Annotated in this window: 50 protein-coding genes (1 of these 50 running past the window's edge); 17 read left to right on the top strand and 33 right to left on the bottom strand. The window is 54.0% G+C overall.

Translation table 11 applies throughout. The features are described 5' to 3' along the window. The 5 genes from BLU05_RS23630 to BLU05_RS23610 all read left to right on the top strand — a co-directional run. A protein-coding gene (locus BLU05_RS23630; RefSeq protein ID WP_091885750.1) for an ABC transporter permease crosses the window boundary here: on the top strand, nucleotides 1-581 show its 3' portion. Its footprint begins 382 nt before the window's first position; only the last 581 of its 963 coding nucleotides appear in the window; its start codon lies off the left edge, out of view; its stop codon occupies nucleotides 579-581. Further along, complete coding sequence (locus BLU05_RS23625; RefSeq protein WP_210184634.1) at nucleotides 541-1,530, top strand: ABC transporter permease; 990 nt, start codon at nucleotides 541-543, stop codon at nucleotides 1,528-1,530. Before BLU05_RS23630 ends, BLU05_RS23625 begins: the two co-directional genes overlap by 41 nt. A 7-nt stretch (nucleotides 1,531-1,537) precedes the next feature. Then, entirely contained in the window at nucleotides 1,538-2,515 is a 978-nt protein-coding gene (locus tag BLU05_RS23620; protein ID WP_091885745.1) for an ABC transporter ATP-binding protein, read from the top strand. Beyond that, the gene (locus BLU05_RS23615) at nucleotides 2,512-3,483 is read left to right on the top strand and encodes an ABC transporter ATP-binding protein (protein WP_091885744.1); all 972 of its coding nucleotides are present in this window, start codon (nucleotides 2,512-2,514) and stop codon (nucleotides 3,481-3,483) included. Before BLU05_RS23620 ends, BLU05_RS23615 begins: the two co-directional genes overlap by 4 nt. 534 nt (nucleotides 3,484-4,017) lie before the next feature. Further along, a complete protein-coding gene (locus tag BLU05_RS23610; RefSeq protein WP_175540730.1) occupies nucleotides 4,018-5,658 on the top strand; it encodes a sensor histidine kinase in 1,641 nt (546 codons plus the stop codon). 232 nt (nucleotides 5,659-5,890) lie between these two features. Here the strand turns inward: BLU05_RS23610 and BLU05_RS23605 are convergent, their stop codons facing one another. Continuing rightward, a complete protein-coding gene (locus tag BLU05_RS23605) occupies nucleotides 5,891-6,778 on the bottom strand; it encodes a helix-turn-helix domain-containing protein (protein ID WP_091885738.1) in 888 nt (295 codons plus the stop codon). Nucleotides 6,779-7,176: 398 nt separating this feature from the next. Between BLU05_RS23605 and BLU05_RS23600 the strand changes: the two genes are divergently transcribed. Together BLU05_RS23600 and BLU05_RS23595 are read left to right on the top strand one after the other, a co-directional pair. After that, a complete protein-coding gene (locus BLU05_RS23600) occupies nucleotides 7,177-11,316 on the top strand; it encodes a Pls/PosA family non-ribosomal peptide synthetase (protein ID WP_091885735.1) in 4,140 nt (1,379 codons plus the stop codon). A gap of 60 nt (nucleotides 11,317-11,376) precedes the next feature. Next, entirely contained in the window at nucleotides 11,377-11,841 is a 465-nt protein-coding gene (locus BLU05_RS23595) for a GNAT family N-acetyltransferase (protein ID WP_244518512.1), read from the top strand. Between the two features lie 60 nt (nucleotides 11,842-11,901). On the opposite strand, the gene BLU05_RS23590 is transcribed toward BLU05_RS23595, so the two are convergent. Further along, complete coding sequence (locus BLU05_RS23590) at nucleotides 11,902-12,339, bottom strand: SRPBCC family protein (RefSeq protein WP_091885733.1); 438 nt, start codon at nucleotides 12,337-12,339, stop codon at nucleotides 11,902-11,904. 124 nt (nucleotides 12,340-12,463) lie between these two features. Between BLU05_RS23590 and BLU05_RS23585 the strand changes: the two genes are divergently transcribed. Then, on the top strand, nucleotides 12,464-13,540 hold the full coding sequence (locus tag BLU05_RS23585) for an adenylate/guanylate cyclase domain-containing protein (RefSeq protein ID WP_091885730.1): 1,077 nt from the start codon (nucleotides 12,464-12,466) through the stop codon (nucleotides 13,538-13,540). 5 nt (nucleotides 13,541-13,545) lie between these two features. Here the strand turns inward: BLU05_RS23585 and BLU05_RS23580 are convergent, their stop codons facing one another. From BLU05_RS23580 to BLU05_RS23555, 6 genes are all read right to left on the bottom strand, one after another. After that, the gene (locus BLU05_RS23580) at nucleotides 13,546-14,388 is read right to left on the bottom strand and encodes an alpha/beta hydrolase family protein (RefSeq protein WP_091885727.1); all 843 of its coding nucleotides are present in this window, start codon (nucleotides 14,386-14,388) and stop codon (nucleotides 13,546-13,548) included. A gap of 29 nt (nucleotides 14,389-14,417) precedes the next feature. After that, nucleotides 14,418-16,091, bottom strand: coding sequence for an ABC transporter ATP-binding protein (locus BLU05_RS23575; RefSeq protein WP_091885878.1), 1,674 nt, complete (start codon nucleotides 16,089-16,091; stop codon nucleotides 14,418-14,420). Then, nucleotides 16,091-16,903 (bottom strand): ABC transporter permease, encoded by an 813-nt coding sequence (locus BLU05_RS23570; RefSeq protein ID WP_091885724.1) that lies wholly within the window; start codon nucleotides 16,901-16,903, stop codon nucleotides 16,091-16,093. The genes BLU05_RS23575 and BLU05_RS23570 overlap by 1 nt, the downstream gene beginning before the upstream one ends. Then, complete coding sequence (locus BLU05_RS23565; protein WP_091885722.1) at nucleotides 16,900-17,844, bottom strand: ABC transporter permease; 945 nt, start codon at nucleotides 17,842-17,844, stop codon at nucleotides 16,900-16,902. Before BLU05_RS23565 ends, BLU05_RS23570 begins: the two co-directional genes overlap by 4 nt. 32 nt (nucleotides 17,845-17,876) lie before the next feature. Beyond that, on the bottom strand, nucleotides 17,877-19,418 hold the full coding sequence (locus tag BLU05_RS23560; RefSeq protein WP_091885719.1) for an ABC transporter substrate-binding protein: 1,542 nt from the start codon (nucleotides 19,416-19,418) through the stop codon (nucleotides 17,877-17,879). Nucleotides 19,419-19,483: 65 nt separating this feature from the next. After that, nucleotides 19,484-20,632, bottom strand: coding sequence for a C45 family autoproteolytic acyltransferase/hydolase (locus tag BLU05_RS23555; RefSeq protein WP_091885716.1), 1,149 nt, complete (start codon nucleotides 20,630-20,632; stop codon nucleotides 19,484-19,486). A 105-nt stretch (nucleotides 20,633-20,737) separates the two neighbouring features. Between BLU05_RS23555 and BLU05_RS23550 the strand changes: the two genes are divergently transcribed. Continuing rightward, on the top strand, nucleotides 20,738-21,619 hold the full coding sequence (locus BLU05_RS23550; RefSeq protein ID WP_091885876.1) for a GntR family transcriptional regulator: 882 nt from the start codon (nucleotides 20,738-20,740) through the stop codon (nucleotides 21,617-21,619). 18 nt (nucleotides 21,620-21,637) lie between these two features. On the opposite strand, the gene BLU05_RS23545 is transcribed toward BLU05_RS23550, so the two are convergent. Continuing rightward, nucleotides 21,638-22,387: a F0F1 ATP synthase subunit A gene (locus BLU05_RS23545; protein ID WP_091885713.1), complete on the bottom strand. Its 750-nt coding sequence runs from the start codon at nucleotides 22,385-22,387 to the stop codon at nucleotides 21,638-21,640. 537 nt (nucleotides 22,388-22,924) lie between these two features. Between BLU05_RS23545 and BLU05_RS23540 the strand changes: the two genes are divergently transcribed. Then, nucleotides 22,925-23,158: a hypothetical protein gene (locus tag BLU05_RS23540; RefSeq protein ID WP_091885710.1), complete on the top strand. Its 234-nt coding sequence runs from the start codon at nucleotides 22,925-22,927 to the stop codon at nucleotides 23,156-23,158. 170 nt (nucleotides 23,159-23,328) lie between these two features. Next, nucleotides 23,329-25,041 carry a M10 family metallopeptidase C-terminal domain-containing protein gene (locus BLU05_RS23535; RefSeq protein ID WP_210184632.1) on the top strand — a complete coding sequence of 571 codons (1,713 nt, stop codon included), beginning with the start codon at nucleotides 23,329-23,331 and terminating at the stop codon, nucleotides 25,039-25,041. Nucleotides 25,042-25,087: 46 nt separating this feature from the next. Here BLU05_RS23535 and BLU05_RS23530 read toward each other — a convergent pair whose 3' ends face one another. The 4 genes from BLU05_RS23530 to BLU05_RS26335 all read right to left on the bottom strand — a co-directional run bounded on the left by BLU05_RS23530 (nucleotide 25,088) and on the right by BLU05_RS26335 (nucleotide 28,735). Beyond that, complete coding sequence (locus tag BLU05_RS23530) at nucleotides 25,088-26,200, bottom strand: alkene reductase (protein ID WP_091885704.1); 1,113 nt, start codon at nucleotides 26,198-26,200, stop codon at nucleotides 25,088-25,090. 92 nt (nucleotides 26,201-26,292) lie between these two features. Beyond that, entirely contained in the window at nucleotides 26,293-26,586 is a 294-nt protein-coding gene (locus BLU05_RS23525; RefSeq protein WP_091885701.1) for an ArsR/SmtB family transcription factor, read from the bottom strand. 147 nt (nucleotides 26,587-26,733) lie between these two features. Next, a complete protein-coding gene (locus tag BLU05_RS23520) occupies nucleotides 26,734-28,362 on the bottom strand; it encodes a dihydroxyacetone kinase subunit DhaK (RefSeq protein ID WP_091885699.1) in 1,629 nt (542 codons plus the stop codon). Nucleotides 28,363-28,579: 217 nt separating this feature from the next. Next, entirely contained in the window at nucleotides 28,580-28,735 is a 156-nt protein-coding gene (locus tag BLU05_RS26335; protein WP_175540729.1) for a hypothetical protein, read from the bottom strand. A 172-nt stretch (nucleotides 28,736-28,907) separates the two neighbouring features. Here BLU05_RS26335 and BLU05_RS23515 point away from each other — a divergent pair, with 172 nt between their 5' ends. Next, nucleotides 28,908-29,372 (top strand): hypothetical protein, encoded by a 465-nt coding sequence (locus tag BLU05_RS23515; RefSeq protein WP_139210511.1) that lies wholly within the window; start codon nucleotides 28,908-28,910, stop codon nucleotides 29,370-29,372. Between the two features lie 60 nt (nucleotides 29,373-29,432). Here BLU05_RS23515 and BLU05_RS23510 read toward each other — a convergent pair whose 3' ends face one another. Further along, on the bottom strand, nucleotides 29,433-30,440 hold the full coding sequence (locus BLU05_RS23510) for a GlxA family transcriptional regulator (protein ID WP_091885693.1): 1,008 nt from the start codon (nucleotides 30,438-30,440) through the stop codon (nucleotides 29,433-29,435). Between the two features lie 136 nt (nucleotides 30,441-30,576). On the opposite strand from BLU05_RS23510, the gene BLU05_RS23505 reads away from it, so the two are divergent. Then, nucleotides 30,577-31,485 carry a DMT family transporter gene (locus BLU05_RS23505; RefSeq protein WP_091885690.1) on the top strand — a complete coding sequence of 303 codons (909 nt, stop codon included), beginning with the start codon at nucleotides 30,577-30,579 and terminating at the stop codon, nucleotides 31,483-31,485. A 51-nt stretch (nucleotides 31,486-31,536) separates the two neighbouring features. On the opposite strand, the gene BLU05_RS23500 is transcribed toward BLU05_RS23505, so the two are convergent. The 7 genes from BLU05_RS23500 to BLU05_RS23470 form a co-directional block, all read right to left on the bottom strand. Then, on the bottom strand, nucleotides 31,537-33,018 hold the full coding sequence (locus BLU05_RS23500; RefSeq protein WP_091885687.1) for an amidase: 1,482 nt from the start codon (nucleotides 33,016-33,018) through the stop codon (nucleotides 31,537-31,539). Nucleotides 33,019-33,120: 102 nt separating this feature from the next. Continuing rightward, nucleotides 33,121-33,798, bottom strand: a complete 678-nt coding sequence (locus BLU05_RS23495) for a DUF2848 domain-containing protein (RefSeq protein WP_091885874.1) — start codon at nucleotides 33,796-33,798, stop codon at nucleotides 33,121-33,123. A 42-nt stretch (nucleotides 33,799-33,840) separates the two neighbouring features. Further along, on the bottom strand, nucleotides 33,841-35,157 hold the full coding sequence (locus tag BLU05_RS23490) for an MFS transporter (protein ID WP_175540728.1): 1,317 nt from the start codon (nucleotides 35,155-35,157) through the stop codon (nucleotides 33,841-33,843). Between the two features lie 128 nt (nucleotides 35,158-35,285). Then, entirely contained in the window at nucleotides 35,286-36,005 is a 720-nt protein-coding gene (locus BLU05_RS23485) for a DUF4286 family protein (protein ID WP_091885681.1), read from the bottom strand. A 180-nt stretch (nucleotides 36,006-36,185) separates the two neighbouring features. Further along, entirely contained in the window at nucleotides 36,186-37,121 is a 936-nt protein-coding gene (locus tag BLU05_RS23480; RefSeq protein WP_091885678.1) for a LysR family transcriptional regulator, read from the bottom strand. 107 nt (nucleotides 37,122-37,228) lie between these two features. Next, nucleotides 37,229-37,999 (bottom strand): pyrroline-5-carboxylate reductase, encoded by a 771-nt coding sequence (locus BLU05_RS23475; protein ID WP_091885872.1) that lies wholly within the window; start codon nucleotides 37,997-37,999, stop codon nucleotides 37,229-37,231. Between the two features lie 93 nt (nucleotides 38,000-38,092). Next, nucleotides 38,093-38,986, bottom strand: a complete 894-nt coding sequence (locus BLU05_RS23470; RefSeq protein WP_244518511.1) for a LysR family transcriptional regulator — start codon at nucleotides 38,984-38,986, stop codon at nucleotides 38,093-38,095. A gap of 128 nt (nucleotides 38,987-39,114) precedes the next feature. On the opposite strand from BLU05_RS23470, the gene BLU05_RS23465 reads away from it, so the two are divergent. Further along, nucleotides 39,115-40,263 (top strand): helix-turn-helix transcriptional regulator, encoded by a 1,149-nt coding sequence (locus BLU05_RS23465; protein WP_091885675.1) that lies wholly within the window; start codon nucleotides 39,115-39,117, stop codon nucleotides 40,261-40,263. A gap of 2 nt (nucleotides 40,264-40,265) precedes the next feature. Here BLU05_RS23465 and BLU05_RS23460 read toward each other — a convergent pair whose 3' ends face one another. Continuing rightward, the gene (locus tag BLU05_RS23460; RefSeq protein WP_091885672.1) at nucleotides 40,266-41,123 is read right to left on the bottom strand and encodes a helix-turn-helix transcriptional regulator; all 858 of its coding nucleotides are present in this window, start codon (nucleotides 41,121-41,123) and stop codon (nucleotides 40,266-40,268) included. After that, nucleotides 41,120-42,133, bottom strand: a complete 1,014-nt coding sequence (locus BLU05_RS23455; RefSeq protein ID WP_210184631.1) for an agmatine deiminase family protein — start codon at nucleotides 42,131-42,133, stop codon at nucleotides 41,120-41,122. The genes BLU05_RS23460 and BLU05_RS23455 overlap by 4 nt, the downstream gene beginning before the upstream one ends. Nucleotides 42,134-42,257: 124 nt before the next feature. Between BLU05_RS23455 and BLU05_RS23450 the strand changes: the two genes are divergently transcribed. Further along, the gene (locus tag BLU05_RS23450) at nucleotides 42,258-43,154 is read left to right on the top strand and encodes a LysR substrate-binding domain-containing protein (RefSeq protein WP_091885669.1); all 897 of its coding nucleotides are present in this window, start codon (nucleotides 42,258-42,260) and stop codon (nucleotides 43,152-43,154) included. On the opposite strand, the gene aguB is transcribed toward BLU05_RS23450, so the two are convergent. From aguB to BLU05_RS23415, 7 genes are all read right to left on the bottom strand, one after another. Further along, entirely contained in the window at nucleotides 43,151-44,032 is an 882-nt protein-coding gene (gene aguB, locus BLU05_RS23445) for an N-carbamoylputrescine amidase (protein ID WP_091885666.1), read from the bottom strand. The two genes, BLU05_RS23450 and aguB, sit on opposite strands and share 4 nt — an antisense overlap. Before the next feature lie 18 nt (nucleotides 44,033-44,050). Beyond that, the gene (locus BLU05_RS23440; protein WP_091885663.1) at nucleotides 44,051-45,439 is read right to left on the bottom strand and encodes an aminotransferase; all 1,389 of its coding nucleotides are present in this window, start codon (nucleotides 45,437-45,439) and stop codon (nucleotides 44,051-44,053) included. A gap of 49 nt (nucleotides 45,440-45,488) precedes the next feature. Further along, nucleotides 45,489-46,514, bottom strand: a complete 1,026-nt coding sequence (locus BLU05_RS23435) for an extracellular solute-binding protein (protein ID WP_091885660.1) — start codon at nucleotides 46,512-46,514, stop codon at nucleotides 45,489-45,491. 27 nt (nucleotides 46,515-46,541) lie between these two features. Next, a complete protein-coding gene (locus BLU05_RS23430) occupies nucleotides 46,542-47,342 on the bottom strand; it encodes an ABC transporter permease (RefSeq protein WP_175540727.1) in 801 nt (266 codons plus the stop codon). A gap of 3 nt (nucleotides 47,343-47,345) precedes the next feature. Continuing rightward, complete coding sequence (locus BLU05_RS23425) at nucleotides 47,346-48,263, bottom strand: ABC transporter permease (protein ID WP_091885654.1); 918 nt, start codon at nucleotides 48,261-48,263, stop codon at nucleotides 47,346-47,348. Then, a complete protein-coding gene (locus tag BLU05_RS23420) occupies nucleotides 48,260-49,441 on the bottom strand; it encodes an ABC transporter ATP-binding protein (RefSeq protein ID WP_091885864.1) in 1,182 nt (393 codons plus the stop codon). The genes BLU05_RS23425 and BLU05_RS23420 overlap by 4 nt, the downstream gene beginning before the upstream one ends. A gap of 214 nt (nucleotides 49,442-49,655) precedes the next feature. Then, on the bottom strand, nucleotides 49,656-50,675 hold the full coding sequence (locus tag BLU05_RS23415; protein WP_244518510.1) for an agmatine deiminase family protein: 1,020 nt from the start codon (nucleotides 50,673-50,675) through the stop codon (nucleotides 49,656-49,658). 536 nt (nucleotides 50,676-51,211) lie between these two features. Between BLU05_RS23415 and BLU05_RS23410 the strand changes: the two genes are divergently transcribed. After that, the gene (locus BLU05_RS23410; protein WP_091885649.1) at nucleotides 51,212-51,862 is read left to right on the top strand and encodes a glutathione S-transferase family protein; all 651 of its coding nucleotides are present in this window, start codon (nucleotides 51,212-51,214) and stop codon (nucleotides 51,860-51,862) included. 36 nt (nucleotides 51,863-51,898) lie between these two features. On the opposite strand, the gene BLU05_RS23405 is transcribed toward BLU05_RS23410, so the two are convergent. The 3 genes from BLU05_RS23405 to BLU05_RS23395 form a co-directional block, all read right to left on the bottom strand. Next, complete coding sequence (locus tag BLU05_RS23405) at nucleotides 51,899-54,973, bottom strand: efflux RND transporter permease subunit (protein ID WP_091885646.1); 3,075 nt, start codon at nucleotides 54,971-54,973, stop codon at nucleotides 51,899-51,901. Nucleotides 54,974-54,982: 9 nt separating this feature from the next. Next, nucleotides 54,983-56,116 (bottom strand): efflux RND transporter periplasmic adaptor subunit, encoded by a 1,134-nt coding sequence (locus BLU05_RS23400; protein ID WP_091885644.1) that lies wholly within the window; start codon nucleotides 56,114-56,116, stop codon nucleotides 54,983-54,985. Nucleotides 56,117-56,599: 483 nt separating this feature from the next. Next, a complete protein-coding gene (locus BLU05_RS23395; protein ID WP_091885641.1) occupies nucleotides 56,600-57,217 on the bottom strand; it encodes a zinc-ribbon domain-containing protein in 618 nt (205 codons plus the stop codon). A 362-nt stretch (nucleotides 57,218-57,579) separates the two neighbouring features. Here BLU05_RS23395 and BLU05_RS23390 point away from each other — a divergent pair. Then, nucleotides 57,580-57,671: type VI secretion system tube protein Hcp (locus BLU05_RS23390; RefSeq protein WP_175540726.1), on the top strand; the 92-nt coding region annotated here is incomplete at its 3' end.

Here is a 57,671-nt window from a genome sequence, read left to right as displayed (position 1 = left end):
GCATTGTGACGCTGGCGATCTTTGGCGCCATGTCCTTTCCGGTCTTCTTCCTTTGCCTGCTATTGATCAAATGGTTTGCGGTTGACCTGCGCTGGCTACCGGTTGGCGGGATGATAAGCACCGGTAGCCAGACAACAGGTTTCGCGTGGGTCATGGAGGTCGCAGCACATATGGTGCTGCCGGTTCTGGTGCTGACTGCGCTGCAGGCCGGAAGCCTGACGCGCTACATCCGCGCCAGCATGCTTGAGGCTCTCTCGATGGACTTTGTACGCACCGCACGGGCCAAGGGATTGAAAGAACGAACCGTCATTTTCAAACATGCCTTGCGCAATGCGATGTTGCCGATGATCACGCTTCTGGGCTTCGAACTGCCCGGCCTGTTCTCCGGGGCCATCGTCACCGAGAAGATTTTTAATTGGCCCGGCGCCGGACACATTCAGATCGACACACTGGCAGCGCGTGACTATCCGGTGCTTATGGGCTTCACAATGGTTCTGGCCGCTATGACCATACTTGGCAATTTGCTGGCTGATATTGCCTATGCTGCCGCCGATCCTCGAATCCGGCTACGGCGAGGTTAGAATGGTTTCCTTCAATCCTTTTCGCCGAAACCGAACACGTCAGGTCGAACTGCTCGCACTGACCGGGCATCTCGGCTCGACGCGCTCACCGCTTGGTGACGCATTATGGCGGATGCGCCGCAACGCCACTGCCATGACGGCACTGGCTATACTATTGTTGATCGTTCTCATCTGTGTGGTTGGACCATTCGTCAGCCGCTGGGATCTGAACGCCACCGATGCGCTCAGCGTCAACCGTCCGCCAAGCATGAAGCATTGGCTTGGAACGGATTTCCTTGGACGCGATATCATGGCAAGATTGATGTCAGCCGGTCGTATCTCACTGACGGTTGGCCTCGCTTCGGTATTCTTGTCGGTGGTCATCGGCTACATTGCGGGCGCGGTTGCCGGTTACCTCGGGGGCCTGATCGACGCCGTGATTATGCGTGGGGCCGATCTCGTGATGACCATCCCGACGCTGCCCCTTCTCATTATCATTGGTGCCGTGCTGTCCGAGTTGAAGGTGCCACCCGATCAGCGCATCTATCTCGTCATCCTCATGCTCAGCCTGCCAAACTGGGTAACGGTGGCGCGCCTTGTGCGGTCCCAGATCCTGTCACTGCGTGAGCGTGACTTCATGATAGCGACGGAGGTTCTAGGCCTGCCATTGCACCGGCGGCTGTTCCACCATCTGCTGCCCAACACGGTACCAATCCTGATCGTGGCAGCGACCATAGGCGTTGCCAGTGCCATCCTGAATGAGGCCTATCTCAGCTATCTCGGTCTTGGCGTGGTTCCTCCAACGCCGTCCTGGGGCAATATGATGGATACCGCCAACAGCTTTGTCGACTTCCAGCGCCGACCCTGGTTGTGGATGCCGCCGGGCGTTGCAATCTTCCTGACTGTGGTTGCCATCAACATAGTGGGCGACGGGCTGCGCGATGCACTCGACCCGAAGATGAAACGGTAAGCCGAACATGCCCCCGCTTGTCGAATTCCAGAACCTGTCAACCCATTTTAAAACCGATGAGGGCATCGCCCGCGCGGTGCAGGATGTCAGCTTCAGCATTGGCGAGGGCGAAACTGTTGGCGTGGTTGGTGAATCCGGCTGCGGCAAGAGCGTGACAGCACTGTCGCTGATGGGTCTGGTCTCCCGTCCGGCCGGATATATCGCTGGCGGTCAGATCTTATATCGCGGCAAGGATCTTCTCACCCTGAAACCGGAAGCCATGCGGACGATGCGCGGCAACGAGATTGCCATGATTTTTCAGGAACCAATGAGTTCGCTCAATCCAGTCCTGACTATCGGAGAGCAGATCGTTGAACCGTTGATCGAGCATCGCAAGATGCCACCAAAAGCGGCATGGGCAGAGGCAATTGCTCTCTTGACGCGTGTCGGCATTGCTCGGCCCGAGCGGATTGTCGAAGGCTATCCGCACCAACTTTCCGGCGGCATGTTGCAGCGCGTGATGATTGCCATCGCCCTCAGCTGTAAACCAAAATTGCTGATCGCCGACGAACCAACGACAGCGCTCGATGTTACTATTCAGGCTCAAATCCTCGACCTGCTCAATCGGCTGAAACAGGATGAAGGCACAGCTCTGATGCTCATCACCCATGACCTTGGGCTGGTAGCAGAACTGGCCGACCGGGTTATCGTGATGTATGCTGGCCGGGTGGTTGAAACTGGCACGGTTCGTGACGTCCTGCGACACCCCAAGCATCCCTACACGCGCGGCCTCTTGGCCTCGCGGCCAGTCCCCGGCCAACGGTTGCGCCGTCTGGTTTCCATTCCGGGTCAAGTACCCAGTCCCGCGCGGCTCCCTGCCTATTGTGCTTTTGCCGAACGCTGCTTTGCTGCGGTCGATATCTGCCGCTCAGGCATTCCATCGCTGGGCCTAGCGGACGCACCACATCGTGCCGCATGTTTCCTGGCTCAGTCGGGGGCGATATGACAGACGTTTCCGCGTTGCTTGAAGTCGAGAACCTCAAGATCCATTTCCCGATCCGTGACGGGCTGTTCGGTCAGGTCTCAGGTCATGTCAGGGCCGTCGATGGAGTGAACATTCGTATCCGCCGCGGTACCACTTTCGGACTTGTCGGCGAATCCGGTAGTGGCAAGTCAACACTCGGTCGCGCCATGCTGGGGCTCTACAAGCCGACAACCGGCACCGTACGCTTTGATGGCAAAGACATTCAGGCTGGCGGCCGCAAGGCGCTGGCGGCACTGCGACCGAAAATGCAGCTGGTGTTCCAGGACCCTTACGGATCGCTCAATCCACGGGTGCGGGCTGGCGATGCGATCGGCGAAGCACTTCTGGCGCATGGTCTGGTTCGTAAAGCAGAGTTACGCGAGACAGTGCTGGAGGTAATGCGCATCTGCGGCCTTGCGCCCTACCAATACGCACGCTACCCGCATGAATTCTCCGGCGGTCAACGCCAGCGTATAGGTATCGCCCGAGCATTGGCATTGAAGCCCGAATTGATCATAGCCGACGAACCCGTCTCGGCGCTTGACGTTTCGATCCAGGCCCAGATCATCAATCTGTTTTCCGACCTCAAGGAGCAACAGGGACTGACCTTCCTGTTCATCTCGCACGATCTGGCTGTTGTCGAGCATCTCTGCGATGAAATCGCAGTCATGTATCTCGGCGTGATCGTTGAGACGGCGAGCCGCAACGCACTTTTCGACCATCCACGCCATCCCTATACCAAGGCCCTTCTGTCAGCCATCCCCGTGGCTGACCCAGACGCGGGCCGCAACCGTGTTGTGCTGCAAGGTGAGTTGCCAAGCCCCGCCGCACCGCCGGCCGGATGCCGCTTTCACACCCGTTGTCCATTGGCCGTCGACCGTTGCAGGATTGAGGTGCCGGAACTGCGGACGCTCGATAACGGTCATCACGTTGCCTGCCACCTCGCCTGACGTTGCAATAATTATGATCAGGTGGCGTGCATCGTCTTCAGGCTGACGAGCCAGATATCAGATCATATTGTCGCAAAGATTGTCTGACGGGCACGGCTGCTAAAATTCACTCCGGAATCCCAATAATTGAAAAAAGTATCAGTCTGGCTTTAAACGCAATGTAGCGATCATTGTGATAGAACACTAATCTGCAATCATCCTTTGTAGAAGAAGGTAGATTACAGACGTTACCCACGAATGACTGCGATTTCAGCGTTTGAGCCAAGACATTCGCTTAGGTGCCCGCGTTGATCGAAGACCGCTACTCCGATAGTCGAATAGGCTCCAATAGCCGAATTGGGTAGAACGTTACACAGCTGAAGATCTTAGCTTGACCGCGCCTGGTTCCATAACCTCGCAAGGGGGAGGAATCTGTTGTGCGGAGTAAATGCCCGTCAATGACGTGCAAACCACGCACGAAATTTGTCTCAAATCAAATACGCAAAATCGCTCTGCGATTGTTTTGTCACGTAACCCAACTGGATGAATGGAAAATTGCGAAAAGCCTTGAAACCATCCCTGATTATTGCGGCGTCGATCTGGTTTTTGGCGCAGGTGATGTATGTTTCAATTTCCGGGTTCATGACCTTTCAGGACAAGTCACACGCGTTCTCGGCAAAAGCCAATGAAATCGCCGATTGCCTCGACCGCCGCATTACCCAGAATTTTGCTTTCGTCAGATCCTTCGAGATTTTCGCTACTCTATCCGACCTGGAAGCCATGAAAATATTCGGCTCATTGGTGCAGCATACAATGAAACAATACCCACGAATCCGCACGGTGAACTTGTATGAGCTCCCAAAGGACGACAATCCCTTATATGCCAGACGGATGGCAAACTTCCCCGCGGACCAGAACGATGCGGCGATACAGACAATTCTGCCGAAAGTTGTCAACCAGCCCCATGGCACGCTCCGCGCCTTTGCAGATATCAATTTTCCCGGGCAATATATTACGACCGCGCATGCTGAGAATGCCAATTTTCACTATGCTATTGTCATGCTTGTCGATGCGGAGGAAATGATCAAGCCGCTGCTTCAGGATGGCTCTCCCAAAATGGAGTGGGATATCGGCGACACCCCCATCATTCGACTGAATGATCGACAGAACGCCCCATTCTCCTTCGAGCTTCAATCCAACAGAACAATCGTTTCAAGCGCGCCCAATATTATGCCGGATGACTCGACAAGATTTTCGGAAAAGACAGTCTTTCACCTGAGTGAAACCGTCAAACTGTATGAACTCTTCACTCTAATAGATTTGATTGTGTATTGCGGCCTCTCCACAATCGCGGTGGTAGCCAGCTATTATGCCCTGCATCAGCACCAGCTTTCGCGACGGTTGCAACGATCCGAAGACAATGCACTCAAGCGTGCCGCAAGGTTGGAAAAGGAAACCCGGTTGGAGCATGCAGCCCGTGTTAACGCGGTCGGTGAGCTTGCAGCCGGTATCATTCATGAGCTGGCCCAGCCGCTTTCCTCATTGCTCAATCAGAGTCAGGCCAGCCTCAAGACTCTCGAGGAAGGTGAAGCTATTCCCCAGACTGATTTTCTGCGGCGAACAATGACCGCTAATATTCGCGAGGCGAAGAGGGCAAGTCTGATACTTGGAAGAATCCGAGACTATATTGTCTACAAAAGCGCCTCCCCGGAAGCCACCGAACTCAACAGTTCAATCTTGGACATTGTTGAAATACTCAATCCGGAAATCAAGCGCCAAGGGGTTTCATTGATGCTTGATCTTGCTGAACCATCACCCACTGCGAGCATCAATAAAATAGAACTTGAGCAGGTTATCCATAATCTCGTCCGCAATGCAATTGACGCACTGAGCGCATCGCATCAGACAGTAAAACGCATCACAATTGAAACCCTCATCGATCAGAACAACAGTATCATCCGTATATCCGACAACGGCTCCGGTTTGAGTGAGGAGACACTTGAGCAGCTATTCCAACCTTTCTTCACGACCAAAGACAGCGGAATGGGCTTGGGACTTTCTCTGTCGCAGAGAATAGTAGAACGCGTCAATGGAGTGCTCTCGGCGTCGAACAAGAACGGCGCGGTGTTCACGGTAACACTGCCAAAATTAGACATCGCGCCTATGTTGACCTTCCCTACAACGAAGGCCGCATGAGCGCGACGAGTGTCTCGTCTTGTCGCAAGTGATCCCCAGAAGCAAATACGGAAATGACATCAACATCATCCAGTCAGGAGATTACCTCATTCTGACGTTGTCATAACATTTTGCCGTTCACTGCAATTCTTACAATTTGCGATAGGCCATAGGCTCTGCCTCAACAGACAAATCAGTTTGGACGCTGAGCGGTATACAATTGTACAAGCGGCTCAACTCTGCGGATAATGACTTATTGGTTGGCCGTCTTTCTTGCAAATTGCACCGCGTGCAATGAACGGAACCGAGAAGGTGGCATGCCCTTCAGCGTCAGAAACTGGCGATTAAAATTCGAAAGGTTATTGAAGCCAACTTCGTAGCAAATGTCCGTCACCGTCATGTGCTCCTCGCTCGTCAATAGCTGGCAAGCCAGATTAATCCTCAAGCGATTTACATAATGCACCGGAGTCATGCCTGTGTGCCGGCGAAAAGCCATCGAGAACGCACTGGCACTCTGCTCAGCAATAGCCGCGAGGCTAATTTCTTTGCCAAACGTCGTCAGATTTTCAGAGATATAGGACAGCACCTTGTTCATTGAGCTGGACATATAGCCGGAAGGATCTGGCATGTACGCATGACTTGCCAATTGCCTTCGCTCCCGAGCATTGATCAATTTGTCAATAATGCTCATAAATTGCGCAATACGGCGTGCTCCACTTGCATCGAGCAGTTCCAGGAGCAAGGGCCCAACAGCGACTCCAGTTTCAGTATCAAACAACAGGCCGCGCGGACTTTCATCCAACAATACCTTGAAAACAGATAGCTCCGGCATCAATTCTATCGTGTTTTCCATAAACTTCTGAGTAAATTGAACAACTAAATCACGCGTGTCGATAATTTGATCGTCTGGAATATTGCTTATCCAGTTGTGTGGCAAGTTCGGTCCCGTCAACACCAGGTTGCCCGGTTCAAATTCACCGATAAAATCCCCGACGAAATAGTAACCCGTTGTCTCTGTTATCAGATGGATTTCATATTGAGGATGGAAGTGCCATCTGACTGTATGATAGGGGTAGCCGTGTGACAAAGTCCTGAATGCTTCGCCGCGATTCATCTGCACGACTTCAAGATCCGGTCGCATCGACCTTCCTCCCAATCCAAAGTCTATTGATTAAAGCACATTGCCAGATAAGGCCATCAACCAAAAGACCTTTCCCGTCACAGAAGAGCTAACCTGACATCCCTCAGTGGATATCCCTGATGGCCTGATTGGCGACTGGACCAAGCGCTCAGTGTTCTGAATCATGGTTATTATGTAATATCATTCAGCCTTCATGTAGTGCAATTGGAGTTTATAGTATTGACCACCTGGAGTTCCGGGCTTTTCTTTTATGGAAGCTTGGGGTATTCCGCATCCATGACGGAGAGGTCATTTCAGCCACGGCGCATAGCCAGCCGATAGACAATGCTTTGTGAAGAGATGGCATGATGCCCTGCGCGAACATATGCGCGGCGATGCTTGGGCTATGACTAGAAAGTATGGAAATGGAACACGGGGTTGACGGTGCCGGACTCAATATGGGCGCGGCGAAGAATGCAAGTGATCAGTCCGGAACAACGGCTGGTTTCGGAAGTGCTGATGCGACTGTGAAAAACACCCCCGCTTCCGGAATTGCCGCACACCCTCAGATTCTGACGGGTGCCGATTTTGCGCATGAAGGACGGCCGGGCGAGCGCCTTGACAAGTTCTTCGAACAGCTCGCTGTGGCATATGATTTGTCACCGGCCGTGATCTCTGAGGGCCGTGTCTGGTCGTATCGTGAACTGAACAAACGCGCCAACCAGTTTGCCCGCATCCTCGTTGACCGGGGTGTGCGACCGGGCGACCGGGTGGGCCTCCTTCTCGACCGATCCGCCGAGACCTACGTTACCTTGCTCGCTGTGATGAAGGCGGGAGCAGCCTTCGTTCCGCTTGCTACGGCTTTTCCTGAAGAGCGCATGAAGCTCATCATCGAAGACGCCGGTGTTGGGCTGCTTGTTTCCATCGCGGCCTATTCGTCCCGGGTCGAACAGCTGCCTGTACCCAACGTACTGATCGATAGCGTTGCCGCGGAAATCACGGCAATGTCTGACAAGCCATTGCCATCAACGGCTGTGACCTCCACATCCGACGATGTCTGCTACATTCTCTACACTTCAGGAACCACTGGCAGACCCAAGGGCGTGGTCATCACGCATCAGAGTATTTGCAATTTTGTGCGGGTCGCTGCGGCATCCTATGGGTACCGGCCAGAAGACCGCGTTTACCAGGGCATGACCATTGCCTTCGATTTCTCGGCGGAAGAAATCTGGGTGCCGTTTGTCGCCGGTGCAACGGTGGTGCCTGCACCGGGCCCGCTGACACTGGTGGGCGAGGAGCTTGCCGATTTTCTTCGGACGAATGACGTTACCTGCATGGCCTGCAGCCCGACACTGCTTTCCTCCATAGAGAGCGACGTACCGACTTTGCGGGCGCTACTGGTGGGCGGTGAGGCGTGCTCCCACAACCTGGTGGTGCGCTGGTCGAAGCCCGGCCGCCAAATCCTCAACACCTATGGCCCGACTGAAGCCACTGTTACAGCAACAATGGGTATGCTCACGCCGGATAGGCCCGTGACGATCGGCGCTCCACTACCCACCTACTCTATTGTCGTCCTTGATCCGACGATACCGGCACTTGCCGAGCCCGGAGAATTGGGTGAAATCTGCATTGCCGGCATCGGACTTGCCGTGGGCTATCTCAACAGGCCTGATCTGACCGAACAGAAGTTCATCCCCGATTTCATTGGCCTGCCGAACAACCCATCGAAGCGCATTTATCGGACGGGCGACCTTGGCCGGATCAATGACGGCCAAGAGATTGAATATCACGGCCGTATAGACACGCAGGTAAAAATTCGCGGCTATCGCATCGAACTCGGAGAGATCGAAGCGGTATTGCTGGATCAGCCAGAGATTGCACAGGCGGCTGTCACAACCTGGGAAATTGAACCGGGTCGCGTGGAACTCGTGGCTTATTATGCACCCAAGACGGGGTTGCCAACAATCTCCCGTGCTGACATTGCCCGGGAGCTGAAACGGCGCTTGCCCGATTATATGGTGCCTTCCTATCTGGAAGAACTGTCAGCAATTCCGATGACAGTTGCCAACAAGACAGATACGCGTCAGCTTCCGAAACCAACAAGCGTTCGACTTTCGGCCGAGCGAACGATCGTACCACCCGGCAATGACGACGAACGTTTTCTGGGTGTGGCGCTGGCCGAAGTGCTAAAATTCGATGAGGTGTCCATGGAGGACAACTTCTTCGACGATCTTGGTGCCAATTCTCTGCTCATGGCCCGCTTCTGTGCGCGTGTGCGTACCAGAAAAGAATGGGCGACGGCGTCCATGCGGGATATCTACCTCTACCCGACGGTGGCGCGCCTCGCGCAACATCTGCGTATCCCGGAGGAAATGACGACTGCCACCAATGAGCGCGTTCTTACGCACCGGGCGTCGAACATTGCCTATTGGATCTGCGGAATGGCGCAGCTGCTATTTTACGGGCTCTATAGTTATATAGGCTTGTGGGCATTCAATCGTGGGCTCAACTGGACCTACGACAAACTCGACGAACCGCTGCAACTGTACCTGCGTTGCGTGCTGCTCTCAGGGGGCGTCTTCTTCGGAATGTCGGGCGTTGCAATCATCGCGAAATGGGCCCTCGTGGGCCGGTGGAAGCCGGAAGCGTTTCCCATCTGGGGCTTGCGTTACTACCGGTTTTGGGTCGTTCAAACGTTGATCCGCACGGCGCCTGTTGTTCTGTTCCGCGGCAGCCCCCTTTACAGCATCTATCTGCGTCTCCTTGGAGCCAAGCTCGGGCGAAACACTGTCATTGAATGCCGCACCGTGCCCGTTTGCACGGATCTCATATCCATTGGCGACAACACGATCCTGCGCAAGGAATCGATGATACTCGGCTATCGCGCTCAAGCCGGCTATATCCATACGGGCCCGCTGACCATCGGCCACGATGCGTTCGTCGGTGTGGGATCGACGCTCGACATCAACACCAAAATGGGCGACCGCGCCCAGCTTGGCCATGCATCCTCGCTTCAGCAGGGACAGAACATTCCTGATGGCGCGCACTGGCATGGATCACCAGCCGTGCCAACGACGGCAGAATATTGCAAAGTCCGCAATGTGAATTCCTCCAATGTCAGGCGCGTCCTTTATGAAGCGGTTCAACTTGTGGGCCTGTTTGCTTTTGTTACACCTGTACCGCTCCTGTTCCACAGCTATTGGCAGAATGTCAGCGACGATTATCAGGAGACAATAGGTATTGTTGCTATCGGGACCACCGTCACGCTATTTGGATATATCGCGATAGCCCTGTTCTCGGCACTTGTGGTGCCTCGCTTGTTCAGTGTGGTTTTGAAATCTGGCCGGGCCTACACCCTTTACGGCTTCCGTTACTGGCTGCAGACTGTTGTCGAGTTCAGTAGTAATTCCCGCGTCCTTAATATCCTGTTCGGCGACAGCTCCGCGATCGTCCACTACATCCATGCCATTGGCTGGAACCTCAACAAGGTTGTGCAAACAGGTTCCAATTTTGGCAGCAATCAACAACACGAAAATCCTCTCCTGTGCGAGATAGGCAGCCAAACCATGGTGTCGGACGGCCTGTTTATGATCAACATGCACAAATCCGCCTCAGCATTCCGGCTTGAACATACAAAGATTGGCGAGCGCAACTATCTGGGCAACAATATCTATTATCCGTCAGACGGTCGAACCGGCGACAACTGCCTGCTCGGCACCAAAGTGATGATTCCCATTGACGGACCGATCCGCGAAAATGTGGGCCTTCTGGGCTCACCTTCCTTCGAAATCCCGCGTATGGTGAACCGGGACAAGGAACTTATCGCTGGCATCAGTGAGGATGAACGCCGTAGTCGCCTGATATTCAAGAACCGCTACAATGCAGTGACTGCACTTCTGTTTCTGGCGGCTCAATGGGTCATGCTATTTGCCACATTGGTTATTTGGGATCGGGCGCTGAACTATTATACCGAATGGGCAGAGGTCGCGCTTTTCGTCGCCGTACTCCTGACGTCGGCGATCACCATTCCTTTCTATGTTCTGCTTGAGCGGGCAAGTCTTGGTTTTGGCAAGCTGAAACCACAGATGACGACGATCTATGATGCTCCTTTCTGGCACCATGAACGCCATTGGAAGCTGTCGGATTCGCCCATTACCCGCCTGTTTGGAGGCACTCCATTCCGGCCAATGATCTTGCGTCTGTTGGGCGTCAAGGTCGGCAAGAGGGTTTATGATGGCGGCAGCAACCTGACCGAGCGCTCACTGGTGGAAATAGGCGATGACACCACTCTCAATGAAGGTTGCGTCATTCAGGCCCATTCGCTGGAAGAAGGTGCGTTCAAGTCCGACTTCATCCGCATCGGCAAGGGTTGTACGCTGGGGCCTGCCGCTTTTGTTCACTACGGTGTCGTAATGGGCGAGGGATCGATGGTCGACGTCGACTCATTCGTAATGAAGGGTGAAGTACTGGAACCAAACTCCATATGGCGGGGCAACCCGGCCAAGCTGCATCGGTTCGTCACTCCAGTTTTTAATAGCGGCTCCAAGACATCCGCTTGACTGGAAAGCTGGTCGTGTATGTAGATCAATGAACCGAGAAATTGGATCGGAGATTGCACCTTGGCAGACCAGCAGAAAACCGCGGAAGTCCATCTAGAGCCTGTGACCGAGGCCAATCGTGCCTTGGTTACGTCTCTGACGCTTGGTCCCGACCAGTTGAGTTTCGTTGCAACTAATTCGGATTCGCTGGACGAGGCTGCGCTTGACGAAGATGCACGACCACGCGTTGTGATAACGGAAAATCGCGTGATCGGTTTCCTGATGTACGAAGCGCCCGAAGACGATGATGAGGCACGGATATATCGTTTCATGATCGATCGTGCACATCAGGGCAGAGGCTATGGCAAAGCTGCCCTGAGAGAAGCGCTGGCGGAAATTCGAAGCCTCGGCCATGTGCGGCATGTTTCGATTTGCTATGCTCCCGAGAATGAAGGCGCGCGGCAGCTCTATCGCGCCGCTGGCTTTATAGAAGAAGGGCTGGACGAGGACGGCGAAATGATTGCCGATCTGGTCCTGCCCGCATAATGGACAATCAATCACACGGGACGGTCGACGCCGGGCTTGACCGTTACTGTACCCTTAGTCTTATGCCCCCGCAGGCTTATCCGGCCCCGGGTCGCCACCAGCTGCGGCCACGGTCAGACGGCTCAGATAATGATTCCAGCCCTTTTCGTGGTTTGCGCGTTCCGTCTCGTTGGGTAGTCCGCTATGGGTGAACCGCACCAAAGTTCCCCCGTCTTTCTCGATAAGATCGATCTCGACCAGGCTCGAACCCGGCGGCACATCCTGGCTTCCCTCCCAACCGAAGCTGTAGGCGAGGCGATGAACCGGGATTACCTCGGTGAACTGGCCGCGCGCTGTCATGGCGTCACGCATGCTAAGCAGATAGATGCCCCCAGGGTGCGGCTCAATGGTTGCTTTCGTGCCCATCCAGCGCAAAATCTTGTCGGGATCAGTGAGGAAGGCAAAGACTGTTGCCTGTGGGGCTGCTATCTCGATTTCATTGCGAAGCGGCTCGGTCATCGGCGGTCTCCTCCCAACAGGACGCAATGCCATTCAAGTACGAGGGCAATGTAAGCCAATCGAGATTTAGCGCAACAAACAAAACCTCGTGACAGGTGCCCGTCACCGCTGCATGATGACAGCCATGCAGCTGCCATCCGCTCTCTCCTTCCTGATCGATAACGCGGTTGATATGCCTGACGGCGACGCCTTTCTGACGGCGCTCGCCGTGCGGCTCATGGCCGAGGATATGCCGCTGGTCGGCGGTGCGCTCACTCAAGCAGCGCCCCACCCCGTCATCGAGCAGCGCACCTGGCTGTGGCGAGCCGACACAGGGACAGTCATCGAGGCGCTGGGCTTGGCCAGATCTGCCAACCCTGACCAAAACCATATCGCCCGCAACTGGCTTGAGAGCCTTGGCACCGGCGTCGTACAGGAGGATTTTGCCGGAGGAGCGGGAGCGTCTGATGGTACCATGCTTGGCTGGACTGCGAGCCGACCGTTTACCACAGCTGAATCAGAACTGCTGCGTGAGGTTGCACGCTTTGCCGCAGCACCGCTTGCTTTGCTGGCTACGCGCTCGACATTGTCAGCGCTGTTAACGGCTTATCTTGGTCGGCGCAGCGCCACTCAGGTACTGGCCGGTCGCTCCCGGCGCGAACCGGGTGAAACCATTCGGGCCGCCCTGCTTTTTGCTGACCTTCGTGGTTTTACCGAGCTATCGGAATCAACAGAAGCAAAGGAAGTGATCACCGCACTCGATGCCTGGTTCGACCGCATTGCCGGTGCCGTTCATGCCTTCGGCGGTGAAGTCCTGAAGTTCATCGGCGATGGTGTGCTGGCGATCTTTCCAATCGGAGAGCGCGACGCTGCTGCTGCATGCGAAGCGGCGCTGCGCGCCGTTGCCGCCGCCCGTGCCGGAATGGACCATCTCAATCGCACCCGTGCCGCGCAGAACGTGCCGCCACTGTCATTCGGCACCGCGCTGCATCTTGGCGAGATGCTATGGGGCAATATTGGCACCGCCGACCGGCTGGATTTCACAGCGATCGGCTCTGCGGTGAATCTGGTGAGCCGGCTCGAAGGTCTGTGCAAGCCACTTGGCCATTCGGCGTTGCTATCGGGTAGTTTTGCGGTGCAAATCAGACAACCATTGATCCCGCTGGGCGAGCACTCATTGCGAGGCATTGCTGCGCCTTGTGCGGTGTTTGCGCTGCAATAGCACGGTTAAACTGAACGCCGGTCGCTTAGTATTTCCGTGAGAAAGTTTTGAACATAATCAAGCACCTGCATTCGATCATGCGAGATACCGGGTACCAGATCAAACCGCACTGAGACACCGGCATCTTCGAAGGAGCGCCGCAAGGCTGACAACCGTTCCGGGCGGGTACGCCCGGCATCGTTGGCTCCCGGCATCCAGTTCGCGCTGTTTTCAGGGATCGTGATTTCCCATGTTTCCAGATCGGCATCGCCGACGACCATGTGAACGGGAATACGAGCCAGTTTCTCCCGGTCAAAAGTAACACCAAACCGATCCTCAAGATTGCGAATACCCACCCACCAGTCCTTCGAAGGATCAAGGAGGGTAACTGATCCCGGCGCTCCAATGGAAGCCGCCCAGAGCCGTTGCGGATGCAATATGGCAAAACGATGGGTAAAGTGACCGCCACCAGAAAATCCGAACATGGCAAATGTATTCCAGTCCTGTTGATACTTGGCAGCAACCTCCGCCACCATTTCAAGCAGAACCAGATCATAGCGAATCTCGCCTTCAATCATGAATTTGTATCCGCTTCGTGCACCATCTCCCCTCACCCCAACCGGGAAAATGGGACAAAGGATGGCGCAGCGGTTCCATCGACCGAATTCGGCAAAACCATCGCGGAAATCCAGAAAGGACGTTCGACCAGTGCCGTGGACAGCCACCAGAAGATCGACTTTCTCGCCATTGCCGACAATGGGAGGAACATACAGGCAATAGTGAAAGCGCGGGTCGGACTTGAGGGCAAAAATCGCCGTACGGCCAAGATCGTAGATTGCCTGAGCCCGGCCTTCAAATGAAGATGACATGAGATTCCTCGCTATAACAAAACATGGTTTCAGTTCCCGCCATGGGCTGATTTCCTGCCGACTTCGTCAAAACGCCATCCCAGTTCCACGCCGCCATTTTCTGTTCCAAAAAGAGCTGGAATAGCCTGAAGCAGTTTGCGGGTGTAATCGTGCTGCGGATTGTCGAAGATGGCATCGCGGCTCCCTTGCTCCACGATCATGCCATTGTTCATGACAATAACCCGATCGGCGATCTGCTCGACAACCGCCAGATCATGGCTGATGAACAGGCACGAGAACCCATGCTTTCGTTGCAACTCGGCAAACAGCTTGAGCACCTGCGCACGAACGGTTACATCCAGCGCAGACACCGGCTCATCGGCAATCACGAATTGCGGCCGCCTCACAACCGCGCGGGCGATCGCAACGCGCTGACGCTGGCCACCGGAGAGCTGGTGCGGGAAACGGGAAGCAAACTCTGCAGACAACCCGACTTCATCAAGAACTTCTGCAACGCGCGAGTTCCTCTCTCTGGCGGTTAGATCAGTCGAGCGGCGCAGTGCCTCTCCCACCAGACTGCCAATTGTCATGCGCGGATCGAGTGACGAATAGGGGTCCTGGAACACCATCTGGCAGTTGAGCCTGTAGTCAGCATAGTCGCTCGTCGACGTTTGGATGGACTTCCCATTGAACAGAATTTCCCCGCCGCTTGGCTTGATAAGCCCGGCAATTGTCCGCCCCAATGTCGTCTTGCCAGAACCCGATCCGCCAACAACAGCGACGACCTCTCCCGGCATGACATTCAAAGTAACCCCGTTGAGCGCGCGTTTTGGATGCCCTTTGCGCAGGAGACTTCGGCGAGCCGCAAAATCCACAACGAGATTGTCGACATTTATCCGTGCAACAGGTGAAACCTCCATGGACCGCGCCGGTATGCGGTGTGGCAAGGCAGACAGCAATTTGCGGGTATAGGGATGCTGCGGCGCGCGAAGCAGATCTTTCGTATCGCCCTGTTCGACGATTTCGCCTTGCGACATTACCACGACACGGTCCGAGTACTTGGCCACCATTGCCAGATCATGGCTGATCATTAGGACAGCCGTGTTGTTCTCCCGCGTCAAATCAACCATCAACTCGAGCACATCACGCTGGACCACCGCATCCAGCGCAGTCGTTGGCTCATCAGCAATGAGTAATGCGGGCTTGAGCAGCATCACCGCTGCCAGCATGATACGTTGGCGCATGCCACCGGAGAAATGGTGCGGCATGGCTGCAAGCGCCGTTTGCGGATCATTCAGGCCAACGCGGGCAAGCATCTCGACAATCAGCCGATGGCGCTCGCGGCTTGTCAGCCGCCGGTGCAACCGCAACCCCTCTTCCAGCTGACGGCCGATCGTCATTGAAGGATTGAGCGAAGTCATCGGCTCCTGGAAAACCATGCCGACCCGCGCACCACGCAAAGCCTGTAAATCGCGCTTGTGCATGGAGCCCGTATCCCGTCCTTCGAAACTTATCGTTCCGGCGGTGCGCTGTACCGCGGGTGGGTTAAGGGCAATGATCGCACGGGCAGCCATGGATTTTCCGGATCCGGATTCTCCGACTATTCCAACGATCTCACCCGCCTTTACATTGAAGCTGATGGCTTTGAGGATTTTGATGCCTGTTCGCGTTACTTCTAAAGAGAGTCCGCGCACGTCAAGAAGCGGTGACTTTTCCTGCATCATCATCCCCTCATCCTTGGATCGAGTCTGTCGCGAAGTGCGTCGCCAAGCAGATTGATCCCGAGGAGGGTCAGCGAAATGCAAAGGCCGGGGAAAATGGCAAGCCAGACTGCCTGGGAAATGAATGGCCGCCCACTGGCCAGCATATTGCCCCATGTCGGCGCGGGAGGCGGTACACCAAGACCGAGGAAGCTCAACGCGCTTTCAGCAAGCAGCACCCAACCGAACATGGACGTCGCAAGAACCGTAAGCGGCGCGATACAGTTGGGCAGAATATGTCGGAACATGGTGTAGGCATTCGAATTACCCATGACGCGGGAGGCTTCGATGAATTCCCGTTCCCGCAACGACAGGACATTGCCACGGACAATACGAACAACTGTCGGTGTATAGGCTAATCCAAGCGCCAGAATGATGCCGTATTTATTGGCGCCCACCACCGCGAGCAATCCAAGCGCCAATAGGATACCGGGAAAGGCGAGCAAAGCATCGTTGAATGTCATGATGATACGATCGACCCAGCCACGAAAATAGCCCGTCAGCATTCCGATCAATGTGCCAGCGGTCACCGCCAGAACAACGGTCAGCAGGCTTATCCAGAAGCTGGTTGCAGCACCGGCGAGCAACCGGCTGAGCACATCACGGCCAAACTCATCCGTCCCCAACCAATGGGCTGCACTTGGCCCAGCAAGTCTGAGTTTGAAATTCAGACCAAGCGGATCGTAGGGCGTCCAGACCGCACCCATAAATGCTCCGGTCAGAAGCGTTCCGACAAGGGCGCTGCCCAGAAGCGCATTGGGAGCAAGATTTCTCATTCTGCGGTCACCCTCGGATCGAATATGGGATAGAGCAGATCGACAACGAGGTTTACCAGCACGTAAACAGTTGCGATGAGCAGGAGACAGCCTTGGATCACCGGATAGTCCCGGGCGAAAATTGCATCGACAAGCAGCCGCCCGAGACCGGGGATCGTGAATACCGTTTCAACCACGGCAATGCCGCCAAGCAGGTTTCCCAGAACAATACCAATAAGGGTCCATGTCGGACCAAAAGCGTTCTTGAAGGCATGACGCCAGAGGACAGCGGATTCCGAGAGGCCCTTGGCTCGGGCATGGGTAATATATTCAAGCTGCATGACCTCAAGTGTCGAAGCACGCGCCATGCGCAAAATAACACCGATCTCGTGCAGGAAGAGTGTCACCACGGGCAGGATGATATAGAGCAATCCTTGTGGAAGATTCTGGGACATGGAGACGTAGCCGAGCACAGGCAGCCAGCCCAGTTTCAATCCGAAGAACAACAGCAGAAGCAGGCCCATCCAGAATGCCGGGATGGAGAGCAGAAGCGTTGCCCCGCCCACCAAAGCCACATCTGTGAGGCTGTTCTGTCGCCATGCGGCGATCATGCCTGCCGGAACGGCAACAATGCTGGCAAGAAATACAGCAATCAGAACGATCTCCGCACTGATGCGCAATCGCGCCAGTATAAGAGGCAAAACCTCCTGCTGGTTGGTGATCGACCGGCCAAAATCTCCGTGCAATATATTGCCGAGCCAGATTGCAAACTGGGTCGGAATGCTTTGATCAAGCCCCAACCGCGCTCGCAAATCTGCAAGACTGGCCGGGTCGGCAAGATCACCCAGCATCAATGCAGCTGGATCGCCGGGAATAAGCCGGATGAGAAAGAAAACGGACACCGCCACAATAAACAATGTCGGGATAGCCGTACCAACTCGGGTGAGCGCGAACTTCAACATGCTGGCCTCTCAGACGTATCGAACCAGAGTGACTATTGCTCGACACTGAGTTCCCAAAGACGAAGCTTCGCCTGCCAGGCGGGTGTGCCCTTCAAACGCTTGCTGCTGACGGTTTCACCGGTTCCATTGCAGTAGATGATCAAAGGGACATCATGCAGGAGCTGTTTGTGAAGCTGGTCAAATATGCCTTGCCGTTGCGTTTGATCGGATATCTCCATGGCTTTGGCGATAAGCCCGAGTGCCTCCGGATTGTCCCAGACTTTTCGTGGCTGTTTGTCTTTCGGGCCAGAGAACTGTTCAAAGCTCAGCGCCGGATCGAGACGCGCCGAGTATGAGAAAGACATCATCTGGTATTTGCCGGAATTGTACCGGTCGAGCTGCGTTGACCAATCCAGAACCTCAATTCGGACATTGATGCCAACAGCCTGAAGCATTGCTTGTGCAACGACCGCCGCATCAAAGCTTGGTGCTGTGGGGCGTTTATTGGCGATGATGGTGATTTCTTCGCCCTTATATCCGGCCTTGGCAAGCAGTTCTGCTACTTTCGCTGGATCAGGGGTAAAAGCCTCTTTCTGGGTATCGCTATAATATCGCGATCCCGGAAAGATCGCAGAATTATTAGGCCGACCACTTCCATTGGTGGCCTGTGCGACCAAGGTTGGAAGATCCAGTGCCGCAGCAATAGCCTGTCGCAGTTCCACTTTTGAAAGCAGCGGATCTTTGGTCTGCATCAGGAATGTGTGCTTGGAGGCCTCTGCTCCTGCAGTCACCACAAAGTTCGGGTTGGCTGAGAATTCCGGAATGTCCGTACTCAGAACCGACGCGATATCCAGCGCGCCGGACAACAGGCCCGCTTTCACCGTTGCAGGGTCAGGCACGACGAGAAACTTGATTTCCTTGATCAAAGGTCGCTTTGCGCCGATATAGCCATCAGCCTTTTCTCCCGCAGGCGAGGTGTAGTTCTCAAATGCATCAAGGGTGATGTATTCGCCACGCTTCCAGTCCCCGAACTTATACGGCCCGGTGCCGATGGGTTTGTCCCAGCTTCCATCAGCTTTCACTGAAGCCTTCTGCAAAATGGCTGTCATTCCACAGTCAGTGCGTGCCAGTGTATCCAGGAAAATGGCGCTGGGGTGATTGATTTTCATGACAATCGTTTGCGGATCAGACGCAGTCACGGACTCGACCTTGAGCCCGTTGCGGCCGTCAAACTCCGGCAAACACCGCCACTCTGTTTTGGGGTCCATGTAGCGGGACCAGCTCCAGAGCACGTCATCAGCGGTGAGCGCTTCTCCATTATGGAACGTCACGCCAGATCTCAGTTTGAACGTATAGGTCAGCCCATCAGGCGACAGCTGGTAATCCTGCGCAAGAAGTGGACCGACGGTACCGTCTTCCTTGTATCCGACCAACCCTTCGACCGTATGCAGGACCACAGCGTCAGTATAGTCGTCACGGTTTACCCCGGGATTGGAGCTGCGAATATCAGCCGGAATTGCAGCTGTGATTGATTGGGCGGCGGCAGGCGCCGCGGACAGCCCCAACAATAGAGAAACCAAAATAGCATTCTTCATGTTCTGAACCCCATTATTCATCCGGACTTAGTGCCCGGTGGTTGAAGAAAGAAAACCTTGATCGGCTACGCGGCAGCGATTTGAACCGGGTCCACCGTGAGGCTGTAACGCGTGAAATTGCGGTTGATAGCCGGCAGACAGGCGACCTCCATCGTGCCACTTGCCGGGTGCATGATGACCATTGCGACCGTGGCTGAAAGATTGCCCTCGGTGTTCAATCTTGGTGGTCTGCACACGGCGTAGGGCGTTAGGAAGTCATCGAAAAACGCACGCTTCAAATCAGCGATGCCAAGCTTCGGTCCCGCATCCTCCAGAATCTTGCGCACGCGCCAATCGCGGTAGGGGCTTTCCGGTACATGGGGCAAGCCTGTGTCCTTGAGTTTCGAGAGCGCGACTGGGCTGGTCCAATGGTTTGCATGAACGACAAGACCGTCCGTCGGCAATATCTGGAAAACCTCGTCGGGTGCACATTCCAGATCAATCGCAAAACCTGCGCTTGTAGAAAGGATCATATTGTTGGAACAGGCCTTCGGAGTGCCTGCAACCGCGCGCATCGCAAGAGCGAAATGTTCCTGTTCCAATGCCTTGCGGCGGATCAGCGCCAGAGGAACACCCTGCTGCCTGTAGTCGCGATCCGATTCAAGATAGTTTGCAGTGATGCAAATGCCTGAACTATTCATGCCGTTTCGGGCAAGTCCGCCCGCTTCAACGAATGTCAGAAAATCCGGCCCGTCATCCTGCAGCACGCGAAGGACAATGGCAGTCTCGGCGCATTCGGTCTTCCAGTCCCAATTCTGACCATGAATGAGCGTACCGTCCGCACTTCGCTCGGGCAAAATGACCGCCCCTGTGCAGCCGTCATCAATCTCATCTTCCTCATCGAGTGGAGCGTTCTTTTCCAGACGCGCCTTCGCGATCACTTCGGTGCGGGCATTGATCATGACAATGTCCTCAAAATCCACACCGGCACCTTCGGCTATACCGCGCATCTCTTCGACATAATGCGCGCCGAAATTTGCAATCTCCCCGGCAAACTCCTGGATAAGCCGCGTCTTTTCGGCTGAGCTGTAACCCAGCTTGGCAAGCTGATCGCCATACAGCGCAACGCTGATCTTCACACGTTCCGGCACCGCAGCGCCATACTGACGGCCGCGCTCAAACGGCGTTCCGGAAACGGTTACAAATGGAAAGGATGTTGGATAAGAACTCATCATTCAACCTTGTACTGTATTTTGGTTTAATTACGTACAGTCTAATACAGGATGATTGCGTGTCAATTGGCTTTTGTGCAAAAATAAGCCTGTGATGAAATGGAGCCCATGTTGACAGCAAGTGATCTGCAGATAGAAATCGCCCGTCAGATCGTTTCCTTGGCTTCGTCGGAGCGTTGGCCAGTGGGAGAGCGTGTATCCGACTTTGCGTTGGCCAAAAGGCTGGGCGTCTCGCGATCGCCGATAAGATCAGCTCTAGCGCTGCTGGCGAGCCGCGGGGTTCTGGCTCATGCAGCTGGCCGGGGATATATTCTGGCCCTGTTGCCGGATGGAAACGGCGGTATCGACGGTATCGCTCCACCATCGGAACTGGAAGATATTCACAAACGGCTTATGGCCGATCGTGCAACGGGCGCAATCCCCGTTGAAGTATCGGAAACACTGCTTGCCGAGCGCTACAACTCCACGCGGGGAACCATTCGCAAGGTGCTTTTGCGATTTGCGGCAGAAGGTCTGGTGCAGCGTCAAAGGGGACATGGCTGGGCTTTTGCCGAAAGCCTAGATACTGATCAGGTCGAAGAAGAAAGCTATCAGTTCCGCATGATTCTGGAATGCGGCGCTTTACGACATCCCGGATTTAAAGCGGACAAGGAGCAACTGGCATCAATCCGGGCTGCGCAGGCTGAAATCATGCGCATTCCCGCCGCATCGGTCCAGCGGGATCAATGGTTCAATGTCAATGCATCGTTTCATGAGGCACTGGCAATCTGGTCAGGCAACCGCTTTCTCGTACAGGCCGTTCGCCAGCAAAACAGCCTCCGGCGGATTACCGAATATGCCTATTTTGAACGGCTGGCTTATGACCGCATTCGCCAAGTCTGCGTCGAGCACATTGCAATCCTCGACGCTCTTTCTGAAAACGACGTGGTCTTTGCCGAGGCTCTCTTGCGCCGTCACATCGAAGGCGCAAGCCGCTATGAAGTGGAGTGAGCGCAATTCCGGGCAGTCTCAATGGCCGGGATGAAGCGCATCGTTCAAATACATGCATGCGAGCATGGCAAAGACGTAGGCCTGAATAAACGACATCAGGAGTTCGAGGCCGGTTAAAGCGACGGTCATTGCCAATGGCAATATGGCAGCGAGAATTCCCAGTCCGCCCATCCCTACAAGCTCCGCCACAAAGCCCGAGAACACTTTCAACGTGATGTGCCCGGCAAGCATTACCGCAAAGAGGCGAACAGAATGGCTGAGTGGGCGCGACAGGTAAGAGATAATTTCAATAGGGATAATGATTGGAGCGAGTGCGATTGGCACACCATCCGGCATGAATAGCCGCAAGAACTTCAGACCATGGCGTAAAAATCCGAAAATTGTAACCGTCAGGAAAACAAGAACCGCCAATGCAAAAGTGACGATGATCTGGCTGGTCACCGTAAATGCATAGGGAAACATCCCAATGAGATTGGCCACCAGAATGAACATGAACAAAGAGAAAATGAACGGGAAAAAGCGCATGCCCTGCTCACCAGCATTCTGCCGAAGCAGACCAGAGACAAATTCGTAAAGCAGCTCGGCGGACGATTGCCAACGACCCGGTACGAGCTTTCGCCTGACCGTTGAAATCATCAGAAATGCACAGGAAATTGTCACGGTCAAAACCATATAGGCTGCCGAATTGGTAAAGCTGAACTCGTAACCCGCAATATCCACGAGACGTACAAGCGGCTTTATCTCGAATTGTTCGATTGGGCCCGCCATTATGACGCCCTCCAGATGAAAGGGCATTCGACGGTGGTATTAGGGAAAGTATGAGGTTGGTCGTACGACACCATCATCTCCTTCAATTGAGATAACGGGGCCGTCCCCAAACGAAACTGCGATACAGGTCGTCCTGTATGGAGGCTTCCTAACTGCCATCCAAAAACAATTCAAGTGCTCAAAAGCGCGCCAACGCAAATGGTGAAAAGAAATCGTCCTTGTCGCTTAAAACCGCTAAACTTAATAAGTTGACCCACCGAAAACTTCACATATGGCCTACGCTATACACAGGAATAACCCAATTTGGTCTGAATAACCTACAACCGAATGTATACTTAAAGTATATGTCACATACCAAAACTTAAAATATTTCACCAAACGAATGTAGTTCAAAATTAATTGCAATATAATTCTGATATTATGGATAATAACTTGATGTATTATACAGTTATCTCATGTCATTTGCCTTCTTAAAAAACCTCACACAATTTGGCGCGAAAATCGCATCGAATACGGACGCACTGGGGAGTGTTAAAAATGATCCTTGGAAATGATCCGGCTGCATGGGCGCTTATTATCACTCAATTGGCAACAACTCAGACGGCGGCAACATTGCCTGTTAACCCTGAGCGACCGTTGAATCCTGTCACCTGCGAGGAGGCACAGAAGCGGGTTCAGGAAGCAAGGGACGGCAGCCCACTCCTCTCGCCTGAGGAGAACAAACGGGTACTGCATGAGGCCATCAAGAGAGCCGAACAATTATGTAAGTGAGCCCCTTCATCCAAGGTAGCAATGAACGCAACTAGATATCCTCTTTGTTCCTCAGAAAGGACTGGATCACTATGTGTAAGTATTGTTCATACCTCGATAACAAAAAGAAGCATTTGAGTACCAATTTCAAGGCATCTGACACGTCAGCAACGCAGCAAAGCAGCTGGTTGTTGTCGGGGCAGTCAATCCAGCCAGCGGCCGTTATTGTCCCGCAGGCAATTGGAGCGGCATCGCCATCACGTCTCACTGAAACAACCGATGCCGCAGGAAGCATATCCACGACCTACACACTCGCTATCGGCAAAACAGCGCAGGGCCAGGTTAGCACAACGGGCGACCATGACTGGTTCAAGGTCAATCTCGTTGCTGGACAGACCTATACATTTGCCATGGTTGCGACCGGTGTAACCACCGTCCGTCTGGATGACACCTATCTCGTTCTGCGCAATAGCGGCGGCACACAAATCGCTGTTGATGATGATGCAGGACCAGGAACAAATTCAACCATCACTTTCACCGCGACCACATCAGGTACCTATTATCTTGATGCAGGGTCCTACAACAATGGCGGCACCGGGCAATATGGCTTGTCGACCACAACAGGGACCAAGGCCAGCTATGATGAGTTGATGGGTGCAGGTGCCCTGATCAGGCCAGGCGTTTCATGGAGCACACCCGGCACTGCCGCAAATGTTACGTGGGGCGTACGTACAAGCAATTCCGGACAGACCGACGCCTCCGGCAATGCAACCCCCTTTATCGGTCTGACAGCGACGCAAATTACAGCCGTCAAGGCGGCGCTTGCGCAATATTCGGAGGTCGGCAATATCACCTTCACGCAGGTTAATCCCGGCGGGACCACCAACAATGCAACCATGCTGTTTGGTGCTTACAGTTCGAACAGCGATGGCGCCGGCGCCTACGCCAATTATCCGGGAACAACAGCCATTTCCGGCGACGTAAGTCTCAACAACACAAGCGTGTCGACAACATCCATTCCAACCGGAAGCTACAGCGCCTTTGCCATTCTGCATGAGACCGGCCATGCGGTAGGTCTGGCTCATCCGGGAGATTACAATGCGGCGCCAGGACAATCGCTAACCTACGATGCCAATGCCCAGTTCTCGCAAGATGATCAGCAATATTCGGTGATGAGCTATTTTGATGAATCGAACACCACGAGTTCATACAACAGCTATCCCGATACACTGATGCTGTATGATATCCTTGCCGTGCAGCAGCTCTACGGTGCCAATATGACGACCCGTTCGGGCGACACGGTTTATGGGTTCAACACAAATGCTGGCACGATCTATAATTTCAGCGGCAACACCACGCCTGCATTCAGCATATGGGATGGCGGAGGTAACGATACGATCGATGCCTCCGGCTACAGCCAAAATCAGGTCATCAACCTGCATGACGGCACATTCTCTGATATCGGTGGATTGAAAGGCAATGTGTCCATTGCATTCAATGCGACCATCGAAAACGCCATTGGTGGAAGCGGAGCTGACAGCATCGCCGGCAATGCCGTCAGCAACACCCTGACTGGCGGTGCGGGTGCTGACAATTTCTACTTCAAGGACCCGCTCAGCGCTGCTCTCAATGTCGATACCATCACGGATTTCTCCGTGGCCGACGACACAATATGGCTGGACCCGGCAATATTTGCAGCGCTTTCGCCCGGTGGGCCACTCTCGGCAGATGCTTTCCGCATCGGTGCGTCGGCCTTGGATGCCTCCGACCGCATCCTGTATGACAGCAGCAACGGATCACTCTCATACGACAGTGATGGTACCGGCAGTGCCGCTGCCATTCGCTTTGCCAATGTATCCAGCGGACTGGCCATGACGAGTGCGGATTTCCGCGTCGCGGCCTAAGCAGATAGAAGAACCCCGGCGCAAGCCGGGGCTCTTCATACGCTTCCTAAGGCAATGCAGGATAGTCGGTGTAGCCTTTTGCACCACCGCCATAAAAGGTGGCGTTATCTGGCTTGTTAAGATCCGCTTGTTCCCGCAGGCGTTTAACGAGATCGGGGTTGGCGAGAAGCAGCTTTCCAAAGGCAACAAGATCAGCCTCACCTTTTGCAATAACCGTTTCAGCCAGGGCCGGATCGTAAGCATTATTGACCATCCAGGCTGCATGCCCTCCAGCATCCCTGTACGCGGCGCGGAGAGCGATATAATCGAAGGGTTTATCGCCCTGCTGGAAATCCCGTGGGCCGCCTGTAGCACCTTCGATGATGTGGACGTAAGCAAGTTTGTAGGCGGCAAGCTTTTCCACCACATAGGTGAAGAGTGGCTGAGGTTCCGGGTCCGATGAATCATTGGCTGGTGTTACCGGCGATATCCGAATGCCCGTGCGTCCCGCACCAATTTCTTTTGTGATGACGTCAAGCACTTCGAACAGGAAGCGTGCGCGATTTTCGATGGACCCACCATAGGCATCAGTGCGGTGATTGCTGCCGGATCGCAAGAACTGATCAAGAAGATATCCGTTAGCGGCATGAAGTTCCACACCGTCAAAACCCGCATCAACTGCCGCTCTGGCCGCTTTCCGATAGTCTTCAACAATCCCCGGAAGCTCGGCGAGATCAAGCGCACGCGGCTGCGAGGTTTCGGCAAAGGTTCCGCTGCCATCCGCATTGATCAGAAATGTCTTGGATTTCGCTGTAATTGCAGAAGGCGCAACAGGCGCCGCGCCATCGGGCTGAAGAGTATTGTGGGAAATACGGCCCACATGCCACATCTGGACGACGATCTTACCGCCAGCTGCATGCACTGCATCCGTCACCTTTTTCCAGCCTGCCAGCTGATCAGGTGCATAAAGGCCCGGAACATCGGCGTAACCCTGTCCCTGATGACTGATTGCCGTTGCCTCGGTGATCAACAACCCAGCTGTTGCACGCTGGGAATAATAAGTTGCAGCAAGCGCGGTTGGCACGGCATTGGGCGATCGGTTACGCGTGAGCGGAGCCATAACAACACGATTGGCGAGTTCAATATCACCAACTTTGATAGGATCAAAAAGAGTAGGCATGGAAGACCTTTCATTTCAGGGCGAAACTTCTGGGAGGAGCTTTGTCACCGGCGCCCTGACCGATGCAACAAGATCAGATGGAGGCATGCTGGCTAGATTATCTCGGTCATATCGCGCAGGAAGGACGCGATCGTGTCTTCGTTGCGCTTGTAATAGACCCATTGTCCAACGCGCCGGATTGTAACCAGTTCCGCCCGCTGCAAGACAGCAAGGTGCGCAGACACCGCCGACTGGGACAGACCACAGCGTGAGAACTGGCTGGCACACACGCCCAGATCAAGAGGGTGTTCCTGACTGGAGAAATAATGCTCAGGATTCTTCAACCAGTGCACAATCTGCAGTCGGACCGGATGGGCAAGAGCTTTGAGGATCTCATCGTTTTTCATTCCTGATAGATATGAATGAATCGCGATAAGGCAATATATATATCGTAGATACACGATATATTGATGGACCGCTTATTCTATTCGTAGGTCCGGTAAATCACCACGTCAGCTTGTGAACGATGCAGAAGCAGAACAGCTTCTGACATTTCAGGTTGGACTGATCGCCAGATGTTCAAACAATCGAGCCACGGCCTCAGCACCCGGATCAATATGTCCCTCGAGTTGCTTGGCATTGATATAAACCGCGCGCCCCGCTTTGGCACGAACGAGTGTCGCCGTTAGAGTGGCCCCTGTCCGCGCCGCATGGGCGGCAGATTGCAAACTTGCTCCAAGGGCATCCAGCGCAGGAGCAAGGGCATCCACCATAGTCCGGTCGCCAAGGTGTGCCCCACCAATTTCCTGCATGCGGAGCAATCCGGCTTTCAGTGCTTCATGCATGGGTAAACCGTTTGATGCACCGTCACCCGCCGCTGTGAAGAAAATGGCAAGAAGAACACCCGATGAGCCACCCATCGTCTGGCTAAGTTCCAGACCAATCGCGCGCAACAATTGCGCATGATCCGATAGGGATAAACGATCAACCGCTTTGACCAATGCCCTTGCTGCCCCCGCCAGCGTGGAACCGGTATCTCCGTCGCCAGACTTGGCATCCAAGGCATTCAGATCGTGCTCCGCTGAAATGAGCACATTGCAGCAACTGATGAGCAATTCCCGTGTCTCTTTATGATCGGACGGAAGCGGGGCCAATGGCATCAGGCCATCCGGCAGTGCCGCAATAGCAATTGGCTTAACCCGCGAAAGACCCGGCCATGCGGTTAACGATACCAGTTCAGCCAAGGCCTCGAGATCTGACTTATCCGCAGGAAAAACGGAAACAGAAAAACCGTGCATGTCGAGAGAGGTCATCATGGCTGCCGGGCCAACAACATGTGAAATGTTCTTGCCAATTGATGAATTGACCAGTTCATGAACCAGTACCGACATTTCAAGGACAGAGGTACCACCGAGATTATTGATGAGAGCAACATGTGGTGCGTCGTCCATACGGGCCGCAAGCTTGCTGGCAACTGCGCCCATCGCCGTTTTGGCGTCGGTGTAATCTATCTGCTCTACGCCCGCTTCACCATGTATGCCCAAACCGAGTTCCGCCATTCCCGCAGGGATACGGTTCTCTTTGGGTGATCCGGGAACCGTGCAGGTATCAAGCGACATGCCTATGCTTTTTATACCGGAAATGACCCTCTTGGCGGCATGCGTGATGGCCTCCAAAGTTGCACCGCTTTCTGCCATCGCACCGGCAATCTTATGTACAAACAGCGTACCGGCTATTCCGCGCGGCTGCGGCAAGTCTGGCAGCGCAATATCGTCATTGACGATCACCATGTTCACCTTCAGCCCGAAGCTGCGCGCACGTTCTGCCGCAAGGCCGAAATTGAGCCGGTCGCCGGTATAATTCTTCACGATGAGAAGACAACCTGCCGATCCCGTCACTGCCAATATGCCAGCCAGAACCGCATCCGCACTCGGGGACGCAAATACATCACCGCAGACTGCGGCCGTTAACATGCCAGCTCCGACAAAGCCTGCGTGAGCGGGCTCATGACCAGAACCTCCACCCGAAACCAAGGCAACCCTGGATTTGTCCCAGTCGCTGCGAATGACGACGCGAATATGCGGAAAGCCATCAAGGCGGGTAAGTTTACCCTGCGAGGTTGCCAAAATGCCATCAATCGCTTGCGTGACGACATCTTCTCTCTTATTGATAAACTGTGCCATTGAAACTCCCTTAAGCGAGGCGCACGTCGCCAGCATCCTTCGTACAATTTCGTCCCTATATCGGTTATATCCCTTAAAGGCTTTCGTCCGGATTTTCCACGGAGCTTGCGGTCCGGTAACGAAATACCAAGGAAGCCCTGTCAGTTTGATAACAACGCGATTCGGCGCTCGCGAATATTATCAAAACGACTTTGACCTAGCTCGACCACCACCGGGCTCAAAAGGGCAGGATCCATATGGCCACGAGAAAGCGCAGCACCCGTTCATCGTCACGTTCACCGAAGCGGTCATCCTCACGATCTTCGTCGCGGACGTCTTCCACCGGTTCATTATTGGCTCTGGCAGTGATCGTTGGAGTTGGCGCTTTGAGCATCTGGGTAGCGACGCAGCCCAAAAAATCGCAAACAACATTCTCCAGCCTATTCGAGCGTATAGCTACACGTACTGGACAATCGACAGTTGCAAAGCCTGAGACAACAGGAAAACAGCCTGCAAAAAGCGACGCTCAACAAGAAAACAGTCGTGCACTCACGTTGGCGGCTCCTGTGCCACGACCTTCCGTTGCTGTTGGCGTGCAGCCCGTAACGACAAAGCCCATACAGCGGGCAGAACTGCAGCCACTGCAGCCGGAGCAACGTCCACATCTGTCCATCGGCCCTGCAGAAAAGGCAGTCATCCAGACGCCACGCGGCATCAATATGCCCAACATGATGCCATCAGTCGTTTATGCCCGCGAAAGACTGACCTTGCGGAGCAAGGCATGGGATAAGTCCGCCCCTGCGGGCACCGTCGAAAAGGGACGCGAAATGCGCTCTTATAGCAAGACCGGCAAGTGGCATCGTATTGTGGTTCCCGCCACCGATATGATCGGTTGGGTGCATGAAGATATGCTGATCACCGGAAAATCCCACGCTGGCATTTCAAATATGGCAACAGGCGCGATATTTGCCACGCCCAAATCGGCGCCCGTGCAGGCGGTCTATCCACCCCGCCCGGTAGGCCCACAGTAAGAGCCCGGATCGTCGCTGCCTTTGCCACGTTTGATTGACTCTGCAACTCTATGGGTTTGTTTATTTCAGTGCCGACTTGCGACACTCACGCGGAGTACTCGCGAAGCGGCGGCGAAACATCCGGCTGAAATGCGACGAGTCGGAGAAGCCGCATTCAACCGCAATAGTGGTGAATGATTTATCGGTATTTTCAATCAGTTGACGCGCCAGCGACAATCGCATGTCTATGAAGGCCGCCTGCGGAGATGTCCCGAGTACCCGTTTAAAATGCCGTTCGAGGCGGCGCTTGCTGATGCCCAGATGCGTGGCAATCTGGCTAACAGAGATCGGCGCATCCAAGCTTTGCTGTAGCAACAAAAGTGCTTTCCTTACAAAGGGATCGCTGGTGTTGAAATCAAGTGCAGGACTTGGCTGCGGCGATTCTTCCACCTCAGCCTCGTTGATCATCATGATGTGCAGGCTTTTGGTGGCAGGCGCCTTGCCGATATGCTTTTCCACCAGGAATGCGGCCAAATGCGCGGCACTTGCACCGCCGGGGCAGGTAAGTCGGTCACGGTCGACAATGAATATCTGGTTGGACACCGGTCGGAGACCGTCAAATTGCTCCAGGAAATCGGCGTGGTGAAACCAGCTGACGCAACAACGATAACCATCCATCAGCCCGGCATGATGTAGAATGAAGGCACCGGTACAGACGCCGATAAGCGGTACTTTTGCCGCCGCAGCCCGTTGAAGATATCGCAAATATTCTGAATTTAGATTGGGAATCTCGTCAATCAGCCCGCCTATCACTGCGATGTAGTCAAACTTGCCGGGATCACCGAGCCGCTCATTCGGTTCGACCATCACACCGCTGCTCGAAGCTACCGGGTGCATCGTGTTGGACAATACACTCCACGCGCAACGGATTGGCCGACTGCGATCACCTTCGTCGGCCGCCAGCCGCAAAACGTCAATGAAGTTGGCAAAAGCATTTAGCGTGAAGTGCCGCGCTAAAATGAAACCAACCGACAGTTGCAAAGCCTCACCATTTGGGCGGCCCGGCCCTGTTATCCAGCGCTCACGCATGAATACCCTTCCTTCAAGCCAAGTGTCGCATACATAACATGTAATTGACGCATCTATTCTGTTCGAGCGCGCCAGATCCAGCAATAGAATTCAGGAGACAATTTTCAGGCGCCCTCAGAACTACTGGATTGCCCCTATGATACTTACCTATGCTGCGTTCATATCGCTCGGACTAATCTGGGGTTCCAATTTCATCTATATGAAATGGGCTGCCGCCCTTATCAGCCCTGAACAAATCGTCCTTCTGCGAGTATTTTTCGGCTTTCTGCCGCTGGCATTCACGGCTTGGCATAAAGGTATGATCGATCGCAGCCAGTTGCGCCATCTGCCGCATTTCTTCGTCATGTCCGTTGCGGCAACCGCCTTTTACTATTTTGCGATTGTGAAAGGTACACAGTTGCTCCCCTCGGGCATCGCTGGCGTGCTGGGCGGGTCGATAGCCTTGTTCACTTCGATCTCCTCGCTCTTGTTTCTGCAGACTGAGAAATTCAACAGATTAATGGCGATAGGAGTCGTTTTAGGCTTTGTCGGTATTGTTCTGATTACAAGACCCTGGGAGGGAGAAAACAACCCCGTCAACCTGGTAGGTGTTATATGGATGCTGTCAGGTGCGATCGTCCTTGGATTGTCGTATGTTTACGTCCGCCGCTTTCTGTCACCACTCAGCTTGCGGCCTCTGGCGCTTGTCACCTGGCAAATGGGGTTGGCCTTGATTATCCTTCTCCCGCTGACTGATTTCTCCGGGATCGGGCGAATACTAGAGAATTCTCATGCGGCTATCGGCCTTGTGGTTGGACTTGGCGTTCTAGGAACCGGAACTGCCTTTTTGCTTTACTATTTTTTACTGGAAAAACTCGGTGCTATTGCCTCGTCAGGCTCGACCTATATCACACCGGTTGTCGCGTTGCTCATCGGCTGGATCGCCGGTGAGAAAGTGGGCTGGCTGGAATTGGCAGCTGTTATCCTCATTCTCACCGGCATCGCGATGTTGCAGATTGGACGACAACAAGCGGCTCACCAGATACCACCATCTCAAAAACCGTGAGAGGCATCTGGCACTGGTCGCAACTCAGGCATGAGCCGTTGCAGAACTGTATTACCGTCTGCGGGAGGGCCCGACTACGGATTCAACTGATCGTCCGACAGCCAGGATGTGCTGGTCCTGATTCTGAATTCCAGCGATCATAAGTCCAACCGGTGCGTTTCCAGCCTCATGGCATGGGACCGACAAGGCGCAGCCGTCGAAGATGTTAACCGCGGATGGATTGCGCAGCATGCGTCCATTGATCCGGTAATAGGTCTCGTCGTCCTTGATGACTTCAGCGATGGGCGGCGCGATATCTGGCGTCGTCGGCATCAGCATGGCGTCATAACCCGCAGCAGCAGCATTAACGTTGCGTATGAACTGGCGCCTCAATGTTTGCAGATCAACATAATCGGCGGCCAGTATGATTTCACCAGTCTTGATCCGCGCAAGAACGCGAGGGTCGTACTTGTCTGCTCCGTCCTTCAGGAATTTGCGATGCCAGGCATAGGCTTCCGAGGCCGTTATCATTCCTTTGGGATTGATTGTGGGCGTCATCTCAAATTCAGCCATCGGCAGCTCGACGATTTTTGCGCCTGCGGCTGACAATTTCGATAGCGCTGCATGAAAAGCATTTGCCACTTCAGGCGAAAGGTCATTCTGAAAATAAACCTGCGGCACAGCAAACCGCAAATTTTTCAAAGCCAGACTTTTGGGGGCTGCCAGTTTTTGATCCGCGATGCCGCTGTCCAGCAGGATGCAATCTTCTACGGTCCATCCAATTGGACCTGCGGAGTCAAAAGACGTTGAAAGCGGCATGACGCCATCGAGTGTTACCCGCCGCTGTGTCGGCTTGAAGCCGACAAGGCCATTGAGAGCAGCGGGGATGCGCAGTGATCCGCCTGTATCCGTACCAATCGCACCGGCCGCCATTCCGTCCGTTACGGAAATGGCGCCCCCTGACGTCGAACCCCCGGGAATGCGTCCGGTTGCACGATCGAAGATATTTTTGGGAGTGCCGTAATGTGGATTGATGCCAAGACCTGTGTAGGCAAATTCGACCGTATTGGTACGGCCAATTATAATAGCCCCCGCCTCTCTCAAACGCTGGACAACAACGGAATCCTTCGTCGCAGCAGGCTGACCAATCAACACCGTTGATCCGCCAAGTGTCGTTTCTCCAGCTTCGTCAAACAAATCCTTCACGGATATGGGGATACCGGCAAGAACTGGCAGCTTGTGACCTTGCTTGCGCTTTGCATCGATTGCGTCAGCCGCGAGCTTCGCCTTCTCGGCATGAACCTTGATGAATGAAGGCTTGCCTTCACCGTTAGGGTCATTGATCGCGGCCAACGCTTCGTCAACCAATTGCCGGCTTGTGATTTTGCCCTCTGAAAGGCTGCGTGAAAGGTCCGTAATCGATCGATCGTGCATGGAGTTTCCTGATGTAGAAGCATTGTGCGCGAGCGCATGGGGAAGGAAAGAATTGACGCCAGCCATGGCTGCGCCAATAGCACTTGCCTGAAGGATCGCGCGCCGTTCTTTATCCATCATGTGCCCCTCGTGTTGGTGGTGGGAGTATAAGCTCGGCTAATTGTTTCAGCTTATTGGGTAGGGGAGAAGAGAGCTAGGCAGGAGCCTCTCACAATATCGTCTTCAAGCGACCATAGGTAAGACGTGCGCATTGTATGTGTGCCTGATTGTCCGCTTCAACACGGGATCATTCAGTTCCATTTCGAACCGATCTGATGACCTTATTCCCCCGATCGCTGCCAAGGTGCCGCAGAACATCGCTGTTCCGGACGCCAGGGGTGCGTTTTCGGTATGACGGCGGATCAATTCCCCGGGATTCAACAGCGATGCCACGCTACCTTCCTGATAGAGAACGCGTTCACCAGAAACCGTAATCCATGATCGAAGCTGTAATTCGTCCCAGTGCTTTTCCACCTCTTCAAATCGCCACAACGCGCGTGCCACAGGCTTGGTACAAAGTTGTTTCGAGACTGCGACGGAATAAGTTTCCACCTTGCGATCCGTATGGTCTGATCCAAGACCAACGAAGAGTTCTCCGTCCAACGACAAAATCATGATCTCTGCCTCCCCCGAACTTTCAGGCCCGAGGACCTCAACTTCAGAGGCGGTCGTCAACTGATCTGCCGCGACCCGATAATAGAGTGGCACGGTGCTGGGCCGGGGAACACCCAGCACCGCGAGTTCTTCGATATGGTGCTCGACGGCCGCAACATTGCGTCCCGCCCAGCCCGCAATGACGAGAGAGTTGATTGGAGCACGCAACTCTCGGCCGTCAGGTAGTACAAAGGAAAGGACATTCATGACAAAGCTCCTGTTTATTGGATCATCCGGTTGAAAGGGCAATTAGTCTTCCAGTGGCCTGCGTGCTGTTTCACGGGCAAACAACAGGGCAAGACCCGTTACGCACAAAGCGCCAGCCACGTAGAGAGAGATTGCGACGGTGTGGTTATAATTTTGGAACAATGCCGCGATGATCAAGGGCGCAAAACCACCACCGACAATCCCCGCAAATGTATAGGCGAGGGATGAACCACTGTAGCGAACTCTGGTCGGAAATTGCTCAATCACGAAGGAGGCCTGTGGCCCGTACATGGCGGCGTGTAGAAGTAATCCGACAACGACAGCTAAAACGATCATCAGCGGTTGCGCCGTGTCGAGAAGCATAAAAAACACAAACGCCCAAACAATAGCGCCAGCTGTACCAAGACCATAAACCGTGCGCCGTCCCCAACGGTCCGACAAGGCTCCAAAGAAAGGCACGGCTATGGCGTTGCAGGCAGTGCCAATGAGCACAGCAACGAGGGCCGTTGAGCGCGGCAGATGCAATACGGTCGTAACGTAAGTCAGCGTAAAGACGACAATCAAACCATACAGGACATCAGACCCGATACGGGACCCGCCGGCAAGAAGCAGACGACGCCAGTGAAGACTCAGGACTTCCTTGATGGGTGCTTTTGCTTTGGCCGCTGACTCCTCTAGGCTCTTAAACATTGGGGACTCACCTACCCCACTCCTCACCCAAAGGCCGAACGTGACCAGAGCAAGGCTGACGATGAAAGGAATGCGCCAGCCCCAGGCCAGGAATGCCTCGTCAGACATCGTCGCTGTAATCGCTGCAATCAAACCTGTGCCAAGCAATGTCCCAAATGACGGACCTACCTGAGTCCATGATGCATTGAGCCCCCGCCGATCCTGCCTGCCATGCTCCACCGAGAGCAGAACAGCCCCTGCCCATTCGCCGCCGAGAGCGACGCCCTGCAGGAAGCGCAGTGCAACCAGAAGCAGCGGCGCGAGTGCTCCAATTGATGCATAGGTTGGAAGCAGACCCATCAGAGCGGTTGTCAGGCCCATTGCGATCAATGTTGCCACCAGTACCGCACGGCGGCCCAGCTTATCGCCAAGATGACCAAATATAATGCCGCCCAAGGGCCTCGACACATAACCAACTGCATAGGTCGAAAAGGCGAGGATGGTTCCTGCCAACGGATCGAAATTGGGAAAGAACAGGTGGCTGAATACCAGCGCCGCCATAGTGTTATAAATGGTGAAATCATACCACTCAAGCGTGGTACCCACCATGCTGGCTGTGGCCAGCCGTTTGGTTTGATTTTGGGAATGAGCGGGTGCTTGGATGTGGTCGACAGTGCTTACAGTTTGCATGAGTAACCCCTCTATTGTTTTTCTTGTAGGTAAGATTGTTCGTCGGAGGGCACGCCCTTGCGAAGATGGGCGTGCGAGGCATTTCAGTTTTAGTCCTTCTTGGTTGGTCCAGAGCCAAAGTGAGCGGTTTAAGCGGCGACGGTCTGCGTGTCGCTCAAATGTGACGACAAGTCGGATGCCTGCAGTCGCCACAGCAACTCAAGGAACGCCGTTTGCAAGGATGTGCCAGGTGAGATGAAATTGCTCGCCTTGGCGGCAGCTTCGCGAACCGCGTTTTCACTGCTGGCCTCAATCAACAGGATGGGATCGAGAACACGTCCATCTCTCGCTTCATTGGGCAATGGCGTGGATTTGATCGTGTCCGGAATAAGAAGCGACGTGGAAATAACACCCGGCAGCTCCTGAACAATTGCCCCTGCCCCACGAAGCGCCACGGTTTCCATTTCAGTTGGCAACCGATCAAGCCGCAGAACCGCCAGATATGCTCCGGTTCCAAATCCTGTCTCGGCAGTCACAGAACAGACGCGGCGCATCGGATCAATCATCCGGCCCAGATTGGTTACAGACCATGGGGTCTGACGTGTGAAGGCTTTCTCGTAGGCGGGGCTGGCGAAAACATCGAGGGACGTTGTTCTGTAGAGACCGAGGTAACGGCGACCCGCACCAATAATCTGATACCGTGTGCCGGAACTGAAACCCGGAATGCGCACGCGTTCTTCCACATGCTCCCGGTCATACCATCGATTATAATCATCTTCGCCCGAAGGGTCGACATCAGACCAGACAAACAGCATACCCGACGGTGCTGGAACTGCCTCTTCCTGCGTTGCGGTGTTTGGTCCTGTCATTTGATCAATGCCTCCATAATGATGAGGTAAAGAACAACGAACAAGTGAGTTTGGGTCAAACGCGTTTTTCCGATCACGAGTGATCGATAAAACTGTTTGAAGCCGGGCAATCAATTTTCGGCTCCCACAAACCATCTTTTAAAGCCAAGAAAACAGCTAAGCTTATGAATTATATAGCTTCTATCTGCTTTCCTCGGGTCCGGGGATAGCGAAGTCAGGGCCTACACTGAGCGCATACTGCGCAGCCTCCTGCCGCGCCATGGCGCCGATGACCTCGACTGTCTGACTACTCGGGTCTGTCATAAGGCTGGCCATAAGATGCAGTTGAACCATGCGGGTGGCGCATGGGATAACAACCAATCGTCCTGCAGACAGTTCGTCACGGAAAGGCGCCAAAGGCACAAGTGCCGCACCGAAACCTGCACTCACCAAACGCGATATTGCAGCAAGTGAGCTTACGCAATGCACGCGTTTGGGTTGAATCCCGGCATCCCGGCAAGCCTGCAAAAGTGCGTCGTGAGGCTGCGATCCCCGTGACATTGTTATGGCTGGCCGTTGGACAAATCGTGCAATAGGCAATGGACTTCCGTCGCCCCAATCGTCATCGGGCCTGCCGATCCACGCCATCGGCATCGTTCCCATCCGCTGATTGAGAATTCCGTCACCCAGAATGGCATTGGTCTGCAAGGCAATATCAAGCTGCCCTCGCCGCAACTGTTCGTGCAGCCGGATCGTCGGCTCCGCAGTCAGTTCGATTTCCAGTTCCCCATGCGCCTGACGTACACGCTCCAGAAATGGGATGAGCCAAGTGTAGAGAATGGTTTCGACAGCACCAATGCGTACGGTACCGGTTAGCTTGGCACCGGGCGCCAATGCCCCATTCATCTCACGGGAGAGATCCAAGATGCGCTCCGCATAGTCGAGCAACATGCGTCCTGCGGTTGTAATGCGAACTTCGCGAACTTCGCGGTCGAACAGGCGTTTTCCGAACTCGCTTTCGAGTGAGGCGATACGGCTGGAAATGGCGCTTTGTGTCATATTGAGCCGGTCAGCCGCACTACGGAAACTGCCCAGTCGCGCCACCCACACGAATGCTTCCAGAAATCGCGTGTTCATACCGATAGTCTCCAATTTGGGTAGCTAAGCCCTGGTAGAAAAAGACGCGGCACACCTCATATCAGCAAAGGGAGACGACCAACGGACTGCCAACAGGTTTCGCTCAATCACCTCTGTTCAATGCGCCTGAGTACGGATTCAAGAGCGAGTGTCAGAGCCTTTGTTCCACCATTGTCGGTAAATTCGGTGAACACCTGCTCGTTGAGACCGCCCTTTGTCGAAAACTCAGACGCCATTTCCTCGAATGATTGCGCCTGCGATGCGCCCGTTACATGGGACAGTCCGCCAAACAGCTGTCTTAAATAGCTGCTCGCCTCATCATAGGACATTCCTTCCGCTTCAAGCCAACGGGCGCTTGTTTCCAACAACCCAAAATACGTGGCCATCAGCGCACTCGCTGCCCCAAAAAGATTGTACTGCTTGAGGTCTTTTGCTTGAACTGCAACGCCAAGCGGGGAAAACAGGTCAGCGATCAGGTCGTTGGGCGGATAGATTGCCGTCGCGCCCTGTAACTCAGCCACGAATGGCAGCGGGATTGTCCGGGTAATCGTGACTGGTACCTTGATCCAGCTGGCGAGTGTCTCGATTTGGACGGCAGCAATAAAGCTCACGACCTGCATATGTTCGCGAAATCTAAGCTCGGCTATCACTTCTTCGGCAATTTGCGGTCTTATTGCAAGAAACACGATATCAGCGCTGTCAATCACATCCTGATTGTCCATTCCCATGCGCACGATGGGAAATTTCGCTGCCAGCCGGGATGCGATGTGCGCACTGCGCGGCGAAACCACGACAGCACTGATATCCGATCTTGATTTCATCAAGCCAGTGATAACTGCCTCGGTGATCGCACCAGATCCTACAAAACCTAACTTCATCATTCCCCGCAGTGTTGACGTATCCCATCTATCATAATGCAATCCAGTCGCCGAGCTTTGCAAACGCTTTGAAACAGGTAGGCAGATGCCAACTCAACCGGTCAAGCCAGCGCGAATATACTTCGCCATTTCTGATACGGGCGACGTTACACTGCCTTTCGCTATATGCAGACCGATAGAAAACTGGGGCAGATCAGGAAGGCCGTCATCGACTGTCAATATGCGAAGATCCGCCGGAACCGTACTGGTCAACAATGCTGTGATAGCAAGGTCAGCCCGCACCATGGCCATGGTCGCCTCAATATTACCGTTCTCGAAGACTGTTCTCCACGGTCGCGCCTGATACCCGAGTGCAGAAAGAACCGCGGGGCGGAACGCACAGGTTTCAGCGACCATCGATACAGGCAGGGGTGTCTTCAAATGCGCTCCGCCATTTCTGGCACCGATCCAGACAAGCTGCTCCACACGCGAGTATTCAGCCTGATCTGAATCGACTTCCTCTTCGAGAAGGACAAGATCGACCTCCCGCCTGTCCAGCGCAGTCGTTAATTCAGGTGAAGACGCGCACATCAAAGACACTTCGACGAGCGGATAAGCTTCGGCATAAGCTTTCAGAACCGGCACGGTGATGACGCTGACGAGATCATAGGGCAAACCAAGCCTGACTTTTCCCTGCAGAGCATCCGCTGTCATCTCCGACCAGATATCATCATTAAGCGCCAGAATACGCCGTGCCTTGGTAAGCAGTCGTTCGCCTGGGGGTGTCAGTCGAAGACCACGGCGATTCCGTTCAAAAAGGGGCGATCCGAGCATATCCTCAAATCGCTTGATCTGCTGACTGACAGCACTCTGCGTTAGGTAACGTGCATTTGCAGCGGCCGTCATGCTGCCATGATCAGCAACCGCCATAAATGTTCTGAGAAGGTCGATATCCAGATTTCGCGACATCCAAGCATTATGAACGATAATGTCAGATACCTTCAACATTAATTTTCTTGATCTGAAATTTCAGCTTAAGTTCCAACCTCTCTGGATGTCAAAGTTGGGTGCGCTTTTCCAACGGATGCCAGCAGGTTTAGCGCACCAAACAGAATTAGCCGTCAGAAGGATTTGGCATGATAGAACCGACGCTTGCGCAGGTTACTGAACTGATTGGCCTGATTTATCAGGCTGCCCACAATCCTGAACAATGGAATCCTGCGGTCAAGACGATACGCGAATTTCTGGACAGCCCCAGCATACCAGTCACCAATCACTCCATTTACAAGCTGGCAAGCAATGCATTTTCAGCCAATCCGGGCCATGGCTATTTCCCGAATTACGGCGATGGTCTGGATCAGTCTCAAGCCGCCAGCAATTTTTCTTTCGCCAGAGGCTCCGAGAAACTCTCCTCCGGCACGAACATCTTTGATATCAGCCAATATAGCCGCCGCGACTTTGGCAAGACGCGGGTAAAATCGCACAATCCCCATGATAGATCATACGATGACCGTACAACTGACAATGCAATGCTGATTGATATAAAGCGTAATGCCAAACCCAACACATGCAACTACAAGGATGTTGAAATTTTTGAGCTGCTGGTTCCGCATTTCGAACGGGCAAGCCTGATTAACAAGCAGATAAAAGTCGCGAACGCATTGCGTTCTACATTTTCACGTCTGTCTTTCGGCATAATGCTGGTTACTCCAGACCTGCGCATTCTTGAAATCAATGATATTGCCAAAGCCTGGCTCACAACCGACGAGACAGCCTTGACGCTACGAGATGGATTTCTTGCAGCCAAGCCCGATATTCTTCGTCCACTGCGAAAACTGATTGCTGAAGCCTGTGGGTACGGCGTGGGTGGCGGGACAACCGGCTCAGAAGGACGAATCGTATTGGAAAAAAGCTCGGAAACCGCGGCGGGAGCAGACTGTGTTCTGGAAGTTGCGCCAGCGTTCGATGCGTCCTTCCCAACGGGCACTAGGGGATACTGCGCGACTGTCGTCATGAAGAAAATACATATGGCGAATTCGGAAGGTCTGAACGAACATATCCGCGCTGTTTTCAAGCTGACCCCATCCGAAGCCAGATTGGCTTGTCTGATTGCGTCAGGTCTTTCGCTGAAAGACGCAGCAAAGATGACAAACCTAAAGAACTCCACGGCGCGCGCTTATGTGGAGCGGCTGTTTCACAAGACCGGCACGCATCAGCAAAGCCAATTGGTTGCGTTACTCAAGAATACCGCGCCTGCTCTTATCAGGTCCGAGTTGCCGGACTAAGTTTATGAAAGCATCATTGTAGCCGCTTCCGCCTCTGTTGGCGCTGCCGCCTGTGCGCCAATAAACTTGCAGAACAACTCACCCTGAGAGGAAATTTTCAGTTTGGCGTAGATGCGTTTGCGATGAACCTTGATCGTTTCCGGGCTGTTGCCGAGCAAACGAGCAATGGATTTTGTTGAATGTCCTTTCAGCATCAACCGAACGATCTCAGCTTCGCGGGTACTTAATCTCGTGGTGCCAAAGCGGTCAAACACCAGTCCCATATCGGGAGAAGCCTGATTGCCAGGAACATCGAGATTGGGCCAATGTTTGTGGCACAGTGCCGCGATAACGGGCAACAACGCATCCAGTTGCGCAGTTGCCTCTGGAGGACAATGCACGTCGGAGTAGCGTTGCCCAAGAGATAGAGCAATGCTGGTGCCGTTCCCGGCACCAACAAAAATGGTCACTTCATCACGCAGGCCAATCTCAGAATAAAAGATTTTGTAATATTCGGTTGTTTTAAAATCATCGGGCGCACATTCCTCGAGGCTGACGACACGATTGCCGATATCGGACTTGAAGAGCCCATAAAACGGGTCAAGCAAATAGGCGTGGCTTAGATAAGGACCAACTGTGCGCCGCGTCGCTTCGGCATCCAGATTGGAATAGAGCTGACGCGGTGGCAAATCTTGCGAGAACACCGAAATAAAAATACTGTCAAAGTTGAACACGCTCAGACATAGATTGCCAAGCATCTCCGGAAAGCCGCCACTACCGACCGCTGTCACTGCATTGGCTATATAGGTCATCTGGCTGGTCGTGGAATGGTCCATTCGATTACTCCAGTTGATGCTTTCCTGTCGGGCAAGCGCACTCATGCGGGTTCTTGTTGCGTAATACAGTGAATGCCGCCACCGCCAATGGCAATGGAGTCGATCCGCACTTCGCGCACGCGGCGTTCCGGGAAGAGTGAACGGAAGATGCCGCGCACCAGCGTGTCGGAGGCAACACCGTAAACGGGCATGACCACACCGCCATTGACCAGATAGGAATTGACATAAGAACGGCAGAACTTCGGATGATCGGAAGGCGCTTCGACAGCTTCGGGCACGGTCACGATCCTGATCCGCCGTCCTTTGGCATCCGTCTGACCTTCCATCGCATCAAGGTTCTTCTGGATATAATCATTCCATTCGTTCGGCTCGGTACCGGGGCTTTCCATCAGAACAACACCGGGAGCGACGAAAACGGCAATACCATCAACATGGCCATCAGTTTCGTTTTCCAGAGGATTGCCGGGCAACCAGATTACCTTCTCGCCGCCAAGCATCTCCATCAACTCATTCTCGATTGCCTCCTTGGTCCAACCGGGATTGCGGTTGATATTGGGAAAGCAAGTCTCGGTCGTGATGATTGTCCCCTCGCCGTCAACACTGACGCCGCCGCCCTCAGCGACGAGGTTCGACGTAAATGACTTCACATCGGCTGTGTCGCAAACAATTGCAGAAAATCCAGCGTCCCCATCATGCGGATGATATTTTCCACCCCAGGCATTGAAGCGGAATTGCGTGCCGGCCCGCTGGCCATCCGCATTGCGCAGAAAGCACGGACCAGCATCGCGCGCCCAACTGTCATTAATGTCGGCCTTGATGATATCAATATTGTCGTCAAGCATAGCCCGCGCCCCGGCAAAATCTTCCGGACGAACAGACATTGTCACCGGCTCGAATTCACGGATTGCATGGGCCACCGCCGCATAGTCGCGTCTGGTGGCATCAATATCAGTCCATATCTCTGCGCGGCATGGCCACATCATCCAGGTACGTTTGTGTGCGGCCCATTCCGGGGGCATTTTAAAGCCTGCCTGGCGTGGCGTCTGGTTGGTCACTGGCGCTTCCTTTGAATAGAAATTTCTCATCAATTAAATTGGTCTTGATGCTCTATCTCTAGTTAATCCGAGGATTTTCTGTTATTCAAACGCGAAATTCTCAGCTATTCCATGAGAGATATTCATGCATTCCACCTATCGAAATCTACCTCTCGGTGCATTGGTCGGCTTTGAAGCGGCAGCCAGACTGGAGAGTTTTTCACTGGCGGCCATCGAACTGAATATGACTCAATCGGCGGTGAGCCATCAGATCAAAGCGCTCGAAAATCAGTTGGGACAGCTGCTGTTTCACAGAATTAACCGCAAGGTAGAACTGACAGATGCCGGACGGGATCTGCGAGGAACTGCAGCTTCAGCATTGGAAACACTTCGCCTTGGCATCAGACGATTGGATTTCTACACCAAGCCCGGGTCGATCGTGATCATGATGCCCCATGCTTTTGCAACCGGCTGGTACATGCCGCGCGTTGCGACCCTTATTCACGACTTGCCGAATATCGAGCCGTGGCTGGTGACCTCGGACTCTGAACCCGATGTCACGCATTCCGAGATCGACTTTGCGATTGCACGCGGACGCGGCAGTTGGGATGGACTGGTTGCTATCAGGCTATTCGGCGATGAACTGAGGCCAATGTGCTCCCCGGAGTTGCGGCGGCGTTTGCCTGATACCGTTACCCCGCGCACCTTGCAGGACTTCCCATTGCTGCATCACGAGGAGGAGGAAGACTGGCAGAACTGGTTCGTTGCCGCCGGTGTCATAAGGCCCGGCTTCGTCAAAGGGCTCAATTTCTCAGATTCCGGCATGGTGCTGGATGCCGCCGCCCGGGGTCTTGGAATTTGTCTCGGCAGCATGCGTCTTGCAGCCGAGCGGCTTAAGAACGGCGATCTGGTGACCCTTGGCAATGCAGTACCTTCCAGCCGCTCCTACTATCTCCTCGCACACCCGCGCAACCTGAAACGCCCCGGAGTTACCGAATTGTGGGACTGGTTCATAACGCAGGCAGATGCACCTGACCTTTAGCGTTCGATGATGCTTTGCCCGTCCAGGGTCCGCAGCGCGGTGTACATTTCCGGTCGGCGATCCCGAAACACACCCCAGGCACGGCGATAGGCCTCGATCTCATCCAGATCGAATTTGGCTGTGAGGTAAGTCTCATCGACTTTATTCGTTTCGGCGATCTTTTCCCCAGTATGATCGGCTATAAACGAACTGCCGTAAAACGTCGTCGAGGTCTCCCCCTCTGCCTCCGTCCCGATTCTGTTGGATGCAACCAGTGGCACGATATTTGCTGCTGCGTGACCCTGCATGGTCCGCTGCCAATGGCCAGATGAATCAAGCATTGCATTTAACGGCTCGCTGCCGATGGCGGTCGGAAAAAGCAGAAGTTCAGCACCCTTCAGGACAAGCGATCTGGCCGTCTCGGGAAACCATTGATCCCAGCATATGCCGCATCCAATACGCGCAAACTTGGTCTGGATGGCGCGAAAACCCGTATCACCAGGGCTGAAATAGAACTTTTCCTGATATCCGAGTGCCTGTGGAATATGTGTCTTGCGATAGTTCCACAATAACGCGCCGTCAGCATCAATGATTGCCAGCGAATTATAATAAGCCGCCCCTGACCGTTCAAAGTAGGAAATCGGCAGTACGACCCCAAGCTGCTTCGCCAGGGCGCGAAAATGGGCAACCCCCTGATTATCCGCCAAAGGTCGCGCAAGATCAAAATGATCAAGCCGCTGTTCAAGGCAAAAATACGGGGTCTGAAAAAGCTCCTGAAGCAGGATGATCTGCGCCCCGTCCTCGGCGGCCAGCCGAACAAGGTCTTCGGCCCGTTGGATGTTATCATCGATATCGTCACTGCATGCCATCTGGGTCGCAGCAACCGTCAGCTTTCGCATCTGTCTCTCCTTTAACGATTAACGTGCTGCCATGAAATCTTTGATTGCATCTGCTATCGCCGCAACGATCACATCGCACTGCGCGCTATCAATGATCAGCGGCGGTGATACAATGATGCGACTACCGACCGGGCGCACAATGACGCCGCGTTCAATGCATCCCATGAAAATGAGCTCGGCTGCGTTTTCAGATGCCGGAAGTGGGGCTTTGGTTGCCTTATCGGTAACCAGATCGATCCCCAACATCAGACCGCGACCGCGCACGTCCCCGACAATGTCCAAATCCAGAAGCTTCTTCGCAGCTTCCTGCAGATGAGCGCCCGTGTTCGCTGCATTCGCAAGCAGTCCCTCACGCTCCATGATCTCGATGTTCTTCAGCGCCGCAGCACAGGCAACTGGGTGGCCAAAATAGGTCAGCCCCATGGAGAACACCCCGCCCTCACACTGCGGACGGCTGATCACGTCGTAAATCTCATCGGAAATCAGCGTGGCCCCAAGCGGAATGTAACCCGACGTGATCCCCTTGGCGCATACGATGATGTCAGGCTGATAGTTATAGACCGATGCGGAGGCGAACCACTCGCCCAGACGGCCAAATGCCGTGACGACCTCATCAGCGATGTAGAGAACCTCGTAGCGATCGCAAACCTCACGCATTCGCGCGTGATATCCCACGGGCGCCACAAGAACCCCGCCCGCCCCCATAATTGGCTCCGCGATAAACGCGGCTACGTTGTTGGGACCAAGCTGTAAAATCCTGTTTTCGAACTCGTTGACAAGGAAGTCGCAATAGGCCCCGTCTGTCATACTTGATGGTTTGGCATAAAGATCAGCGGCGGAAACATGATGGATGAAATCCTCACCAACCTGATTGAAACCATACTTCGTTCCATGAATACCGGTCAGACTGGCCGCAATATACGTACCGCCATGGTAGCCATTGTTGCGGGAAATGATCTTGCGCTTGAAGGGCATGCCCTTCATGGCAAAATAATATTGCGCAATGCGCACGGCCATCTCGTTGGCTGTCGAGCCGCCACAGGAATAATAGACATGATTGAGCGAGCCCGGAGCAAGTTCCGCCAAGCGCGCACCAAGTTCGGCCGCCGGTATATTTGAGGATGCACCAAAGGGATTGTAATACTGCATATCGATGATCTGGCGCGACACGGCATCGGCCATTTCCGCCCGTCCGTGGCCAATGTTTACGCACCAGAGCCCGGCAATACCGTCAAGGAATTTACGACCTTGAGTATCGGTCACATACATTCCTTGCGCTTTTTCGATGATCTGGCTACCGCTTTCGGCAAAGGTGGAAAAGTCGGTATAGGGATGCAAAACGTGATCCCGGTCTTTCTCCCACGACGTTCTGTCATTTGAGCGGCTAAGGTTTGATACAGCAGTCATTTGTTTCTCCAGAAGTCGGGGCCAATATGACCCCGGAGAGTGGGTCAGATCAGTTCAGCAGCTTGGTCCAGACGCGATCATAAAGTTTGGTCGAGGCTGGGCTGCAATTCGGAATGAACTCAGGCGCAGGCGTTCCCGCTGGGGGCGCCAACTCCGGCGCAGTTGCCAGTTTCGGGTCCACAAATTTTTCGGAACCCTTGATACCGTTGGAATAGCGGGCATAGGTACTGACCATCGCCGCATTTTCCGGGTTCATCATGAAGTTGATGAATGTCTTTGCATTCTCAATATCCGGTGCGCCTTTGGGGACGGCCAGATTATCCATCCAACCGGTGAACCCTTCCTTGGGATAGACATAGACAAGCGACGGCTTTTCATCTCTCGCACGCATGGCATAACCATTCCACGCCATTGAAGCGACGGCTTCACCGGAAACCAGCGGTTCCTTGAACTCCGAATTATAGCTTTTCACCCACTGCTTTTGTGTCTCAAGCAGCTCAAGCACCTTCTTCATGTCTTCAGGGTTTTCGTTACAACGCGGCAGGTTCAGATAACGAAGCGCAATGTTGATCACTTCGTTGACGTCGCGCATCATGTTGATCCTGCCCTTGACCTCAGCAGGAGGATTGAACAGCACGCCCAGAGTGTTGATATCGCCTTTGACAACCGCGCTGTCGACCATGAAGCTCGTCGACCCCCACGCCCACGGCGCAGAATATTGACGCCCGCTATCCCAATATACATCCCGCCAGCGTTCATCGACATTGACGTAATTCGGCATCGCATTGACGTCGATCTTTTCGAGCATGTTCTCGCTGATCATCAGCTGTATGTTTGGGTCACCAGCCACAACAATATCATAGCCACCTGCCCCAGCGCGAAGCTTGGCGAGCATAGTCTCCATGGAGTCGAACGTGTCGACATGGACCTTGACGTCGAATGCTTTTTCGAATTTGGCCACCAGATCCGGCGGTGTGTATTCACCATAGGTGTAGATGAACAAATCTCCGGCTGCGAACGCTGGCGAGGCCCATGCGATTGCTGCCGTTGTGAGTAAAATGGAATTCAATTTCATGGCATTTGTTCTCCCTTTTTATGAAGCTCATGAATTCTTGCTGGAGCGCCCAAGGACACCCGCGATTGCCAAAAGCACGATCGAACCGACAAGCATCATCGTGGAAATGGCGTTCACCTCGGGCGTAATGCCCAGCCGCAACATGCCGTAAATATGCAGCGGTAGAGTGGTTGAGCCGGGCCCAGCAACCAGCGCGGTGATGATGAAATCATCAAGCGAGATAATGAAGGCCAGCAACCAGCCAGACATGAGACCTGGCGCAAGAAGTGGCAATGTTATGCGCCAGAACGCACGGATTGGGGACGCGTAGAGATCGGCAGCCGCAGCGTTGAGCGTTGCATCCATGCCTTCCAACCGAGCCCGTATCGGCAGGTAGGCAAACGGAATACAGAAGACGATATGGGCGATGAGAATTGTACTGAACCCAAGGCGGACACCTAACGATACAAAGAACACGAGAGATGCGACTGCTGTTACAATTTCAGGCACCATCAGCGGAAATGTCAGTGTGGCATAGGCAAGCGTCTCACCTTTAAACCTTCTGTTGACGGTGGCCATTGCAGCGCCGAGCGCAAGCACCGTCGAAACCGATGCGGCTATGGTCGCGATGGTGAGCGAATTCATGGCGGCAGCCTTGATGCCGCTATTGCCGAATACCGTGATGTACCAACGAAATGAAAATCCACTCCACTGGCTCACCGAGCGTCCATCGTTGAAGGAATAGACACAGAGAAAAAGGATTGGCAAATAGAGGAAAAGAACGCCAGCAACCGCAATTGAACCAAAGCCGGAAAATGCGCGGATGTCTTTCATACGAGCGTTAGCCATCGCTTAGTACCCCGTATTCTTGCGCGCGGAGCGCCGCGCCATCCAGATCAGTACAATCAGGGTGACTGTAAGCAGGATCATTGAAAGTGCAGCGCCGAAGGGCCAATTGTGAGCGCCCTGAAACTGCGTTCCGATCAGATTGCCGATCATCAGTGTCTTGCCACCGCCGAGAATATCGGGCGCGAGATAAGAGCCAATCGATGGAATGAAAACGAGCAGACTTCCGGCGATCAAACCGGGGCGCATCACTGGCAAAACGATTTTAAAGAAGGCCACCCGGCGCGAGGCATAAAGATCGTAAGCGGCTTCCAGCAATCGGAAATCAAATCGCTCAAATGCCGAATAGAGCGGCAGAACCATGAAAGGCAAAAAGCTGTAGACCAGCCCCAAGCCTATGGCAAAATTGTTATAGCTTAGCGGCAACGGACTGGTTGTGAGCCCGGTCATCATGATAGCCTTGTTGAGTGGACCGTCGTCTCGCAGAATGAAAAGCAGCGCAATCGTCCGGATCAAAAGGTTCACCCAATAGGGCACCGTAATCAGAAATATCCATATCGGCTTCGTGCGCTCGGATCGTGTGGCGATGAAATAAGCCGTCGGCACGCTGATCATGAGGCACAGGACAGTGCAGATTGCCGCCTGAAACACCGACCGCCACAGGATCACCAGATAATCGGCCGAGAATTGAAGACTTCCGTCCACGAAATCCCGTTCGAACAGGATTTGAAGATATCCCTCAACCGAGAAATTCCAGACTACTCCGCCGTAGCGAGCGGGCTCGAGAAACGAATAGACGAACACAATCGCGACCGGGGCAATCATGAATATGGTGATGACGCCGACTGCAGGCAGCAAAAGACCAGTAAAAGCCAGTCGCTTTGAAACACGAAATGGGGATCGCAACTCGGCTTGTGCTGTCATGTTGTCAGCACCTTTGGTGCATTTGGCTCAAATGCCAAAAACACGCTGTCCCCCGGCGCAAAATCCTGAAGGCCACGCAGCCCTCCGCGCGGCGAACGCACGGTCAATGTTTGCTCGCCCGCACGCAGATGATACTCGACTGCATTGCCAAGATAGGTACGATCAAAAATAACAGCCGGACCAAGACCACACTGCCCGCGCACCGCTGAAAGCGCTATACGCTCAGGGCGTATGGAGAGCGTCACTTCTTGACCGACCTGCAGAATCTCACTGCAATTCAGATTCACAGAGCCAAGCCCCGCAAGTCGAAACTCGACCAATGCACCGTCGATGCGATTGACTGTTGCGCAGAGCAAATTGGACTCACCAATGAAATCAGCCACAAAGCGGCTTTGTGGCTGTTCGTAGATTTCTTCCGGAGTACCGACCTGTTGGAGACGGCCATCACTGAGCACCGCTACGCGATCACTCATTGCAAGAGCCTCTTCCTGATCGTGGGTCACGAAAATGAAAGTGATCCCGGTTTCGCGCTGAAGTGCTTTCAGCTCCAACCGCATTTTCTGCCGCAGTTTCAAATCAAGCGCGGAAAGCGGTTCATCAAGCAGCAGCAATTTAGGTTGTGGCGCCAAGGCACGGGCCAATGCAACGCGCTGACGCTGACCACCCGAGAGATGATCCGGCTTACGATCCGCATAATCAGTCATGCTTACCAAGGCCAGCATCCTATCAACGACGCTGGCAACCTCGGATTTTGGCCGACCAAGCATTTCCAGCCCAAAAGCAATATTGCGCCGCACGGTCATATGAGGGAACAGGGCATATTGCTGGAAAACGGTGTTCACCGGCCGAGCCTCGGGCGGCAACAAACTCACATCCTGACCAAAGATCCTGCACGTTCCCTCGGTCATGGCTTCAAAGCCGCCAAGGATGCGCAGAAGTGTTGTTTTCCCACACCCTGATGGCCCCAACAAAGTGAAGAACTCATTGGAGCGAATTGTCAGGTTGATATCTTTCAGTGCCTGAAAAGCTTGTGGTGTTGATGGATTGTAGATTTTCTGAAGGCCCGTTACCTCGGCTGCAATCTGAATTGCAGGTGCGGTCTCACCGCTGCTTCGCTCTACACGTACCTGTTCATCCGACCCCAGCGCCGTATTACGACGGAAAGCGGCTATTACCATCAGGAACATACCTCCTCGAAGTAGACGCCTTCCCCATTATTATTGATGGCGTCTTGAGTAGTATGCGACCGACCTCACTGCGACGTGAGTCACCCAGTTGGGGTATGCCGTCCTGTCCCTCATATAATCGAGCAAGTTGGGTCCGGTATCCTCCCATGCGAAAAGATACCGAAACCCGATTTCAGCCAAAACGAATGGAGTGACGTATCAGACCTTACGCAGGCTGTTGCTGTGTCGTGCAGTGAATGCCGCCGCCCCCAGCCGCAATCGCATCAATGTTCAACTGAACGATCTCGCGGTTGGGCAGTGCATCTTTCAATGCATCACGGCAGTAACGATCAGCCTTTGCATCACCAAATTCGGGCACGATGACTGCGCCGTTGCACAGATAGAAATTGATGTAACCCGCAGCGAACTCCTTGTTCTCATATTGAGAGCGCACGCTGCCTGGTCCCGGTATGACAATGATCTTGAGCTTCTGCCCAGTGCCATCAGTGGCATCCTTGAGGATTTCGAGATGCCGTTTGGTGACCGCGTGATCATAGGAGGACGGATCATTATCAAGTCCGGCAACAACCACACCGGGACTGATGAAACGGGCGTAGAAATCCGTATGACCATCCGTAATGTCTTTACCTTTAATCCCCGGCAACCAGATGATCTTCTTGAGCCCCAGAAGGCGGCTCAGTTCAGCCTCGCACTGTTCCTTGCTGACATCAGGATTACGGTTCTTGTTCAGCACACAGCTCTCCGTGATAATGGCTGTTCCCTTACCATCCACTTCGATACCGCCACCTTCCAGGATGAGCTTGGTGCGCAGCGTTTCCACGTTCGCCTTGCCTGTGACGAACTCCGCCACTTCAGCGTCGCCGTCGTGTTCCTGTTTGTTGCCCCAGCCATTAAAGTTGAAATCAACGCCAGCCAGTTTGCCTGCGCTGTTCTTGACGAACACCGGGCCAGTGTCGCGCATCCACAAATCATCAATCTCGTGCACGAACAATTTAACCGCAGAACCACACAGGCGCTCCGCTGTTTCATGGTCCTCTTCGCGCACGAGCATATTCACTTGCTCATGGGCAGAAATGGCTTTTGCAATCAACGCCAGATTGTTCTGTGCGCCGCGCATGAGTTTCTTGCCCCAGACGTCTTCACTGGGCCCAAATGCCATCCATGTCGCCGTATGCGGATCACCCTCATCAGGCATGTGCCAATCACTATCAGCGGCGAATGCCATCGTTGCGCTCCTACCAATTGCACTGGCAAGCATGATACCAGATGTTGCTTTGAGAATATTGCGGCGGGTTATCATGAGTGACCTCGATTTACGTGTACTGAGAATTGGAATGAATCGGACTTATGCCGATCCAATTGTCCACAAATGCGCAGGCTGCTATCGTCAATACTGACCGATGGCTGTTCTTTGGCAACACGATCTAATCTTTCTTCTGATAGCATATCGCGATACGTATTGCCTATTAGGCTTCCGCTATTGACTGAGCTCCGGCTCAGCTTCCGTATTAATGTGATAAAAGCGCGTTGAACTAAAACGCGTTGCCTTTGGTATAAACATCCAGTCAACATCGTGCGAACAATTTCCTGCTAGATACAGCTGGTGGCGCAATGTTGTTAGTACCCCAAACGCGTTACTGCCGTTTTCGACAATCGCCATCACCTGCACATGAACTGGCCCGGAAGATTGTCTCGCGCATGAAGTGTCGGAATTTCGTTTAGCCATTCGTCTTCAAGACAGACAAGCAATGGAGAACAGCGATGACTATCACAATAACCGCGTTCGAACGCTCGCCCGACAGGGGCCAAGGTCTGGCGCGTGACATGCGTGTCCGCTGGGCCCTTGAGGAAGTGGGCCAGCCTTATGACGTCCGTCTTGTTTCATTCAAGGCGATGAAAGAGCCCGCGCATCTGGCACTGCATCCGTTCGGGCAGATTCCAACCTATGAAGAAGGCGATCTTGCTCTGTTCGAGTCTGGAGCAATCGTGTTCCATATCGCGCAGCGCTATCCGGGCCTCTTGCCTGATGATCCCAATGGCCGGGCACGCGCAATCGCGTGGATGTTTGCTGCTGTTGGCACGGTGGAGGCACCGATTATTGAGCGTCAAGTTGCCAAGTTTGCAGAGGGCAACAGGAATTGGAGCGCACAGCGCATGCCCCTCATTGATGATCGTATTCGTGAGCGGTTGGCAGAGCTTTCCGCACGGCTTGGCAATGCCGAGTGGCTTGATGGCCCGTTCAGCGCGGGCGACCTGATGATGGTGCATGTGCTGCTCAGGTTGAGAATATCAGGGATACTAGACGAGTATTCAAATCTATCAGCCTATGTCGCGCGCGGCGAAGCACGCCCCGCATACAAGCGTGCTTTCGCCGCTCAGCTGACGGTATTCACCGCCCTATCAACCGGATGAATAATAACGCCGCCAGCACTTCACGCCCCTCCCGCATCAATGCGCGGGAGCCGGCTCTGCTTCAGATGCATCCTGTTTGCGGTGGTCCTCGGCTAGCAGCATATAAACCGCAGGCACCACGAAGAGTGTGAACAATGTGCCGATGGCCAGTCCGGTGGCGATCACCAACCCCATGTTAAAGCGAGCAGCTGCGCCCGCTCCGCTTGCCAGAATCAGCGGCACCACACCCAGAACCATAGCGCCGGTTGTCATCAGAATCGGACGCAACCGGATACCACAGGCACCTTCGACCGCCTCGCGTTTGGATTTTCCGGATGCTTGCAGCGTGTTAGCGACCTCAACGATGAGAATGCCGTGCTTGCTGATCAGCCCCATCAGGGTGACCAATCCAACCTGAGTATAGATGTTCATCGTTGCGCCACCAATGCCAAGACTAATGAAGGCGAGAGCGCCTGCAATCGACATGGGCACTGACACGAGAATGATCAGCGGATCGCGGAAACTGTTGAACTGTGCCGACAGCGCCAGAAAAACGATAATCAGCGCGAGGGCGAACGTGGTGGCCATACCACTGGATTCCTGCACGAACTGGCGCGACTGGCCTCCATAGTCGACCGTGTAGCCCTGTGGCAATGTGCGTGCCGCAATCGACTTGAGAGTGTCCAGAGCGTCACCGACGGCAACGCCTGGCGCCGGCACACCAGCGATGGTGGCAGAGTTCAATTGCTGGAAATGCGCGACCGAGCGCGGGGTCGCTTGGAGTTTCACCGTTGCTATCGCCGAGAGCGGGATCTTCGCGCCATTCACGCTTGCAATCGGATAGTTCATGATCTGATCAATGGTTTGGCGTGACCGCTGCTCCACCTGCGGAATAACCTGGTAGGAGCGGTTATCGATGCTGAAATAATTGACATAGCCACCGCCCAGCATGGATGCGAGCGCTGCACCCACACTGCTCATGGACAGGCCAAGTGACGATGCCTTGCTGCGGTCGATCTGGATCGAATATTGCGGATTGTCGATGTTAAGATCCTTTGTCAGGAAGACGAACAATCCGGACTTCTGTGCCTCCTGCAGAAATGTATTGGACACATCGTTAAGCTGATCGAAGCTTCCTGTACTACCGATGGCGAACTGTACAGGCAGGCCACTGGCACCGGGCAGTGGCGGTATCTGGAAGACCACCGCTTGGCCTCCGGCGATTTTCGCCATTTCAGCCTGCACAAGGGGCTGGAGATCGTTCGCCGTCCTTTTGCGTTGGTCCCATGGCTTCAGCACCATGCCCTCAAACGAGGTTCCCGGCGCTTCAACCTGCAGAGTCTTGTCAGTTTCTGGAAAACTGCGGAAGATCTTGGAGACTTGATCCGAATTGAGCACTTTCTGCTCAAGCGTTGCATTGGGCGCATTGGTCACCTGCGCACCAAGGAAGCCCTGATCTTCATTTGGAGCAAGCTCATTCTTGGCGCTGGCATAAAGGAAGTAGATGCTGCCGAGGATGATCGCCGCGAATAGCAGCGTCACCGGTACCGTATTCAGACTACCATGCAGGATGCGCACATAGGGCCGATGGATCTCCGAGAAACGGCGATCGATGAAATCCGAGATACGCTCCTCCCAACCACTGCGGTCAGTCAGATGCGGCTTCAGAATACGGGAGCACATCATCGGCGTCAGGGTCAGCGCAATGATCATGGAGACGGTGACAGCGCCGACCAGGGTGAATGCGAATTCTGTAAAAAGGGCACCAGTCAGGCCGCCCTGGAAGCCGATCGGCACATAGACGGCGATCAGCACGACGGTCATGGCAAGGATCGGCCCAACCAACTCGTGCGCGGCAGCCAACGCCGCCTGCATCGGCGGCGAACCTTCCTCGATGTGACGGTTGACGTTTTCCACCACAATGATGGCGTCGTCGACCACAAGGCCGATGGCCAGCACCAAAGCAAGCAATGTCAGAAGGTTTATGGAAAAGCCGAAGACCAGCATCATGGCGAAGGTACCGACCAGCGACAGCGGTATGGCGACGATAGGAATTGCAACCGAGCGCGGCGAGCCGAGAAACGCGAACACCACGAAGATGACGATCACCAGGGCCTCGACCAGACTTTTCACAACCTCGTCAATCGACGTTGTAACGAAGGTGCTGGAATCGTAGACGATGTAGCCCTCTAGCCCCTGCGGCAGCTGCGCCTGAATGCCGGGAAACACCGCACGCACACCCGCGATCACATCGAGCAGATTTGCAGTCGGCGCGATCTGGATGCCGATGAAGACACCCGTCTGTGCATCGAATCCAACCTGAACGTCGGGGTTCTGCGACCCGAGCGCAACAGTCGCAACATCCTTCAAACGTACGATTGTACTGCCAATCTGCTTGACCACCATTTCATTGAATTCGTCGGCCGAATGCAGATCGGTCTGTGCAGTTAGCACCGTCTGGGTCATCTGGCTGCGCGTGGTGCCGATACCGGAGATGTAGTTGTTATCAGAAAGTGCGGTGCGAACATCGCCAGCTGTCAGCCCATAGGCAGCCAGCTTGTCGGGTTTCAGCCAAGCCCTCAACGCGAACGTTCTGCCGCCGAGGATTTCGGCCGTCTGAACGCCGGTGACTGTTTGCAATTTGGGTTGGACCACGCGCGACAGATAGTCGGTGATCTGGTTACTGGCCAGAACATCGCTGCGGAAACCGATATACATCGCATCGATCGTCTGGCCGACAGAAACCGACATTGTCGGTTGCTGCGTGCCCGACGGCAGTTGATTGATGACCGAAGACACCTTCGCGTTTATTTCCGTCATTGCCGCGTCCGCCTCATAATTCAGGCGCAGGTTCACGGTGATGACTGACGTACCGCTGGTACTGGTCGAAGTCATGTAGTCGATGCCATTGGCCTGGGCGATGGCGTTTTCGAGTGGCGTGGTGATGAAGCCGGCAATGACGTCGGGTGCGGCGCCCGAATATACCGTGGTCACCGTGACGACGGCATTCTGGGTTTGGGGGTATTGGCGCACCGTCAGGGAGCGGAACGACTGGTAGCCGATCACGATAATTAACGCACTCACCACCAGGGCCAGAACGGGGCGCCGAATGAAGATGTCGGTGATATTCATCGCCACGCCTCAGTTAGGGTTTGCAGGGTCTGCATCGGGATTGTTCGACGGCTGTACCGCGTTATTGATGATTACCGGCGAACCATTGCTCAGTTTCAGCTGGCCGGAGGTCACTATGACCTCACCCGCGCTTACCCCCTTGGTCACTGCGATCTGATCGCCGCGCGCCAGTCCAGTGGTGACAAACTTCTGATCGGCTACCAATTGCGGCTTACCATCTGGACCATTGCCCTTGTCGGTCACCACATAGACGACGTTGCCATAGGGATTAATGGTGACGGCTGTTTGCGGCAGGGCGATATAGTTTTGCGGCTCACCGACCACCACCGATACATTGCCAAACATACCGGGCAAAAGCTTGTGATCGGGATTGGCGAAGCTTGCCCGGAGCGTGAGATTGCGGCTCTGGCTGTCCACCAGAGGGCTGATTGCCGTAATCTTTCCGGAGAAGGTTTGACTGGCATAAGCGTCGACTGTTGCGGTCACCGCCTGGCCAACCTTCACCTGTGAAAGAGCCTGCTGCGGCATCGAGAAATCAAACTGGATCGGGTCGAGCGACTGCAAGGTTACGACGGCGGTGCCCGCAGCCAGATATTGGCCGAGGCTAACCAGCTTGACGCCGAGACGCCCATCGAAAGGCGCGCGTATGGAATATTGATCGATCAATGCCTGCTGCGCTGCGGCCTGTGCCTGCGCAGCCTTCAGGGTCGCCAAATCGCCGTCGACCTGACTTTGGGGAATGGTCCTCGTCTTGATCAACTGGGAGTCGCGATCATAGGTGATCTGCGCATTGGCTGCGGACGCTTGGTATTGTTGCAGCGTAGCGATCTGCTGGTCAGCAAGCAGTTGCACCACCAGATCGCCCTTCTTGGCGTCCTGCCCGTCCTGAAAACCAATCGCCTGTACGATGCCTTGCACCTGAGCGGAAAGACTGGCGCCCTCGACAGCATTGAAGCTACCGACAGATTGCAAGGTCGTCTGCCATGGGCTCATCGCCGCCGTCATTGTGGAAACAGTCTGTGGTGGCGCCTTGAGGTTAGCCAGGTACGCCGCGATCATACGGTTTTTGAATGCCTGAAAGCCAAAAATCCCGCCCAGGATCAGGCCTATGACGATCAGCATGATCACCATGCGTTTTATCATGACTACAAACTCCACTCTTCAGGCACGGGCCGGTAGCCGATCGGAATGATATTGGTACTGGCGCGTCTCGCAGAAAACGTCGTCCCGCAGGCGCGGCCGCGAGTGAACCGCCGCTTGCATGGCAATCGATTGGCATATGGATTGACTGGGTCGAGTAGGCAGATATTCGTGTAAAGAAAGACACAGCAGAGCGACATCTCACATCAGCCAAAGATGACATAGGCTCCGTAGCGATTGAAGCCGGCAGTGCCCAGGACCAGTTGAACGTCATTGGCAGGCCTCGTGTCTGATCGAGCACAATTGAGCTCCACCGTCCTCACGATAACTTAATTGCCGTGCCCGGTCCATATTGAAGAATCTTAAATAACCGTAACAATGGTATCGAAGCAGATGAGGGTCAAAACAGGATTCGCTCCCCGCATACGATATCGCTACCTGCCAGAGACTGATGGATCACGTAGCAAAAGAGATGTGAAAAATAATCTAACTATACAAAATGCCGCGTATGTGAGCCTCGGTCATATCGAGTTTCAAGCCGATTTCCTTCAGAAGATCGTTCCGCTCCATTTCATCGCCCGCTCCTGTTTCCAATACATCTCGTGCCAGTGTTAAGAAACTTTCACTGCCGATATGATTAAGATAGGGCTGTAGGCTCGAAATGCGGTTCATTACCTCATTAGTCTCCATGCCTGTCGAAGGTGCCGCACGACAATCGGACAGGATATCACTGATCTCCGATGGCTCATTCCAGGCGTTTATAAAACCCTCATTTATAACTTTGGCCTGCGCCATATTTGCAGGCCCAAATGCACAAGCCACTGCTATTAAAGCAGTCCGCCAGAGCCCGGCTACCAAGGCTTTGGTGGTGGCCTCTTCAACCGCGGGATCGTACTCCAATACTTTGGTGGTGTAGGTATTTTCACAAGCGTTACAGGCAATATGCTCGCCAAGGGTTTGCGTGGGAAATACGGGGACAAAATACAGGGTGAACCAACGTTGAACTTTTTTGTGTTCATACTGACGCGGCGCTTTGCAAGCAGGACAATTAAAGTTACCCGCCCCTACCGTTCTTACTCGCCCTTTTGAACCCCAAATAATCATCGGCTTCCCCACCCTCAAAACAAACCGTTTTTACGACTGTAATATGAAACAAATCAGATGATCAATTGGCAATCTATTACCTTGGAAAGCATTGAAAGACGCAAATCATCCTCGGAATAAATAATCACATCTTAACCCCATAGTTGAACTGTACGCATTTCACATTCGCAAATGTTCACACTCCGCCTAACCCGGTCTTTAAACGGCAAAGTCTGGTGCGCCATAGACAAGCAAACCGATTTAACTTGGCGAGTAGAATGCTTTGAAAATACGTGCTAACCAAATTGTTGATAGCTATTTCTAGGGAGCAATGATTGCCCCTACAAACCATATCGGTGCACAGGCTTTGGAGGAGATCAACAATGCCGATTTACTTGCAGATTGACGGAATCAAGGGTGATGCGACCCAGGAAACGCATAAACAGTGGATGGATATCGAAGCCATTCATTTTAA

The sequence above is a fragment of the Phyllobacterium sp. OV277 genome (genome assembly GCF_900104355.1).
Lineage (GTDB): Bacteria > Pseudomonadota > Alphaproteobacteria > Rhizobiales > Rhizobiaceae > Phyllobacterium.
The sequence above is the reverse complement of the archived record's forward strand: the minus strand, read 5'-3'. Positions and strand labels throughout refer to the sequence as shown.

What these genes read in the sequence shown, in the direction of transcription:
- BLU05_RS23470 (WP_244518511.1), bottom strand. Translation starts at nt 38,986, where the DNA reads ATGTTGAAGGTATCTGACATTATCGTTCATAATGCTTGGATGTCGCGA.
- BLU05_RS23525 (WP_091885701.1), bottom strand. Translation starts at nt 26,586, where the DNA reads ATGAAAAACGATGAGATCCTCAAAGCTCTTGCCCATCCGGTCCGACTG.
- BLU05_RS23495 (WP_091885874.1), bottom strand. Translation starts at nt 33,798, where the DNA reads ATGAATGTCCTTTCCTTTGTACTACCTGACGGCCGAGAGTTGCGTGCT.
- BLU05_RS23460 (WP_091885672.1), bottom strand. Translation starts at nt 41,123, where the DNA reads ATGAGTGCGCTTGCCCGACAGGAAAGCATCAACTGGAGTAATCGAATG.
- BLU05_RS23485 (WP_091885681.1), bottom strand. Translation starts at nt 36,005, where the DNA reads ATGACAGGACCAAACACCGCAACGCAGGAAGAGGCAGTTCCAGCACCG.
- BLU05_RS23565 (WP_091885722.1), bottom strand. Translation starts at nt 17,844, where the DNA reads ATGTTGAAGTTCGCGCTCACCCGAGTTGGTACGGCTATCCCGACATTG.
- BLU05_RS23620 (WP_091885745.1), top strand. Translation starts at nt 1,538, where the DNA reads ATGCCCCCGCTTGTCGAATTCCAGAACCTGTCAACCCATTTTAAAACC.
- BLU05_RS23575 (WP_091885878.1), bottom strand. Translation starts at nt 16,091, where the DNA reads ATGATGCAGGAAAAGTCACCGCTTCTTGACGTGCGCGGACTCTCTTTA.
- BLU05_RS23415 (WP_244518510.1), bottom strand. Translation starts at nt 50,675, where the DNA reads ATGGCATTCGCCGCTGATAGTGATTGGCACATGCCTGATGAGGGTGAT.
- BLU05_RS23530 (WP_091885704.1), bottom strand. Translation starts at nt 26,200, where the DNA reads ATGCCTACTCTTTTTGATCCTATCAAAGTTGGTGATATTGAACTCGCC.
- BLU05_RS23555 (WP_091885716.1), bottom strand. Translation starts at nt 20,632, where the DNA reads ATGATGAGTTCTTATCCAACATCCTTTCCATTTGTAACCGTTTCCGGA.
- BLU05_RS23420 (WP_091885864.1), bottom strand. Translation starts at nt 49,441, where the DNA reads ATGGTAATAGCCGCTTTCCGTCGTAATACGGCGCTGGGGTCGGATGAA.
- BLU05_RS23430 (WP_175540727.1), bottom strand. Translation starts at nt 47,342, where the DNA reads ATGGCTAACGCTCGTATGAAAGACATCCGCGCATTTTCCGGCTTTGGT.
- BLU05_RS23500 (WP_091885687.1), bottom strand. Translation starts at nt 33,018, where the DNA reads ATGATGGATAAAGAACGGCGCGCGATCCTTCAGGCAAGTGCTATTGGC.
- BLU05_RS23410 (WP_091885649.1), top strand. Translation starts at nt 51,212, where the DNA reads ATGACTATCACAATAACCGCGTTCGAACGCTCGCCCGACAGGGGCCAA.
- BLU05_RS23440 (WP_091885663.1), bottom strand. Translation starts at nt 45,439, where the DNA reads ATGACTGCTGTATCAAACCTTAGCCGCTCAAATGACAGAACGTCGTGG.
- BLU05_RS23605 (WP_091885738.1), bottom strand. Translation starts at nt 6,778, where the DNA reads ATGCGACCGGATCTTGAAGTCGTGCAGATGAATCGCGGCGAAGCATTC.
- BLU05_RS26335 (WP_175540729.1), bottom strand. Translation starts at nt 28,735, where the DNA reads ATGCTCAAAGCGCCAACTCCAACGATCACTGCCAGAGCCAATAATGAA.
- BLU05_RS23510 (WP_091885693.1), bottom strand. Translation starts at nt 30,440, where the DNA reads ATGCGTGAGCGCTGGATAACAGGGCCGGGCCGCCCAAATGGTGAGGCT.
- BLU05_RS23615 (WP_091885744.1), top strand. Translation starts at nt 2,512, where the DNA reads ATGACAGACGTTTCCGCGTTGCTTGAAGTCGAGAACCTCAAGATCCAT.
- BLU05_RS23600 (WP_091885735.1), top strand. Translation starts at nt 7,177, where the DNA reads ATGGAAATGGAACACGGGGTTGACGGTGCCGGACTCAATATGGGCGCG.
- BLU05_RS23505 (WP_091885690.1), top strand. Translation starts at nt 30,577, where the DNA reads ATGATACTTACCTATGCTGCGTTCATATCGCTCGGACTAATCTGGGGT.
- BLU05_RS23480 (WP_091885678.1), bottom strand. Translation starts at nt 37,121, where the DNA reads ATGAACACGCGATTTCTGGAAGCATTCGTGTGGGTGGCGCGACTGGGC.
- BLU05_RS23560 (WP_091885719.1), bottom strand. Translation starts at nt 19,418, where the DNA reads ATGAAGAATGCTATTTTGGTTTCTCTATTGTTGGGGCTGTCCGCGGCG.
- BLU05_RS23550 (WP_091885876.1), top strand. Translation starts at nt 20,738, where the DNA reads ATGTTGACAGCAAGTGATCTGCAGATAGAAATCGCCCGTCAGATCGTT.
- BLU05_RS23450 (WP_091885669.1), top strand. Translation starts at nt 42,258, where the DNA reads ATGCATTCCACCTATCGAAATCTACCTCTCGGTGCATTGGTCGGCTTT.
- BLU05_RS23625 (WP_210184634.1), top strand. Translation starts at nt 541, where the DNA reads ATGCTGCCGCCGATCCTCGAATCCGGCTACGGCGAGGTTAGAATGGTT.
- BLU05_RS23395 (WP_091885641.1), bottom strand. Translation starts at nt 57,217, where the DNA reads ATGATTATTTGGGGTTCAAAAGGGCGAGTAAGAACGGTAGGGGCGGGT.
- BLU05_RS23490 (WP_175540728.1), bottom strand. Translation starts at nt 35,157, where the DNA reads ATGCAAACTGTAAGCACTGTCGACCACATCCAAGCACCCGCTCATTCC.
- BLU05_RS23580 (WP_091885727.1), bottom strand. Translation starts at nt 14,388, where the DNA reads ATGTCATCTTCATTTGAAGGCCGGGCTCAGGCAATCTACGATCTTGGC.
- BLU05_RS23520 (WP_091885699.1), bottom strand. Translation starts at nt 28,362, where the DNA reads ATGGCACAGTTTATCAATAAGAGAGAAGATGTCGTCACGCAAGCGATT.
- BLU05_RS23425 (WP_091885654.1), bottom strand. Translation starts at nt 48,263, where the DNA reads ATGACAGCACAAGCCGAGTTGCGATCCCCATTTCGTGTTTCAAAGCGA.
- BLU05_RS23590 (WP_091885733.1), bottom strand. Translation starts at nt 12,339, where the DNA reads ATGACCGAGCCGCTTCGCAATGAAATCGAGATAGCAGCCCCACAGGCA.
- aguB (WP_091885666.1), bottom strand. Translation starts at nt 44,032, where the DNA reads ATGCGAAAGCTGACGGTTGCTGCGACCCAGATGGCATGCAGTGACGAT.
- BLU05_RS23475 (WP_091885872.1), bottom strand. Translation starts at nt 37,999, where the DNA reads ATGAAGTTAGGTTTTGTAGGATCTGGTGCGATCACCGAGGCAGTTATC.
- BLU05_RS23465 (WP_091885675.1), top strand. Translation starts at nt 39,115, where the DNA reads ATGATAGAACCGACGCTTGCGCAGGTTACTGAACTGATTGGCCTGATT.
- BLU05_RS23585 (WP_091885730.1), top strand. Translation starts at nt 12,464, where the DNA reads ATGCAGCTGCCATCCGCTCTCTCCTTCCTGATCGATAACGCGGTTGAT.
- BLU05_RS23400 (WP_091885644.1), bottom strand. Translation starts at nt 56,116, where the DNA reads ATGATAAAACGCATGGTGATCATGCTGATCGTCATAGGCCTGATCCTG.
- BLU05_RS23540 (WP_091885710.1), top strand. Translation starts at nt 22,925, where the DNA reads ATGATCCTTGGAAATGATCCGGCTGCATGGGCGCTTATTATCACTCAA.
- BLU05_RS23405 (WP_091885646.1), bottom strand. Translation starts at nt 54,973, where the DNA reads ATGAATATCACCGACATCTTCATTCGGCGCCCCGTTCTGGCCCTGGTG.
- BLU05_RS23435 (WP_091885660.1), bottom strand. Translation starts at nt 46,514, where the DNA reads ATGAAATTGAATTCCATTTTACTCACAACGGCAGCAATCGCATGGGCC.
- BLU05_RS23545 (WP_091885713.1), bottom strand. Translation starts at nt 22,387, where the DNA reads ATGGCGGGCCCAATCGAACAATTCGAGATAAAGCCGCTTGTACGTCTC.
- BLU05_RS23570 (WP_091885724.1), bottom strand. Translation starts at nt 16,903, where the DNA reads ATGAGAAATCTTGCTCCCAATGCGCTTCTGGGCAGCGCCCTTGTCGGA.